This window comes from Ezakiella massiliensis, from assembly GCF_059862345.1.
Map to the genome: position 1 here is coordinate 114,433 of NZ_JCBCEO010000004.1, position 57,671 is coordinate 172,103.

55 protein-coding genes and 1 other RNA gene (1 of these 56 running past the window's edge) are annotated in these 57,671 nt (G+C 39.4%); 14 read left to right on the plus strand and 42 right to left on the minus strand.

The features are described 5' to 3' along the window. Positions 1-697: the 3' portion of a C1 family peptidase gene (locus tag AC6FXG_RS06510; protein ID WP_500572036.1), read on the plus strand. 638 nt of this gene lie to the left of the window's left edge; only the last 697 of its 1,335 coding nucleotides appear in the window; its start codon lies beyond the left edge, outside the window; the stop codon is at positions 695-697. Positions 698-831: 134 nt separating this feature from the next. On the opposite strand, the gene AC6FXG_RS06515 is transcribed toward AC6FXG_RS06510, so the two are convergent. From AC6FXG_RS06515 to AC6FXG_RS06560, 10 genes are all read right to left on the minus strand, one after another. Next, positions 832-1,809, minus strand: a complete 978-nt coding sequence (locus AC6FXG_RS06515; protein WP_500572037.1) for a hypothetical protein — start codon at positions 1,807-1,809, stop codon at positions 832-834. Positions 1,810-2,042: 233 nt separating this feature from the next. Further along, a complete protein-coding gene (locus tag AC6FXG_RS06520; protein WP_500572038.1) occupies positions 2,043-3,323 on the minus strand; it encodes a hypothetical protein in 1,281 nt (426 codons plus the stop codon). A 91-nt stretch (positions 3,324-3,414) separates the two neighbouring features. After that, a complete protein-coding gene (locus AC6FXG_RS06525; protein ID WP_500572039.1) occupies positions 3,415-5,211 on the minus strand; it encodes a sulfatase-like hydrolase/transferase in 1,797 nt (598 codons plus the stop codon). Positions 5,212-5,528: 317 nt separating this feature from the next. Continuing rightward, positions 5,529-6,467, minus strand: coding sequence for a phosphate acetyltransferase (pta, locus tag AC6FXG_RS06530; RefSeq protein WP_500572040.1), 939 nt, complete (start codon positions 6,465-6,467; stop codon positions 5,529-5,531). A 2-nt stretch (positions 6,468-6,469) separates the two neighbouring features. Beyond that, positions 6,470-7,801 (minus strand): aminotransferase class I/II-fold pyridoxal phosphate-dependent enzyme, encoded by a 1,332-nt coding sequence (locus tag AC6FXG_RS06535; RefSeq protein ID WP_500572041.1) that lies wholly within the window; start codon positions 7,799-7,801, stop codon positions 6,470-6,472. Then, positions 7,801-8,484 carry a hypothetical protein gene (locus AC6FXG_RS06540; RefSeq protein ID WP_500572042.1) on the minus strand — a complete coding sequence of 228 codons (684 nt, stop codon included), beginning with the start codon at positions 8,482-8,484 and terminating at the stop codon, positions 7,801-7,803. The genes AC6FXG_RS06535 and AC6FXG_RS06540 overlap by 1 nt, the downstream gene beginning before the upstream one ends. Then, positions 8,474-9,253 carry a 4-(cytidine 5'-diphospho)-2-C-methyl-D-erythritol kinase gene (locus AC6FXG_RS06545; protein WP_500572043.1) on the minus strand — a complete coding sequence of 260 codons (780 nt, stop codon included), beginning with the start codon at positions 9,251-9,253 and terminating at the stop codon, positions 8,474-8,476. Before AC6FXG_RS06545 ends, AC6FXG_RS06540 begins: the two co-directional genes overlap by 11 nt. Before the next feature lie 118 nt (positions 9,254-9,371). Next, positions 9,372-9,608: a Veg family protein gene (locus AC6FXG_RS06550; RefSeq protein ID WP_075574625.1), complete on the minus strand. Its 237-nt coding sequence runs from the start codon at positions 9,606-9,608 to the stop codon at positions 9,372-9,374. Positions 9,609-9,834: 226 nt separating this feature from the next. Then, positions 9,835-10,341, minus strand: coding sequence for a zinc ribbon domain-containing protein (locus AC6FXG_RS06555; RefSeq protein WP_500572044.1), 507 nt, complete (start codon positions 10,339-10,341; stop codon positions 9,835-9,837). 8 nt (positions 10,342-10,349) lie between these two features. After that, the gene (locus AC6FXG_RS06560; RefSeq protein WP_500572045.1) at positions 10,350-11,606 is read right to left on the minus strand and encodes a S1C family serine protease; all 1,257 of its coding nucleotides are present in this window, start codon (positions 11,604-11,606) and stop codon (positions 10,350-10,352) included. 277 nt (positions 11,607-11,883) lie between these two features. Between AC6FXG_RS06560 and AC6FXG_RS06565 the strand changes: the two genes are divergently transcribed. The 7 genes from AC6FXG_RS06565 to AC6FXG_RS06595 all read left to right on the plus strand — a co-directional run bounded on the left by AC6FXG_RS06565 (position 11,884) and on the right by AC6FXG_RS06595 (position 18,396). Then, positions 11,884-12,267: a Fur family transcriptional regulator gene (locus AC6FXG_RS06565; protein WP_500572046.1), complete on the plus strand. Its 384-nt coding sequence runs from the start codon at positions 11,884-11,886 to the stop codon at positions 12,265-12,267. Continuing rightward, entirely contained in the window at positions 12,267-13,409 is a 1,143-nt protein-coding gene (locus AC6FXG_RS06570; protein ID WP_500572047.1) for a metal ABC transporter substrate-binding protein, read from the plus strand. The genes AC6FXG_RS06565 and AC6FXG_RS06570 overlap by 1 nt, the downstream gene beginning before the upstream one ends. Further along, complete coding sequence (locus AC6FXG_RS06575; protein WP_500572048.1) at positions 13,409-14,092, plus strand: metal ABC transporter ATP-binding protein; 684 nt, start codon at positions 13,409-13,411, stop codon at positions 14,090-14,092. The genes AC6FXG_RS06570 and AC6FXG_RS06575 overlap by 1 nt, the downstream gene beginning before the upstream one ends. Continuing rightward, on the plus strand, positions 14,085-14,900 hold the full coding sequence (locus AC6FXG_RS06580) for a metal ABC transporter permease (protein WP_500572049.1): 816 nt from the start codon (positions 14,085-14,087) through the stop codon (positions 14,898-14,900). Before AC6FXG_RS06575 ends, AC6FXG_RS06580 begins: the two co-directional genes overlap by 8 nt. Positions 14,901-14,991: 91 nt before the next feature. Next, a complete protein-coding gene (locus tag AC6FXG_RS06585) occupies positions 14,992-16,248 on the plus strand; it encodes a peptidoglycan DD-metalloendopeptidase family protein (protein WP_500572050.1) in 1,257 nt (418 codons plus the stop codon). Then, positions 16,245-17,009: a tRNA 2-thiocytidine biosynthesis TtcA family protein gene (locus AC6FXG_RS06590; RefSeq protein ID WP_500572051.1), complete on the plus strand. Its 765-nt coding sequence runs from the start codon at positions 16,245-16,247 to the stop codon at positions 17,007-17,009. The genes AC6FXG_RS06585 and AC6FXG_RS06590 overlap by 4 nt, the downstream gene beginning before the upstream one ends. A 190-nt stretch (positions 17,010-17,199) precedes the next feature. After that, the gene (locus AC6FXG_RS06595) at positions 17,200-18,396 is read left to right on the plus strand and encodes an MBOAT family O-acyltransferase (RefSeq protein ID WP_500572052.1); all 1,197 of its coding nucleotides are present in this window, start codon (positions 17,200-17,202) and stop codon (positions 18,394-18,396) included. Between the two features lie 71 nt (positions 18,397-18,467). On the opposite strand, the gene AC6FXG_RS06600 is transcribed toward AC6FXG_RS06595, so the two are convergent. The 3 genes from AC6FXG_RS06600 to hpf form a co-directional block, all read right to left on the minus strand. Continuing rightward, positions 18,468-19,598, minus strand: coding sequence for an aldo/keto reductase (locus AC6FXG_RS06600; RefSeq protein WP_500572053.1), 1,131 nt, complete (start codon positions 19,596-19,598; stop codon positions 18,468-18,470). A gap of 102 nt (positions 19,599-19,700) precedes the next feature. Then, complete coding sequence (locus tag AC6FXG_RS06605; RefSeq protein WP_500572054.1) at positions 19,701-20,312, minus strand: HAD family hydrolase; 612 nt, start codon at positions 20,310-20,312, stop codon at positions 19,701-19,703. Between the two features lie 40 nt (positions 20,313-20,352). Beyond that, positions 20,353-20,883 carry a ribosome hibernation-promoting factor, HPF/YfiA family gene (hpf, locus tag AC6FXG_RS06610; protein ID WP_099950998.1) on the minus strand — a complete coding sequence of 177 codons (531 nt, stop codon included), beginning with the start codon at positions 20,881-20,883 and terminating at the stop codon, positions 20,353-20,355. 128 nt (positions 20,884-21,011) lie between these two features. Between hpf and AC6FXG_RS06615 the strand changes: the two genes are divergently transcribed. The 4 genes from AC6FXG_RS06615 (at position 21,012) to AC6FXG_RS06630 (ending at position 27,548) form a co-directional block, all read left to right on the plus strand. Continuing rightward, the gene (locus AC6FXG_RS06615) at positions 21,012-21,842 is read left to right on the plus strand and encodes an exodeoxyribonuclease III (RefSeq protein WP_500572055.1); all 831 of its coding nucleotides are present in this window, start codon (positions 21,012-21,014) and stop codon (positions 21,840-21,842) included. A 15-nt stretch (positions 21,843-21,857) separates the two neighbouring features. Continuing rightward, positions 21,858-23,816, plus strand: a complete 1,959-nt coding sequence (locus AC6FXG_RS06620) for a S9 family peptidase (RefSeq protein WP_500572056.1) — start codon at positions 21,858-21,860, stop codon at positions 23,814-23,816. A 305-nt stretch (positions 23,817-24,121) separates the two neighbouring features. After that, on the plus strand, positions 24,122-25,840 hold the full coding sequence (locus AC6FXG_RS06625; protein WP_500572057.1) for an ABC transporter ATP-binding protein: 1,719 nt from the start codon (positions 24,122-24,124) through the stop codon (positions 25,838-25,840). Continuing rightward, positions 25,833-27,548, plus strand: coding sequence for an ATP-binding cassette domain-containing protein (locus AC6FXG_RS06630; RefSeq protein ID WP_500572058.1), 1,716 nt, complete (start codon positions 25,833-25,835; stop codon positions 27,546-27,548). The genes AC6FXG_RS06625 and AC6FXG_RS06630 overlap by 8 nt, the downstream gene beginning before the upstream one ends. 77 nt (positions 27,549-27,625) lie before the next feature. Here AC6FXG_RS06630 and AC6FXG_RS06635 read toward each other — a convergent pair whose 3' ends face one another. The 29 genes from AC6FXG_RS06635 to AC6FXG_RS06775 all read right to left on the minus strand — a co-directional run bounded on the left by AC6FXG_RS06635 (position 27,626) and on the right by AC6FXG_RS06775 (position 52,994). Next, positions 27,626-28,150 (minus strand): hypothetical protein, encoded by a 525-nt coding sequence (locus AC6FXG_RS06635; protein WP_500572059.1) that lies wholly within the window; start codon positions 28,148-28,150, stop codon positions 27,626-27,628. Then, positions 28,147-28,674: an ECF transporter S component gene (locus AC6FXG_RS06640; protein WP_500572060.1), complete on the minus strand. Its 528-nt coding sequence runs from the start codon at positions 28,672-28,674 to the stop codon at positions 28,147-28,149. Before AC6FXG_RS06640 ends, AC6FXG_RS06635 begins: the two co-directional genes overlap by 4 nt. Positions 28,675-28,799: 125 nt before the next feature. Beyond that, positions 28,800-30,017, minus strand: a complete 1,218-nt coding sequence (locus AC6FXG_RS06645) for an MFS transporter (RefSeq protein ID WP_500572061.1) — start codon at positions 30,015-30,017, stop codon at positions 28,800-28,802. Between the two features lie 40 nt (positions 30,018-30,057). Further along, the gene (locus AC6FXG_RS06650; RefSeq protein ID WP_500572062.1) at positions 30,058-31,230 is read right to left on the minus strand and encodes a homoserine dehydrogenase; all 1,173 of its coding nucleotides are present in this window, start codon (positions 31,228-31,230) and stop codon (positions 30,058-30,060) included. A 63-nt stretch (positions 31,231-31,293) separates the two neighbouring features. Continuing rightward, the gene (locus tag AC6FXG_RS06655) at positions 31,294-31,923 is read right to left on the minus strand and encodes a phosphatase PAP2 family protein (RefSeq protein ID WP_500572063.1); all 630 of its coding nucleotides are present in this window, start codon (positions 31,921-31,923) and stop codon (positions 31,294-31,296) included. A gap of 4 nt (positions 31,924-31,927) precedes the next feature. Then, positions 31,928-32,680: an HAD family hydrolase gene (locus tag AC6FXG_RS06660; RefSeq protein ID WP_500572064.1), complete on the minus strand. Its 753-nt coding sequence runs from the start codon at positions 32,678-32,680 to the stop codon at positions 31,928-31,930. Positions 32,681-33,014: 334 nt separating this feature from the next. After that, an RNA gene (gene rnpB / locus AC6FXG_RS06665) (RNase P RNA component class A) lies at positions 33,015-33,348 on the minus strand. A 32-nt stretch (positions 33,349-33,380) separates the two neighbouring features. Then, positions 33,381-34,142 (minus strand): Nif3-like dinuclear metal center hexameric protein, encoded by a 762-nt coding sequence (locus AC6FXG_RS06670; RefSeq protein ID WP_500572065.1) that lies wholly within the window; start codon positions 34,140-34,142, stop codon positions 33,381-33,383. Then, positions 34,132-34,791 (minus strand): tRNA (adenine(22)-N(1))-methyltransferase, encoded by a 660-nt coding sequence (locus AC6FXG_RS06675; RefSeq protein ID WP_500572066.1) that lies wholly within the window; start codon positions 34,789-34,791, stop codon positions 34,132-34,134. Before AC6FXG_RS06675 ends, AC6FXG_RS06670 begins: the two co-directional genes overlap by 11 nt. Next, positions 34,791-35,924, minus strand: coding sequence for an RNA polymerase sigma factor RpoD (gene rpoD, locus AC6FXG_RS06680; RefSeq protein WP_099951012.1), 1,134 nt, complete (start codon positions 35,922-35,924; stop codon positions 34,791-34,793). The genes AC6FXG_RS06675 and rpoD overlap by 1 nt, the downstream gene beginning before the upstream one ends. Beyond that, positions 35,911-37,635: a DNA primase gene (gene dnaG, locus AC6FXG_RS06685; RefSeq protein WP_500572067.1), complete on the minus strand. Its 1,725-nt coding sequence runs from the start codon at positions 37,633-37,635 to the stop codon at positions 35,911-35,913. Before dnaG ends, rpoD begins: the two co-directional genes overlap by 14 nt. A 3-nt stretch (positions 37,636-37,638) precedes the next feature. Next, entirely contained in the window at positions 37,639-38,649 is a 1,011-nt protein-coding gene (locus tag AC6FXG_RS06690) for a deoxyguanosinetriphosphate triphosphohydrolase (protein ID WP_500572068.1), read from the minus strand. Further along, on the minus strand, positions 38,642-39,460 hold the full coding sequence (locus AC6FXG_RS06695) for a pyruvate, water dikinase regulatory protein (RefSeq protein WP_075574597.1): 819 nt from the start codon (positions 39,458-39,460) through the stop codon (positions 38,642-38,644). Before AC6FXG_RS06695 ends, AC6FXG_RS06690 begins: the two co-directional genes overlap by 8 nt. Then, positions 39,461-41,242, minus strand: a complete 1,782-nt coding sequence (locus tag AC6FXG_RS06700; protein WP_500572069.1) for a glycine--tRNA ligase subunit beta — start codon at positions 41,240-41,242, stop codon at positions 39,461-39,463. Then, positions 41,242-42,039: a hypothetical protein gene (locus AC6FXG_RS06705; protein WP_500572070.1), complete on the minus strand. Its 798-nt coding sequence runs from the start codon at positions 42,037-42,039 to the stop codon at positions 41,242-41,244. The genes AC6FXG_RS06700 and AC6FXG_RS06705 overlap by 1 nt, the downstream gene beginning before the upstream one ends. Beyond that, positions 42,032-42,730 (minus strand): DNA repair protein RecO, encoded by a 699-nt coding sequence (gene recO / locus AC6FXG_RS06710; RefSeq protein WP_500572071.1) that lies wholly within the window; start codon positions 42,728-42,730, stop codon positions 42,032-42,034. The genes AC6FXG_RS06705 and recO overlap by 8 nt, the downstream gene beginning before the upstream one ends. Continuing rightward, positions 42,731-43,600, minus strand: coding sequence for a GTPase Era (gene era / locus AC6FXG_RS06715; RefSeq protein ID WP_500572072.1), 870 nt, complete (start codon positions 43,598-43,600; stop codon positions 42,731-42,733). Beyond that, positions 43,597-43,998 carry a cytidine deaminase gene (cdd, locus tag AC6FXG_RS06720; RefSeq protein WP_500572073.1) on the minus strand — a complete coding sequence of 134 codons (402 nt, stop codon included), beginning with the start codon at positions 43,996-43,998 and terminating at the stop codon, positions 43,597-43,599. Before cdd ends, era begins: the two co-directional genes overlap by 4 nt. Before the next feature lie 2 nt (positions 43,999-44,000). Beyond that, on the minus strand, positions 44,001-44,705 hold the full coding sequence (locus tag AC6FXG_RS06725; protein WP_500572074.1) for a diacylglycerol kinase: 705 nt from the start codon (positions 44,703-44,705) through the stop codon (positions 44,001-44,003). After that, positions 44,692-45,147: an rRNA maturation RNase YbeY gene (gene ybeY / locus AC6FXG_RS06730; protein WP_500572075.1), complete on the minus strand. Its 456-nt coding sequence runs from the start codon at positions 45,145-45,147 to the stop codon at positions 44,692-44,694. Before ybeY ends, AC6FXG_RS06725 begins: the two co-directional genes overlap by 14 nt. After that, positions 45,131-46,147, minus strand: coding sequence for a PhoH family protein (locus tag AC6FXG_RS06735; protein ID WP_500572076.1), 1,017 nt, complete (start codon positions 46,145-46,147; stop codon positions 45,131-45,133). Before AC6FXG_RS06735 ends, ybeY begins: the two co-directional genes overlap by 17 nt. Before the next feature lie 10 nt (positions 46,148-46,157). Next, entirely contained in the window at positions 46,158-46,724 is a 567-nt protein-coding gene (locus AC6FXG_RS06740) for a hypothetical protein (protein ID WP_500572077.1), read from the minus strand. Between the two features lie 8 nt (positions 46,725-46,732). Continuing rightward, entirely contained in the window at positions 46,733-47,725 is a 993-nt protein-coding gene (gene floA, locus AC6FXG_RS06745) for a flotillin-like protein FloA (RefSeq protein WP_075574587.1), read from the minus strand. Continuing rightward, complete coding sequence (locus AC6FXG_RS06750; protein WP_500572078.1) at positions 47,722-48,399, minus strand: NfeD family protein; 678 nt, start codon at positions 48,397-48,399, stop codon at positions 47,722-47,724. Before AC6FXG_RS06750 ends, floA begins: the two co-directional genes overlap by 4 nt. 339 nt (positions 48,400-48,738) lie before the next feature. Then, positions 48,739-49,191, minus strand: coding sequence for a GatB/YqeY domain-containing protein (locus AC6FXG_RS06755; RefSeq protein WP_075574585.1), 453 nt, complete (start codon positions 49,189-49,191; stop codon positions 48,739-48,741). Between the two features lie 2 nt (positions 49,192-49,193). Next, entirely contained in the window at positions 49,194-49,376 is a 183-nt protein-coding gene (gene rpsU / locus AC6FXG_RS06760; RefSeq protein ID WP_075574584.1) for a 30S ribosomal protein S21, read from the minus strand. Positions 49,377-49,655: 279 nt separating this feature from the next. Beyond that, positions 49,656-51,884, minus strand: a complete 2,229-nt coding sequence (locus tag AC6FXG_RS06765; RefSeq protein ID WP_500572079.1) for an S-layer homology domain-containing protein — start codon at positions 51,882-51,884, stop codon at positions 49,656-49,658. A 157-nt stretch (positions 51,885-52,041) separates the two neighbouring features. Then, positions 52,042-52,569 carry a DUF948 domain-containing protein gene (locus AC6FXG_RS06770; protein ID WP_500572080.1) on the minus strand — a complete coding sequence of 176 codons (528 nt, stop codon included), beginning with the start codon at positions 52,567-52,569 and terminating at the stop codon, positions 52,042-52,044. Positions 52,570-52,580: 11 nt separating this feature from the next. Then, positions 52,581-52,994: a YtxH domain-containing protein gene (locus AC6FXG_RS06775; RefSeq protein ID WP_500572081.1), complete on the minus strand. Its 414-nt coding sequence runs from the start codon at positions 52,992-52,994 to the stop codon at positions 52,581-52,583. 190 nt (positions 52,995-53,184) lie between these two features. Between AC6FXG_RS06775 and AC6FXG_RS06780 the strand changes: the two genes are divergently transcribed. Both AC6FXG_RS06780 and AC6FXG_RS06785 read left to right on the plus strand, forming a co-directional pair. Next, entirely contained in the window at positions 53,185-54,936 is a 1,752-nt protein-coding gene (locus AC6FXG_RS06780) for an ABC transporter ATP-binding protein (RefSeq protein ID WP_500572082.1), read from the plus strand. Next, the gene (locus AC6FXG_RS06785; RefSeq protein WP_500572083.1) at positions 54,929-56,917 is read left to right on the plus strand and encodes an ABC transporter ATP-binding protein; all 1,989 of its coding nucleotides are present in this window, start codon (positions 54,929-54,931) and stop codon (positions 56,915-56,917) included. The genes AC6FXG_RS06780 and AC6FXG_RS06785 overlap by 8 nt, the downstream gene beginning before the upstream one ends. Positions 56,918-57,671 lie beyond the last annotated feature (754 nt).

Consider the following 57,671-nt stretch of genomic DNA (forward strand, 5'->3'; position numbering starts at 1 on the left):
ATTAACTGCAACCCTCGGCAGGCTACCAGAAAAGTTTGACTTCATAGCTTATGACAAAGACAACAAATTAATCGAAGACAAAAATCTCAACCCACAAAAATTCTTTGAAAAATATGTGGAAATGGAAATAGACGATTATGTATCGCTAATTAACGCTCCAACTGAAGACAAGCCATTTGGCAAGACCTACACCATCAAATACCTGGGCAATGTCATCGAAGGCAAGAAAGTAAAACACTTGAACCTAGCCATCGAAGACCTAAAGGCAGCAGTCCTCGCCCAATTAAAAGATGGCATGCCAGTTTGGTTTGGTTGCGACGTTGGCAAAGATTCATTTAGCGAAGACGGCAGAGCCATGCTCGACACAAAGGTTTCAAACTATGACGAACTCTTTGGCATGGACTTGCAATTATCAAAGGCCGACGCCCTTGATTACTATCAATCACAAATGACCCACGCCATGACCTTCACAGGTGTGGAAGTCAAAGATGGCAAGTCACTCAGATTTAAAGTTGAAAACTCATGGGGAGATAAATTTGGCTACAAGGGCCACTACACCATGACAGACGACTGGTTTGACAAATACGTCTACCAAGCAGTCGTCAACAAAAAATATTTGTCAAAGGACATGCAAAAAGCCTATGACAAAGACCCAGTAGTCCTAAAACCATGGGACCCAATGGGATCACTCGCGTAAAACAATCAAAAATTTTTCTTTTTTTCCTTTCCTAAAACCAGGGCCTAAGTGCCCTGGTTTTTTTGTGTGGTAAATTTCTCCATAAAAAAACAGGCCCCAGATGGGACCTGCCTATAAGTCAGAATTAAAAACTATTATTTGATTTTTTCTTCAACTTTTTCTTTAATTTCTTCAACCTTTTTTTCAGCCTTGTCTTTTACTTCTTCAGCTTTTTCTTCAACTTTTTCTTTGATTTCTTCAACTTTTTCAGCTAGTTCTGAAAGTTCGATTTCAAATTTACCGTCTACTAATTTAGCTTCGAATTTTGCTTTCTTTTCAGCTGTTGTGATTGTTCCTTCGTATTCGTAAACAACCTTGTCTTCAACTTTGCTTTCTTTAGCTGTTTTTACAGTGATGTTTTTAACTTCGCCTAGTTCTTTTTCAGCTGCTTTAGCCTTTAGAGCTTCTACTAGACCTGCGATAGCATCTTCTTTAAGTTCAACGCCTGTTTCGTTTGTGAAAGCTTCAACTTCTTCTTTCTTTTCTTCAGCTTTTTCTTCTTTCTTTTCTTCAGTTTTTTCTTCAGCTTTTTCGTCTTTCTTTTCTTCAGTATTTTCTTTAGCTTCTTCAGCTTTTTCTTCTACTTTTGATGAAAGTTCGATAGCCTTTGTTTCTTCATTCATTTCAACGCCAAAGCCAATCAATTCGCCAAGTTCTCTTAATTGTAGATAGTTGTTTTGGTTGATAACAGCTGTTTTTACCATTTTTTCTTCGCCATTGAAAACGAAAGCTTGTTCGCCCATAAGAGCTTCAACTTTACCTTCCGGAAGTTCAACTAGGTCTGTGTCTAGTTTTTCGTATCCTTCTCCTGTTGTAATAACAACTTTGTGGTCTTCATATCCTACGTTAAATTTTGCATCTGTTGCTGTTAATAATGCTGCAACGTCACGGAGTTTAACATAGTTTCTTTGGTTGATTAGGTATGCGCCTAGGTCAACTTTGCCACCGTCTAGGTAAACTTCTTGGAAGGTTTTTGCGCCTTCAGCTTTAACTGGTTCTGATGCTTCTGCTGCAAAAGCAAAACTGCTAGCAAGTAGTACAAATACTAATGCTAATGAAATAAATCTTTTCATAATTCCTCCTAAAATTTTTCTTGCATGAAATCATGCTCCATATAGTTTAGCACAATCTGAAAATTTTATCAAGATAAGCCCTGTGCCATACTAGCTTCGATAATCCATGTTGTTTTAACAACATGGATTAATTATTTTTTAAGCATAAATAACATTAAAAATATCTCATACACCAAAGGAGCAGACGATATCCCAAATAAAAAAGCCTATCCAAGATAGGCTTTTTATTGCGGTTATTTGCTTGCTGATTTAGTTAATACAACAACACTTCCTAAGCCTTTAATTTGAGGTGTACATACATCAAATCTTAAGGCAACAGAATTGCCATATTTAAAGTAAATGAAGAAATAGTTTGAATCACCAAACTCTAAAACGTCAACTTGTGTTGAATAAGGCTTTTTAAATACTTCTTTGCCTAATTTTTTAGCATCTGCTTTTCTGATTTCGACAATTTCTTTAACCTTTGCTTCATCAGCATTGTAATTTAAAGATCTTAAAACATCGACAGCTTTTTTGTAGTCTTCGTCAACAACAGCATCATGGAATTCAGTAAAGCCCTTTAACAATTCTTCAGAGCTTAGCTTACCAATATCCTTGTCCTTATCTATAAACGGAATAATTGCTCCAACAGAGAGAGTTTCTTGTGTTTGAATTTTTCCACCTTCATAATACCCCTTTATTGTGTTTTCTGCACCAGTATCGTATTTGAAGTTAACAACACACTTTTTAATACCATCTTCTTCTATAACACTTTTTTCTATATCTGGATTGTCAGTATATAGCTTTTTACCATATAGCTTAGAAAGATTTACCATTGATGTAAAGAATCTTTCTCCTTCTTCTTCAGGGAGTGGAAGTAAAAAATCTGATCTGTATTTTTCAATCCTAGATTCATTATAAGCAATTATGCTCTTGAAAATATTTTCTTCTTCTGGTGTATATTTTTCTTCAGCCTTAGCTTCCTCTTTCTTTTCTTCAGCTTTTTCGTCTTTCATTTCGTCCTTAGCTTCTTCAGCTTTTTCTTCTAGCTTTGATGAAAGTTCAATGTTTCTTGTTTCTTTGTTGTAGTGAACGCCAAAGCCGATTAATTCGCCAAGTTCTCTTAGTTGTAGGTAGTTGTTTTGGTTGATAAGAGCAGTTTTTACCATTTTTTCTTCGCCGTTGAAAACGAAAGCTTGTTCGCCCATAAGAGCTTCAACTTTGCCTTCTGGGAGTTCAACTAGGTCTGTGTCTAGCTTTTCGTAAGTCTCACCTGTTGTGATAACAACTTTTTTGTTTTCAAATCCTACGTTAAATTTTGCATCTGTTGCTGTAAGTAATGCTGCAACGTCACGTAGTTTTACATAGTTTCTTTGATTGATTAAGTATGCGCCTAGGTCAACTTTTCCACCGTCTAGGTATACTTCTTGGAAGGTTTTTTCGCCTTCAGCTTTTACTGGTTCTGCTTCTGCTGCAAAAGCAAAACTGCTAGCAAGTAGTACAAATACTAATGCTAATGAAATTAATCTTTTCATAATTCCTCCTAAAAAAATTTTTGCACAAGACTTTATGCTTACTTTAGTCTAGCACATTTAAAATAATATATCAAGGAGGACAAATATGAGTTTACTTGTCCTCCTTGTACATAAAGTGTGTATTTGTATAGTAGTCAACCGAAAGCAGTTTGTGCATGGTTGGCTTTATTTGATCACTTGCACTTGGAATTAGATCAGAGCCTTTTTTTGTATAAGATGTATTAAATACACTTATATCAGGAAATTCATTCCTTTTAATTTGCATGGTCTTGGTCCCTTCAAGTCCCATCTGGTCAAAGGCATAGCCCATGAGATACTGGGGAGACAATGTTGGCCCCTCGCCTACAAATTCATTTCCAGTCACTTCCTTGGCTTTGTCATTGGCCCAAATAACATAAGGAGTCCTGTATCTATTTACATAACCCCGCCAGGTTTTTGGATCTACGTCTACGCCCATGGCTTCAAAACCGACATCGTCTTGGCCCAGGAATGGATTGTGGTCGCCAAAGGCAATTACCATTACGGGCTCGTCATCGTCTTTTAGCTTGTCCAGCAAATCCCTAAAGGCCTCTGAAGAACTTTTAATCCCATCAAAGTAAACATTGGTTTCCTTTAAGGCCTTTTCATCTACAGAAAAATCAGGCTTTATATATGCAGGCACATTGTAGTCTGCATTGTAAGGTCCATGATTTTGCATGGTTACAGTCATAGAAAAATAGGGTTTGCCAGTTTTTTTATTATCCTTATAGTCTTTCAGGACATGCTTGAAAAGCTCTTTATCTGGCATATAATAACTTTTCCCCCAGACTTCATCAAAGTAATTCTCATCATAGAGAAAATCATCAAAGCCCAAGTATCTGTTGACATTTTTGCGGTTGTAAAATACACCCAAATGTGGATGCATGGACACAGTGTTGTAGCCTTGAGATTTAAGATACCAAGCGTATGAATTTACCTTGCGATTGTATCTTGGCTGACCATAGACACCCGTTAAAAAAGTTCTCTCGGTATTTATAGTTCCACCGCCAAAAACGTGGACTATCAGGCTGCCGCTAATGCTGGCGTCCTTTATTTCATCATAGGCCTCATAAGGATATTTATTAAAGTCCACACCAAGCTTGGAAAAATCGTTGTAGGACTCAAACATAATGGCAATAATGTTCACCTTTTTATCAGCAGGAATGTCGGCATCTTCATACTTTTCCCAAGTCGCTTTTGCAAAGTCCTCGTCATAGCCATCTGGTTTGCTAATGCTAATAGCGTTATATGAATGCATAAAAGAATAGATCATGCCCCTGGCCTTTTCGTTCTCTACATCCACCCACGGACTAAATCCTTCGACCTTGGTCTGGGCATAAACTTCATTATCAGTAGTGACCTTAAAGACAAAAAATGCAAAGGCAAGCGAAAGTGCCAAGCCAATCCACTTCATCCAGCCCCTCACTTTGAAATTGCGGGCTAGCAGATAACAAATCGAAATGAATAAAATTAAACCGGCTGCAAACCAGATCCAATTCGGCCACTGGATTGCAAAATCGTGGTCAACCATATTCATAGCCTCATATATGAGAGTCATGTCCAGCATATTGAAAGTCTCTTCCCTATAGAAAATCTTGGAAGCGTTGGTTACACCCATCAAGATAATGGCAGTTGATCCAATAAAAAATGCCAGCCAAAAGCGCCCAGTCAAAAAATATAGCAAGTATAAAAAGGCCAAAATTGGCAAAAAGTTGTATTTAAAAACGGCCTTGTTATTGATAAATTTCATAAATAATTCTCGGTCCATGTCTGGCTCTACAAACAAAAAGCTTATCAGAGTAAGAGCAAAGGCCAAGATTGTAAGTAGAAGTAAATCTAAAATTAAATTTTTAAACTTATCTTTTTGCATTACTATTGCCTCCTTAATTATCCATAATTATACTCTTTAAAGCTAGCCTTGTCAAACACAAATGGCTAAATACTCAAATATACAAGCTTTGTCCGTCAACTTTTTTCTGCAAAGTTTTTTTAATTTCAGCCCGCACTTAAAAAAATTTTCTCATAATTTTTTAATAATTAAACCCCTCCCGAAATTAATTTTTTCATTTCAATCTTGACTAATAAATTTGATATTAAAGATCAGAAAAATTTTTAAAAGCAAAAGGCTTTTTATTTTTGCCCACAAAAAAAGCTGTGGTCTTTAAACCACAGCTTTAAAATTTGTTTTTATAAGGCTTGAGCAGCTGTTAGGTAAACTAGGTTTACTATATCTGTTACGCTGCAGCCCCTTGATAAGTCATTTACAGGTGATTTTAATCCTTGGAGGATTGGGCCTAGGGCTTCATAACCGCCCATGCGTTGGGCAATTTTGTAACCAATATTGCCTGCTTCAAGTGATGGGAAAACAAATACATTGGCTTTACCTGCAACTTCTGAACCAGGAGCTTTTTTCTTGCCAACTGATTCTACAAAAGCTGCGTCGAATTGCATTTCCCCGTCCACAACAATGTCTTCGCCCGATTCTTTGATAAGCTCAAAAGCCTTTGCAACTCTTTCAGTTTCTTCGCTATTAGCACTGCCCTTGGTTGAGAATGAAAGGAGGGCTACCTTTGGTTCAGCGATTCCAAATGTCTTTGCAGTCTTGTTTGAAAGAAGAGCATTTTCTGCAATGTCTTCTGCAGTTGGAGCGATATTTATAGCGCAGTCTGAGAAAATATATCTTTCATTGCCCTTCATCATTACAAAAACGCCCGAAGTTTTTTTGTAAGGTTCTTTCATCTTGATAATTTGAAGAGCTGGACGAACGGTGTTTCCTGTTGAGTGGTTGGCCCCACTTACAAGGCCGTCAGCCTCTTTCATATAGACCATCATTGTACCAAAATAGTTGGCGTCTTCATGAACGAGTTTTTTGGCACCTTCTTCACCGATCTTGCCCTTTCTGCGTTCGACAAAGGCTTCAACCATCTTTGTGGTATCAGCTTGGTCGGTCTTGATAACTTCCAAACCTTCGATATCTTCGTTTTTTGTAAGTACGATTGGGCGAACAATGCCTTCCTTGGTCAAAATTTTTGCTGCTTCTACAACTCTTTCATCTTCACCTTCTGGCAGAACAATTGAAATGCCCTTGCCCTTTAATGTTTCCTTTACTTCTTGAATTAAATCCATCCTTAACTCCTTTCATCAATTACATAAATCTTCTTGCCTATATATTTTAAAAGTCCATCCTCAACTTGCTCTCCCGGTACAAGTACCGGTATACCTGGAGGATATGGTGCTATAAAATCTGCGCTGACCCTGCCCACCGCCTCATCACAAGCGATTTTTATCCGCTTGCAAGCGTAGGCCTCATAAGGTTCCATGATTTTTTTAGGGATATTAAAAAAATTCTCTTTATCAAAAAATTCCCCGTCTGCATTTTTCCCAATATCTTTAATCGCATCCAAGGCCTTGGCGTAATCATCTTCCTCATTCATCAAAGTCGCGAGTAATAAAACATTTACCCCGTCATTCATCTCGGCCTCTATATTATAGTCTTCGTAGAGCTTTTTGTGAAGGGTCTCTCCATCCATGCCTCTGACATTAAAGACAATTTTTAAGGGATCGCGGTTTTCATAAGGCAAAGCTCTGACATTTTCTATTTGCTTAAGATCATCTGTCAATTTTTTTGCCCAGGCGATATTTTCAGCCAGTCTCTTTCGACCTTCAGCCTGCATAAAGGCAGCCGCCCCTTCACATGAGGCAATTATTGGATATGAGGGACTTGTCGTTTGAAAAGTTGTAATCGCCCTAAAAAGCTCGTCTACATCAACTCTGTCGCTTGCTACATGGACATAGGCAGATTGGTTGAGGCCTGTTAGCATCTTGTGGGCTGACTGGATAATTATATCTGCTCCTGCATCTATTGCCGACATGGGCAGGTCACTCGAAAAATGCAAGTGGCCGCCGTGGGCCTCGTCAACTATGAGCGTGCACTCATAATTCTTAGAAATCTTTGCAATTTTTTCTATATCCAGTGGAAAACCAAAATAATTTGGATGGGTTATCACGATTGCCTTAGGTCTTATTTTTTTGACTTGGTCTTCAAAAGATTCAAGGGAAATATTTTTATCAAAGCCCTCTGAAAAGCAAGTCTCAATATAGTGGACCTTGAGTCTATTTATAATTGCAGCCCTGATGACAGAGATATGGCAATTCCTAGCTACAAGTATGTCATCACCAGGACTCGTCGTATAAAAAACCGATGCAATTATCCCGCCCGACGACCCGTTTACAGTGTAAAAACTGGCCTTGGTCCCGAAAATATTTGCACATCGCATCTGACTCCTCTTGATTACATTTTGAGGATCGTTTAAATTGTCAGTGCCGAAGGACTCCGTAAAATCAAAAGAAGGATCCAGGTCAATCACCTGGTCCAACCTATGCTTGTGGCCCGGCATCAAAAACTTAACCGATTCCCTCTTTATATTTGCCCTTAAAGACTCGTATAATTCTCTTTTCATTAGTACTTGTCCAATTCATTTTTGCTGGATAATTCCCGGTAAAAAGAATAATTAATCAGCATAAAGATAAGACTTGCAAAAACCAATATGGTGTATTCGTCCTTGGCCCTGACTTTAAAGATGTAGACATAAAAAATTTGTACAACTTGCATGAGGGCCAGATATAAACCAAAACGTTGGAAGATCCCGCTCCTTTTGTAATAGCCGTCCAAGGTAAGGACAAAGCTCACATAAAAACCCAAAATAAGGGATGGAATGGTCCGTATTTGTGGGAGGAGCCTGCCAGGATTTTCCTTGAAGTATTCATTTTGTGGCAAGACTGCCAAAACAATTGAAATCAAAGCCAGTATCCAAATAAAATTTTGTTGGCGTTGGTATCTTTTCTTTTTAAATCTAACTATATATAAGTAATATGAAAAAACTGATAGGAGGGTAAAAAATAAGGCAAAGAGCAATCTGCTAACACCCAAAACCCTGGGCACAGATGCGGAATTTACTTCAAAATAAGCATAGGCCCTCACTATATAGGCCTGGCCAATCATAATTATGCCAAAAATACAGTAGATTCCAAGGAGCTTGTAAAAATTGCTCCACGAACTTTTTTTGAAAATATAATTAGCCATATATCCCATTGTGGATAAGAAAATTATGGCAAAAATTGTCTTCATAATATTAATAATCATAAGCGTCTCCCGTTGGAACAAGTAGGCTACCGATTTGTTTATAGCTGGCTTCAATTTTATCTGAAATCTCCCTTAAGGCTTCGACCTCGTCGATTAGATAAAAAGCCCCGCCTGCTCCTGTCATTTTAAAATTGCCAAATTGCAAAATATATTCATAAAAATTTTTCAAATCTTGGTTGTCCCTCAAAACTGGGGCCAAGAGGTCATTATAAGAATCCGAATTAAAATCATCCGGCCTCATCAGCTGGTAAACATTTTTTGAATAGCTGGGCACATCAAAAACCACCAGGGCATCTCTTTTAATCCCTGCGATTTTTTTAAGTACATCTCCCCGTTCGCTGGCAACTTGGATGCCACCGTCAATAAAAAAGCTAACGTCCATGCCTATTTGCCTGCAAATATCAAAAACATCTGCCCTAGTCATGGGAAGGTCAAAGAGTTTTTTTGCAGCCATAATAAAAGTTGCAGCATCAGATGAGCCACCCCCCATGCCAGAAGCTATTGGTAAATTCTTTATAAGCTCAATCTCCATAGGAGGTACCCTATAGGAATCTCTGAGGAGACTGAGGGCTTTTAAAACTAAATTGTCTCTTGATAAAGCTTTGACATTGCAAGTAAAGCTATCGCAGCAAGAGGATTCCTTGATACGCAAAATATCCCCAAAATCCAGCTCGGTCATCACAGATTTTATATTGTGGTAGCCGTCCGGTCTTTTTGAAAGGACCTTTAAGTTTAAATTAATTTTTCCCTTGGCTAAAAACTCATTCATATAATCACCTGTTTCCTATATTATAACAAATGATAAATAAATTTACAATTAAAATATATAATATCCAATAAAAAAGATCCCGTTTAAAACAGGATCTCAAATTCAACTTTAATCTATCTTAACCAACAAGTGGTGTTATTACAACTCGGTCGCACAAGACATCCGAATAGGAAAAGGAAACCGTCCCCGTAACATCGAGATTATAGTTTACCTCCACAGTAAAAACTCCGGGATATGTGTTTGTCACCACACCCTCTGTTTCTAAAGTTTTATTTCTGCCTAGGTCGGATTTGATCATGACAGGCTTGCCAACCAATCCTTTTAAGTTGCCCTTAATGATTTCAACTTTGCTCATAACACCCTCGCTTTCTTAAATTGTAAAAATGTATTCGCTTAACAAAATCTATTCTAACATATTTCCATTAAAAAGTCAAATTTTTCTAGGATTTTCAACACTTATAGGCCTATTGGCCAAGGAAGTTTTTATTTTTTTATAGAAGTTTTTTATAAAAAATTATTGAGGCATAATTCTTTATGGCAATAAAAATCCCAGGTCCTTTTAAAAAACCTGGGAATAAATTTTAGTTTATTTTTGCTCCGCAGGAGCCACAGAATTTTGCGCCTTCAGCATTTTTTGCCCCACAATTTGGACAAAAGCTTACTGGGCCGTTGTCAACCTCTGGGCCAGCTGGATTGTTAACGTTTTGGTTAACCTCTGCTTGAGCTGGTTGGAAAGATTCCAATCTCTTTGCTAGGATTTCAATTTCTTGGTCGTATCTCTTTACGATATCTACTTTCTTTTCGGCTATGTCCTTGAGCTCGCTTTCACTTGCTTTAACGAGATCATAGCTTTCCTTGCAAGCGTCTGCCAGGCCGTTTTCCTTTAGATGTTCGTAATTATTAAATACGTATTCACCAATCTTTTTAAATTCTTCATTGTTTTTGCCTAGAATCCTGTTTTCTTCTTCTACAAGAGCTTGAATCAAAGCTTCTCTCTTGCTTTCGCTTTCAGCGATCATCTTCCTGATTTCTTGAACTTCCTTTGGCTCTTTTGAAAAGTTAATGCCTAAATCATTTAAAAAATTCATACTACCTCCTAATAACCTAATTCAATTTCAATTAGCTTTTCCATGTTGTTTTGATTTACCTTAACCCTTAAAACATCTCCCTCCTTGTGCTTAAAGAGGAGTGTTCTAATTTGAGAAGCATTGGTTATCTCTTCTCCATCGATGTCAATTATAATGTCACCTCTGGTGAGTCCTGACTTTTCAGCTAGGCTCCCTTCTTCTATTTCAAGAATAATTGCACCGTTTTTGATATTATCTTCTATACCCATTCTGGCCTTAAAATATTGGTAGTCGGCAACCCTAACTCCAAGTACGAGTGGGCTCTTGTCTCCACGAGAAATAATTGCGTCTACAATTTCCTTGGCTGTGTTTATAGGAATTGCAAAGCCAAGTCCTTCTGTGGCCGTACCACCAATCTTAATGGTGTTGATGCCAATTACTTGGCCCTTTTTATTCAAGAGTGGTCCGCCTGAGTTGCCGTTATTAATAGCGGCGTCAGTTTGAATAAGGCCCGATATAATCTTACCGTCTTGGGTTTCAATCGTCCTATCCACGCCGGAAACATAGCCAGCTGTAACCGAACGATTGAAGTCAAGTCCCAAGGGATTTCCAATTGCAATTGCTTGTTCGCCAATATTTACCTTGTCCGAATCGCCAAGCTCAGCTGCCGGCAAATTTCTTTCGTTAACCTTTATAACGGCCAAATCCATATAAGGATCGTTCCACAAAAGTTTTGCGTCCACAGTCTTGTCGTCTTCGAGCATAACTTGGATCCTAGATGTGTTGCCATCGCTAACCACGTGCGAGTTGGTAAGTATATAGCCGTTTGAATTTATAATTACGCCACTGCCAACACCTTGGACTTCTCTCTCTCCAAAAAATGTATTTACCTTACCAGTTGTCGTGATTCCCACAACGGATGGCAGGGCCTTTTTGGCAACAGCTTCAACAGTTCCTATCTCATCAATGGTATTTATCGAAACATTTTGGGTCTCGACAACTTTTTGTATGGGATTGGCTTCATAAAACATAGATGCGCCCATATAACCGCCACCCAAACCTAGTAATACTGACAGGAGGCCAGATAAAATTACCCTTCCCACTTTCTTTTTCTTCTTAGGTTTGGCCTCTACATATACATAAGGCTCATCATCATCCGTTGTGTAATTATATCCGCCGTAGTCATACCTGCTGGCATTTCTATTGTTTAACCTATATTCATAACGCTCATCGCGTTCGCGCCTGCGAGCTTCTCTCCAAGCTTCAAAATCTTGTCTATCATCCATAATAACACCTCTTTCTAAAATAAAGATGATTGTTAGTATTAAAATTTTTAATTAAAAAATTCAAACATCAATCTTAATATTAATACAGATTTCTCCATATATTTACCCTCTTAAAATCAAATATAAACAGGGTGAAAATTTGTGCGCTCTTAAACTTCCCTCGTATTACCGAAAATATTTTTCATTTTATTTTTTGTTTTCTATTGACAAAAGCTTTTTTCTTGCCTATAATTAATAAAGTTGATATTGATTATCAATTTAGATTTGGAGGTTAAAAATGGCAAATGGTTATAGAACTGAACAAAAACAATTGATCGATGAAATTTTATCCACCGACAAGGATTATTCTTGTGATGAAATCGTGGAATATTTGCGGTCAAAGGGGACGCCCGTTAGCGTACCCACAGTTTATAGGCGGCTGGCGAAATTAAAGGAAGCCGGCAAGGTCAACAGCTTTTATGTTGACGGCAAGCTCAGATACAGGAGGACAAAGGCCGAGACTGGCTTTGCGATTTTAAAATGCAATTCATGCGGCAAGAGCTTTAAGCTGGACTGCGATGACCTCCATGACTTTTCTGACCATCTCATGAACCACCACAATTTTTTAGTTGATACCAATTCAATTATACTTTATGGATTATGTAAGGAGTGTATGAAATAATGAACAATCTAAAAAAAATATTTGTATTAATAATAGTAAGTGCTTTACTTTTTACTGCTTGTGCAAAGCCACAAGAGCAAACAAAAACCAATGAAAATGTAAAAGAAGAAAAGAAAGAAGAAGTTAAAAACGAAGAAAAATCTTCAGATCTTTCCATCGTAACAACTCTTTTCCCAACCTATTCCTTTGCTAAGGCTATAGCGCCTAAGGCAAATGTTTCCCTCTTGCTTCCACCAGGAGCAGACTCACACGCTTTTGAACCAAGCCCCGACGACATTTTGTCCTTGCAAAAGGCAAACATGGTTGTCTACACATCTGAATATATGGAAGAGTGGTTTGACAGAACTGCAAAAGCTATCGACCTCGATATGAGTAGAGTTGTAAAGGCAGCAGATGGAATTGACCTGATGAAGGGCGACGACCACGACCAAGATCACGATGAAGATGAAGACCATGACGATGACCATGATGATCACGATGATATAAATGACGATGACGACCATGATGATCACGATGATATAAATGATGACCACGATCACGACGATCATGATCATGACGACCACGACGACCACGATCACGACCATGACCACCATGGCCACGAAGGTCACCACCATCTTTATGATCCACACATTTGGACCAGCCCAGTTCTCGCAAAAAAAATGGCAGAAAATATTTACAATAAAATTATCGAAATCGATCCTGCCAACAAAGACGACTACAAGGCAAATTACGACAAGCTAATTGCAGATTTAGATGAGCTTGACAAGGAATTTAAGGACATCAAAGCAAATTCAAAGAGGGACACAATGTTCTTTGGTAGCCGTTTTGCCCTTTCCTACTTTGCCCACCAATACGATTTTGACGTGGAATCCGTTTACGATAACTGCGCTGCAAACGCTGAGCCAAATCCACGCGAGATGGCAGAAGTTATAAATGAAATGAAAGAAGAAAAAGCACCCGTTATTTTTTACGAAGAATTGGTCGACCCAAAACTTGCAAATCAAATTGCAGACGAAGTTGGAGCCAAGGCCATGCTCTTCCACTCTTGCCACAATCTATCCAAAGAAGACTTTGAAGCTGGCAAGACCTATGTGGGCATTATGAAGGCCAATGCTGAAGCTCTAAAAGAGGCCCTTAACTAATGCTGGCCGTTAAAGATTTAACAATTAAATATAAAAACAATGTAATTTTAGATAATGTAAGCTTTAATATTAAAAAAGGCGACTACCTGGCAATTGTCGGCGAAAATGGGTCGGGCAAGTCAACCTTGGTCAAGGCCATGCTGGGCCTCAAGGACTACACAGGCGCAATCGATTTGTCGGCCTTTAAAAGCGTGGGCTACCTGCCCCAAGTCGATGAATCTTTGGAAAATTTTCCGGCAACGGTCTATGAAATCGTTTCATTAGGATTGGTAAATCAAATTCGTTTTTTCTTTAAGAAATCCGACCGGCAAAAGATAGATGAGACTTTAAAAAGATTGGATATTTACGATATCAAAGATTCTTATTTCGGAGCCCTATCAGGCGGCCAAAGGCAAAGAGTTCTTTTGGCCCGGGCCCTGATATCGGGATCTGATATTTTATTTTTGGACGAGCCCACAACAGGCCTTGACCCAATTGCAACCGAAGAGCTCTACAATATTATCGACCGCTTAAATGAAGAAGGCGTGACAATTGTAATGGTCACCCACGATATAAACACCTGCATCAAGTGTGCCAAGTCTGTCCTTCATTTAAATCGAGGGATTTTATTTTACGGGTCCAAGGACGAATACCTTTCAACGGATTTATATAAAGTTATAAGCGGGGTCCATGCCCATGATTAATACATTTGTCGAAATGCTGGGCCACGGCTTTATCCAAAGGGCTCTCATAGTTGGACTCATAACTGGAATTATCAGCGCAATTATGGGAGTGAGTTTGGTTTTAAAAAACTTTTCCATGATTGGCGACGGCCTTAGTCACGTTGGCTTTGGTGCTTTCGCCCTGGCGGTTGTATTGGGCTTTACTCCCCTCTACTTCGCCCTGCCCATTGTAATTATTGCGGCCTTTTTGATGCTGGGCCTTAGCAAAAAGTCTTCTATAAATGCTGACGCCATGATCGCTCTCTTGTCCAGTTCATCTCTGGCCCTGGGCGTGGTCGCGACCAGTTTATCAAAAGGCATGACCATAGACATCTACCAATTTATGTTTGGGTCTATCTTAACAATTGGCAAAACGGACTTGTATGCAACTTTAATTATAAGCGCCATCGTCTTTATAATTTATATTTTAAATTACAATAAGATCTTTGCCATCACCTTTGATGAAAATTTTTCCAAGGCCATCGGCGTAAACGTTGACGCTTACAGGATGATGCTTGCCATCATCACAGCCCTGGTAATTGTAATTGGCATGAGGGTAATGGGAGCCATGCTAATCTCATCGCTATTATTATTCCCCGCCCTATCAAGCCTCAGGCTCTTCAGATCCTTTAAGACCTGCCTGATAGCGGCCTGCATTATATCTGCCATTTCAATTGTTCTCGGCATTTCCATTTCCTTTATGGCCTCTCTGCCAACAGGATCTGTAATTGTCCTGGTCAATCTAGTAATATTTATAATGGCAAGTATAATTGGCAAGATAAAAAAATAAAAAATCATAAGAAAATTTTTAAGCCGCGAGCTTTCTCGTGGCTTTTCTTGTTTTTTGCCCGTCTTTTTAGTATAATTAGGGGATGATGAATATGAAAAAAGAAAATTTTAATAAAAAATATTTAATAGGAATTTTGTTTGGCCTTTTGCTTTTGACTTCAATAGTAACTGGCCTTTATGAAAAACAAGTTCAAAGCCTGGCCCTTAATTTAAATGGCGAGAACTTGGGTTTAGTTAAAAATGAAAAGATAATTGAAGACGCAATCGCCAGGGCCAACAAGGCCATTCAAAAAGACAAGGCAAATGTCTATTACAAGCCGAATTTTTCCGCCACCAAGACCTATGGGGCTTACAAAAGTCTCTTGAGTGAAAAGGATTTGGCAGATCTCATTATGGAAAAAGCTGAATTATATACCAACGCTTGGATAGTGACCATTGAAGGGGAATCCGTGGCCGCCCTCTACGACAGGGACGAAGTCTTGGACGCCATCAGCTCCTTCAAGCAATCTTTTATTGGCGAGAACAAACGCATTATAAAATCCATTGACTTTATGAGTAATGTCAATATTAATTTTGGCGAAATCAGTACAGATTTATTGATGGACCAAAATCAATTTTATGAATTTTTGCTATCAAGTATTGCTGATACAAAGGTTTCCCATTATAATGCCGATAATCTAACCCCCTACAAGGACTACGAAGACTTATATGTAAAACGCGACCCAAAGTCCTTTGACGTCTTTATCAAGGACCAGGTGGAGGAAAAAATTAGCCTGCCTGCATCTACAATTTTTATTTACGATGAGACCTTAAACATGGGCGAGACTTTCGTTGAACGCGAGGGCGAGGACGGCGTTCTCCTCAGAAAATCTGAGAACGAATATATAAATAATAATATTATTAAATCCAATGTCCTAAATGAAAAATTAATCTCCTACCCCACATCTACAATCGTCCACGTAGGAGACAGGGCCCTGACCTTGAAACCTGAATTTCAAATGCCAACTTATGGGGTAATCACCAGTGGCTACGGCCCACGCTTTGATGGCTTCCACCGCGGAATCGACATCGCCGGCCCCTTTGGTTCAGACATCAAGTCATCGGCTCCTGGTAAAGTCACCTTTGCTGGCTACATGGGCTCTTATGGTTACGTGGTCTTTGTCGAGCACGCCAACGGCTACGAAACTCGTTATGCTCACATGCTTCGCATAAAAGCCTACAAGGGACAATCTGTAAATACAGGAGATATCCTTGGCGAAATGGGCTCATCTGGCAATTCCACAGGCGCCCACTTGCATTTTGAAATATTAAAAGATGGAGACCTTTTAGATCCGGAGACACAATTATGAAGACACAAGTTGAAATTAGAAGAAGCCTTATAAAAAAATATCGGAAGGAGCTTTATAGGCCCTTTATCGAGGCTATCAAAAAATATAATTTAATAGAATCGGGCGACAAGATTATGTCCTGCGTAAGTGGGGGCAAGGATTCAATCCTCCTTTCACTTCTCCTTCAAGAGCTCTTTGATCACGGCATACAAAACTTTGAGCTCAGGCATGTCATGATGAACCCCGGCTTTACCGACGAATATGTAGGAGGCATTAAAGAAATTTATAAGAATCTGGGCATTGAGCTTGAAATTTTTAAGACGGATATCTTTGAAGTGACAGAAAAAATCGCCAATGAAAATCCCTGTTTTATGTGCGCCCGCATGCGCAGAGGCGCTCTCTACAGCCACGCCCAGGAAATCGGCTTTAACAAGATCGCCCTGGGCCACCACATGGATGACGTGGTTGAGACGACCCTGATGAATATGATTATGCAGGGGTCCTTTAGGAATATGATGCCTATCTTGGATTCGGACAATTTCCCCGGCATCAAACTCATTCGCCCGCTTTACTTAGTAAAGGAATATGATATAATTAGATTTAGAGACTACGCAGAGCTCAAAACTTTGGATTGCGCTTGCGTACTTACAAAAAAGAATGCAGTCTCCACCAGAGATAGGATCAAGACCCTGCTCGGTCAAATTGAAAAAGATTTTCCCGGTGCAAAGAAAAATATTCAAAACTCAATTGAAAATGTTTCTTTGGACACCATTATAAAATAAAGAAGCAAAAGCTTTTCTACTATAAGGAGTTTACGACTTGGTTTTTACATCGACAGTATTTCTATTTTACTTTTTGCCCCTGGCACTTTTTTATCACATACTGCCTAAGAATTTAAGGATAAGAAATTTTTATCTCTTGATTCTTAGCCTCTTGTTTTATGCTTACGGCGAAGGCAAAAATATTATTTTGATGCTTATAGCAATTGCCACATCACATTTGGCGGCTATAATTATCGACAAGTATCCCAAATACAAAAAGTCAGCTCTGGTCGGCTCTCTTGTAATAATGCTGGGTCAGTTGATGATTTTTAAGTACCTGGGATTTTTTACAGGCATTTTAAATCGCTTTGCAGATGCCCCTGTAATTCACATCGGCCTGCCAATTGGCATTAGCTTTTTTACATTTCAGGCCATCTCTTATGTGGTTGACGTTTACCGGGGCCACCATCCGGCCAGAAATGTTTTTGACGCGGCCCTTTATGTAAGTCTCTTTCCACAATTGGTCGCAGGACCCATCGTCCGCTATGACACGGTTGAAAATGAACTCAAAAATCGAACTGTGACCTTGGATTCTTTTACTGAGGGCCTGGACAGATTTTTATTAGGATTTTCAATGAAAATGCTTTTATCAAATCAATTTGGTAAAATTTCTGACGCGGCCTTTAGTCTTAACACTTACAATTCGCTTTATTTTATGATGGCCCTACTTGGTGCCGTCGCTTATACACTTCATATATATTACGACTTTGCAGCCTACTCCCACATGGCAATTGGCCTAGGGAAAATGTTTGGTTTTAATTTTTTGGAGAACTTCAACTATCCATATATATCCAAGTCCATCAAGGAATTTTGGTCCCGTTGGCATATATCTCTGTCCACTTACTTCAGGGACTACGTCTACATTCCACTGGGCGGCTCCAGGTGCTCGACCGGCCGCAATATTTTTAACCTGCTCTTCGTCTGGTTCTTAACCGGCCTTTGGCATGGAGCTGGCTTCAACTTTATAGCCTGGGGCATGTACTATGCGGTCCTGCTTTTGATCGAACGCTATGTATTTAAAAATAAATTTCAGTCCCATATCATCACCATGATTCTGGTTGTAATCGGCTGGATATTCTTTAGGGCCGACGGACTCAGAGCGGCGCTTTCCTATTTGAAATCCTTTACCGTTTTTCAAATGCCCTTTGCAGGCAGAACCTGGGTCTACTACATCTTAAATTTCAAATTGGAATGGATCTTCGGTCTCTTGTTTATATCTCCATATATTGGCCAAAAAATTTCCAAGCGGCCTGTCTTGAAGCGAGTCTTACTAATATTACTCTTTATGCTTTCAATCGTAAGACTGATGACGGACGGCTTCAACCCTTTTATATATTTCAGATTCTAAAAAATAAACCCTCGATGGATTTTTCCACGAGGGTTTTTTATTATAAAATCTTATTTATTTCTTAAAAAAATTTATTTTTCCAAAAATTCTTGAGCCTGTCTTAATCCTTCGATAATTTCCAGATTTTGTGGACATTCGCCTTCGCACTTGCCGCATTCTATGCAGGCGTCTGGTGCGACCTTGCCTTCTTCGATGTACTTTTTGTATGCTTCTTTTGACTTGTCACCTTCATCGTAAAGGAAGGCGTTATTCCACATGGAGAAAATCCTTGGAATATTTATCTCAACTGTGCAAGGCATGCAGTATTCACAGGCCGTACAACCGATTTGCTCCCTGGATTTAAAAATATCCCTGGCTTTTTTGTAGAAAGCCTTATCTGCTTCTGTGATTGATGATGAATCAACAGTTGCTGCCATTTCAATATTTTCATCTATTTGCTTGATGTCGTTCATGCCAGATAAAACTGTCATTACATTATCCAAGGACAGGGGGAATTTCAAAGCCTGTTGGGAAGGGCTGAGGGGTTTAAACTCATCATTTAAATCCAAAACTTCCTTAGGCGGATTTGATAGGCGGCCACCCTTGAGTGGTTCCATAATAACAACCGGTATACCAAGGCTGGTTGCCAACTCGTAACCCTTGAGGCCTGCTTGATAATCGGTATCCAAATAATTTAATTGGATTTGGCAGAAGTCCCAATCGTAAGCCTTTACCATTTCTTCAAAGGCTGGGAATTCATCGTGGAAGGAAAAACCCATATGCTTAACCTTGCCTTCTTTTTTGATTTTGTCCATAAAATCAAACACGCCCAAGTCCTTGACCTTTCTAAAGGTCTTGATATCTAGTGAGTGCAAGAGGTAAAAGTCAATTACATCTGTGCGCAGATTTGCCATTTGCTCATTCATAAATTTTTCAAAGTCTTCATATGTTTCAACCTTCCAGCATGGGAGCTTGGTTACCAAGTGTAGTTTGTCCCTGAGCCCGTGTTCTTGAACAAATTTCCCCACAAAGGCCTCACTGGTGCCACCGTGGTAAACGTAGGCTGTGTCTATGTAATTAACTCCCTTTTCAATTGCATGCAAGAGTTGCTTGGTCGCTTCCTCTTCATTGATCTTATCATTGTCTCCATCTATAATGGGAAAACGCATACAGCCGTAACCTAAGCGGCTAACCTTGTCCTCCCCAATATTAAAATATTTCATAAAGTCTCCTCCTCACGATAATTATAACGAAATTCGAATTAAATTGCAAATAAAAAGACTAAAACTTTTAAAAAGTTCTAGCCTTTGGTTTTTAAATTATTTTTATTTCCTGTAGCCTTCAATATTTATAAAGCCATCGTGACTTCTTCGGTCATTGACCACATATTTGGACTTGCAGGGCGAGCACATCCACTTGTCGTTTTTGACTGAGTCCGTATAGGCCTTGGAATTTTCGTAGTCGACCTCAATATTTTCTCTGGCGAATAATTCATTCTGTCGAACTAATTTTTCTTCCTTGGCATTGTTAAAGCCTAAAACTTTTTTCTCATCATGGTGGGTCGCTATGCAATAATCAAAGCTCAAATCTCTTGCGATAATCTTTACATATCTTTCCAGCGATGCCGAGCAGAGAATCGTAATATACCCCTCTTCGTGGATGTCATCGATGAGATTTTGATAGCCGTAGGTTTTTAAGTGCCAAGTCACATATTTTTCCAAGTCTTCATCGGAAAATTTATTTACTAGCCAGGCTGCGAAGGATTTAAATCTTTCGATTTTAAAGCCAAGCAAAAAATTTAAGGATGCTAAAAACAATCTCCAATAAATTGCAGGTCTCGATGCAATATTGTGGACTTTTGCGTATTCAATTAAAGACATAATGGAGTCGCCCTGGGCCAGGGTCTTGTCGAAGTCGTATATTTTTACCTTTGTCATCTAAAATAAAACCCCGATTGCTCGGGGTCCCTTTCTTTAATTATTGTTCGCTGATGATGCCGTAGTTACCGTCGCCGCGTTTGTATAATACGCTGACCTTGCCTGTTTCGGCATCCAAGAAGAGATAGAAATCGTGAACGACGAGTTCCATTTGAAGGATGGCTTCTTCCCTGGACATTGGGATTAGCTCAAAGCTCTTTTCACGGACAATCTTGCCTTCTTCATGGGTTTCTTCCTTGAGAGGTTCAATGGTTTCAAATCTAATTGAGTCATTGTTTTTGTATCTCTTTTGAAGTTTGGTCTTGTGTTTTCTAACTTGTCTTTCCAATTGAGCCAAGGCCTTGTCCATGCAGTTTTGCATGTCGTCTGATTTTTGTTCGGACCTTAGGACTGCCCCATCAGGCAAGTAAACTGTGACCTCTAGGATCTTGTCGGACTTTTGTTCCTTAAAAACAACGTCCGCCTTTATATCTTCTGCGAAGAATTTATCTAGTTTGCTGAGCTTCTTTTCAGCAAGTTCTTTTAAATCGTTAGTAACTTCCATGTTTTTTCCAATGTAATTAAGTTTCATAATAATTCTCCCTTCGTCTTTTGATATATTCTATTTACCCGAAATTCTATCGCTTTACTCATCAAAAATATTTTGAATTTAAAGCCTATAATGTTATAATAAAGGTAAGAAAATTTTTAGGAGGTATTATGAAAAAATTTGTTTCATGGAATATAGATTCACTTAACGCAGCTCTTACGAGCGATTCCAATAGGGCGCAAATGTCCAGAGAGGTTTTAAAATCCATCATCGCCTATGATCCGGACTTTATTTCCCTGCAAGAAACCAAGCTTCCTGCAACTGGTCCGACCAAAAAACATTTGGAGATTATGGAAGACCTCTTTCCAGATTACGACCACGTGTGGACATCATCCAGAGAAGGCGCCAGAAAATCTTACGCTGGCACGATGATTTTATACAAAAAAGAATTTAATCCCATCGTTACAGTTCCTCACATCTGTGCACCCGAGCCCATGGACTTGGAAGGCAGGATGCTGACACTTGAGTTTGACGATTTTTTCTTTACAACCGTTTACACGCCAAACGCTGGTGACGGATTAAATAGGCTTAGTGAGAGGCAGGACTGGGACAAGTGCTATGCCAATTATCTATCCAGCCTAGACGCGGACAAACCGGTAATAGCAACTGGCGACTTCAACGTTGCCCACAAGGAGATTGACCTTAAAAATCCTGAATCCAACCACATGTCAGCAGGCTTTACCGACGAAGAGCGTGAGGGTTTTACAAATATTTTAAACAAGGGCTTTACAGATACCTTTAGGCACGTCCACGGAGATGTCGAAGGCGTTTACACCTGGTGGGCCCAAAGGGTCAAGACCAGCAAGATAAATAACTCCGGCTGGAGGATCGACTACTTCCTGGTGAGTGATCGAATCAAAGACAAGGTTTCCAAATCTGAGATGATGGATTCTGGCGACCGCCAAGACCACACGCCAATTATTTTAGAAATAGATATTTAATTTTAAGGAGGCAATATGGAAAAAATTCAAATCAATGATTTTTTTAACTACAAGTTTTTGTCAAATCTGACCAAGGTAAATGATGAACTATATTTTAATATAGCCCAAGTTTCACCTGACAAGAAAAAATACCAAACATCAATCGCTAAGTTAGACGGCAAGGATGCCAAAATTATGGCGACTAATTCTGGAGCCGGCTTTATAACAGACGGCAAGTGCCTTTATTTTACAGACAGTCGTACTGATGAAGAAAAAGAAAAATCCAAGGACGGCGGACCCCACACATCCATCTACAAGCTGGATCCTACAGGCGGCGAAGCCACCAAGTTTTTGGAATTCCCTTATAATTTTTCACTCAAAAAAATTACAGGCGACTATCTCATTATGAGCGAAGCTTATAATCCTATCTTTGAAGGCTATGCAGAGGCAAATGAAGAGGACCGCAAGAAAATCCTCGATAACAAAAAAGAAGAGGACGACTACCATGTCTTTGACGAAATTCCATTTTGGTCAAACGGCGGCGGAGTTACAAATAAAAATCGCACTCGCCTGGCCATCTATGACCTAAAAACAGAAAAATTAAATATAATTTCTGACCAGCTTACAAACTGCTACTATTCCGATTACGAGGACGGAAAAATTTTGGCTGTCACAGAAAGACATAAAGACAAAGAGCCTCTGACAAATGAAATTAATATCTACGACATAAAGGAAAATTCCTGGACCACAATTAGTCCACGCGAAGATTATTCCTATGCCTTTGCAAAATTCATGGGCGACAAGATTATATGCGGGGGAACTGATATGAAAAAGCACGGTGTCAACGAAAACCCAATAGTATTTTTGATTGACGGTTCGGGCAAAATTATCAAGGAATCCTTCCCCGACCTGTCCTTCTGGGATAGCGTTGGGTCTGATGTCCGCTATGGTGGTGGTAAGACCATGATTGCAGACGGGGAAAATTTATTCTTCACAACCACTTATCATTACAATGGCCCATTATTTAAAATGGACATGGATTTAAATCTAGAAAAAATTACAGACTTTGAAGGATCTATCGACTGCATGGAAATAATTGATAGAAAAATTTACGCAGTCGCCCTCAAAGACCAAAATCTTCAAGAAATTTATGAAGTTAATAAGGACCTCAAAGCCCTTTCAAAAGTAAATACAGGCCTTGACAATAAATATGTAGCCACTCCACAAAAAATCACTTGGGCTGCCAACGGCTACGACTACACAGGCTTTGTGTTCTTGCCTCAAGGCTTTGACGAAAAGAAAAAATATCCTGCCATCCTTGACATCCACGGTGGGCCAAAGACCGTTTACGGGCCAGTTTTCTATCACGAAATGCAATACTGGACCAATTTGGGCTATGTAGTTTTCTTCACCAACCCACGGGGATCAGACGGCTACGGCAATGACTTTATGGATATCTTTGGCAAGTACGGCGACGTCGACTACAAAGACCTCATGGACTTTACAGACAGGGTCCTCGACAAATATAAAAATATCGACAAGGATAATGTCTTTGTAACTGGCGGATCTTACGGAGGCTTTATGACCAACTGGATCGTTGGCCACACCGACCGCTTCAAGGCGGCTGCCACCCAGCGTTCAATTTCAAATTGGATTTCCATGTGGGGGACAACAGACATCGGATTTTATTTTGCATCCGACCAAACTCGGGCAGACATTTGGGATTCACACGACAAAATGTGGGACCAATCGCCCCTTAAATACGCAGACAAGGTCACAACACCGACCCTCTTCATCCACTCAGACGAAGACTACCGGTGTTACCATGTGGAAGGCCTGCAATTCTACACCGCTCTCAAATACCACGGAGTAGACGCCAGATTTGTCTGGTTCAAGGGCGAAAACCACGAACTCTCCAGGTCCGGCAAACCCCACCATAGGGTCAGAAGACTCAAAGAAATCACCGAATGGTTTGAAAAATACAAGGACAAATAAAATTTGAAAGCAAAAAGCTTTTTAAAATGATTTTTAAAAAATAAATTGATTTGCAATTCAAAATGTTTTGATAACAATTTCTGAAAAATAAATTGATTTGTAATTCAAAATGTTTGAAAATAAAAGTTTTTTAAAAAATAAAAATTGCTTTAAAAAACAAAAAGCTTTTCAAAAACAAAAACATGGCCCTTAAACTAATTCCAAGTCTAAGGGCTTTTAATTTGCTTTACTTTTTTACTTATTTGTAGTAAAGTTAAAATATATTATATTATTATGATTAAATTCGATAATAAGGAGGGCGAGAAATGAAAGCTATAATTAATACTTATAAAATTGTCAAAGACAATGCCAAAAATATTTCTCTACTTATATTGCTCCAAGCACTCTTGTCCGCCCTTGCCAGTCCCCTGATTATCTACTATACAAAAAATGTAGTGGATTCAATCGTTGGATTTGCAAGCGGCCAAGGCGATCTCAAGCCAATTGTTATCCTCATGGTCCTCTTCGCCTGGAGAGAGCTGGCCAAGTTTATTAGAAATATTTTGGATATCAAACTTGAGCAAAGGCTAGAGGAAAATTTGACGACCAAAGTTATGAAAAAACTAAACAATATTAGCATGGAAGACTTGGAAAATCCGGATTTGCAAGACAAATTAAACAAGATCAAGTCCCGACCTCACATGGATATTATTGAGCTCTTTAACTCGTCCATTGCAATTGTTTCCATCATCGTTCAAGTAATCGGTATAGCCCTTGTGTTTTTTTCTATCTCGATTTATCTGGGCATTACTTACCTGGTCTTTGCCAGCCTAGATTCCTTTATGACTTTCAAGGCTGTTAGCAAAATGGATGCAATGTTTGAAAATACTTCCCACAACGAGCGTGAGATGGACAATATCCTAAGGATTTTAAAAGACAAGGACGCCCTCTATGAGATCAAAGTTTTTCAAATGAAGAATTTGTTTCTATCAAAGTACAAAAAATATTCGGATGCAGTTTTTGATGAGCGTTTAAAGACGACCATCAGCAGCCAAAAATTCCTTTTATATTCCTCAGCTATCACTATCATCTGGTTTATCCTTGCCATTGTTTTTGTAATTTTAAAACTCTTGGCCCAAAGCATTAGCATTGGTTCTGTGACAGCTGTTATTACATCTGCAGCAAACTCCATAGATATAGCCGAGGAGCTAGTCTATGAGGCTAGCACCATTGCAAATAGCGGCTACATGGCAAATACCCTTGCTCTTATTCTTTCCCACAAGGAAAAAGAAGAGACTGACCAAAACATATCCGGTTCAAATATCGACTTTTTCAATGTGTCTTTTTCATATCCGGGTACTGACGAATTGGTTTTTAATAATTTAAACCTGTCCATAAACAAGGATAAAATCACAGCCATAGTTGGAGATAACGGAGCTGGAAAGACGACCTTGGTCAAGCTGGCTGCTGGCTTATACAGGCCAAACTCTGGAAAAGTTCTCCTGGCAGGTGCAGATCCAAATCTCCTCAGCTACAAAGCCTTATCCCAAGAAATGGCCATAGTCTTTCAAGACTTTCAAAATTTTCAGCTGTCCATCAAAGACAATATAAATTTGGACAAGGACTATGAAATAAACAAGGCCTTAGAGTTAATGGGCCTAGACAAGTATGATGGCGAAAGAAATTTAGGAAAATTAGAAGATGATGGGGTCTACTTATCTGGCGGAGAAAACCAAAAGCTTGCAATCTGCAGGGCCCTGGCAAAAAATTCAGATTTTCTAATCTTTGATGAGCCAACCGCCTCCATGGATCCGCTAATAGAAGCTAGGATGTACGAGGACATTATAAAAATCCTGGAAGACCGCGGCGCCATTATAATTACCCACCGCCTTGTCCTGTCACGTCTTGCAGATGAAATTATCGTCCTCGACAAGGGCAGAGTTATAGAGAGAGGAAATCACGAGACCCTAATGCAAGCCAAGGGCAAGTATTACCGTATGTATCAAGAACAGGCCTCGTGGTATAAGGAGGATAGCCATGCTTAAAATATTAAAAAAAGTTTTTAAAATATGTCCCCTGGCCCTGACCTATGTTATTTTAAATCATATTATAAATGGATTTTTGATAGCTGGCAATTTGTATGTGACCATGAACATTATAGAGTCGGCCTTTGACTATATTAATAAACAAACTAGCATACAACCAGTGATTACTTACAGCCTGTATTTTTTGGCCCTGATATTAATAAGCAGGATTTTGGAATATTTTTATGCCATAACAATGAACGGCTATTTGTATGAAAAAACTGGCAAAGAACTTAAATACGAAATGGGGCAAAAACTAATAAATCTGGACCTATTAAAATTTGAGGACAGGGATTTTTTAACCAATATCCAAAGGGCCCACAAGGCCTTGGACGATGAGATTATCAGCACCTGTGCCCACACATGCGCAAGAATTTTGGGCCATGTCTTTACCATTGTCCTTATAATTATCAGCCTGGGATCCTATTCGACTAAGCTTATTTATCTCGCAATCTTAACCACTGTCCCCTATCTAATAACCCGCCTTATTCGTGGCAAGGCCTTTTACGATTTAAAATCTATCCAAGCCTTTGACCAAAGGAAGCTAGAGTATTTTTATTCACTATTTATAGATACAAAAACCAATCGGGAAATAAAAATAAACGACAGTGCGGACTTTTTCTTAAACAAATACACAAATGTTTTTCATAGTATGTCAGCAGATTATTATAAGGAAAAAACTAAGGACGCCCGTCAGCTCCTCTTCTGCGATATATTAAATGTTATCTCCTACTCCCTGGCCCTCTTTATAACGGTAAATCTCGCTCGCAAGGGGCAAATTCAAATAGGAATGATGGGAGCGGCATTAATTGCTTACAAGGAAATGCAGGATGCCAGCAAATATATTATTAGCTCCCTTGGAAATCTGCCAAGCAGGCTGGCCTTTGCCAACGATTATATGAATTTCATCGGCCAAGACCTGGACGACAAAGATTATTGTCTGGCATTTGATGGGATAAGCTTAGAGGATGTTAGCTTTTCTTATCCAAATTCAGAAAACGGAATTAAAAATCTTGATATTAAAATCAACAAGGGTCAGTCTCTGGCAGTTGTCGGAGAAAATGGGTCTGGTAAAACCACCTTTAGCAAGGTGTTAACAGGCATTTATACATCAAGTGGAAATATTTATGCGGGCAATAACACATATGGGGAAAAAGCCCTTAGCCTTGACGATTTTTCTATCGTTCCACAGACTAGGACTGTCAGCAACCTCACTGTAGGCGAGCACGTTGGCGCCAGCCAAGATTACGATCCGGCCCGAGTCAAGGACTGCCTAACCTATGTTGGCCTAAGGAAACTCGCCACTGACCAAATGCTAACCACCAGGCTAGGCAAAGACTTTGATGGAATAGAATTATCAGGTGGTGAGCGTGAAAGATTGGATATTGCAAGGAGCCTTTACAAAGATGCCGACCTTATAATCTTGGACGAACCAACTTCCGCCTTGGATCCAATAGAAGAAAGTAGAATTTTAAAACAGTTCCTCCAAGTCTCTAAAAATAAAACTTCAATAATCATCAGCCACAGGATTGGCATCTGTAGGTTTGTAGACAGAGTTGCAGTCTTTAAAGACGGCAGACTCATCGGACTCGACAACCACGAAGCCCTAATGGAAACCTGCCCCTATTACAAAGATATGTACCTGGCTCAAAGCAAATTTTATAATTAAATCTACACAACTAAATATTTATACGCAAAAATCCTCCGCTGCTCGTGATATACACCCACGAAGCACGGAGGGTTTTTTTAAATATATTTTTTTATGGCTGCCTCTAGGTCTGCAGAATTTCTGATGATTGTCGCAGATTTGTGGGGCTTATATTTTTTCAAATAATTTCTTTCGTCCACAAACCAGCGGCTTTCAAAGTTTTTGTAAGCCTCAGGTCCCACCCTCCTTTTCACTCTTTTTTTACAAAGATTTTTGTCCGTCTTTAAATAAAGGGACAAGTCCCTGTAATAATCAAGGAGTTTGGTCGAAGAGTAAGAGCCTTCAAGTAAAGTGATTTTTGACGGCGGTGCGTACTTGATAAAATATCTTTGCTTTTTGCAATCAAAGGCTGGATAATAAAAGCCGTCTTCCTTTAAGGCCTTTGGCAGGATATTTTTAATAAAAAAAGGGGCGTTAAAGTTGCCCGCCAGCGGATGTTTCTTTTCATTTGCAGGATAAAAGAAATCGTCCGCATGGAGAACTCTAAGGCCATCAATTTTTAGGCCCTCAGACAAATGGCTTTTGCCAGAGCCCGAGGGTCCATCTAAAGTAATAAAAATCAATCGAAATCCCTTACATACTTTCTCAATAGTAAAATTACAATTGGAACTAAAATTATATGAAGGATAATGGCTGGTAAACCCTTAACAAACATTGATGTTACCCATGCACTAACTGAATACGGCTTGCTTATTGTAAGCATAAAAACATATTGGGCAAAACCGTAAACAATCCTACCTGCTACCATAGCCAAGGCTGTTGAAACAAAGGTGCCAATAGCATCTTTGGTTAGCATTTTTTGGAATAGACCTGAAAACAAACCGTATGAACCACATTCAACCATCATAACAAAGGCGTATGGGAATTGTGGCATGCTTGTGATAAGACTTGAAGTGAGAACTGTGAGTACTCCTACCAAAAGTTCATGGATTGGTCCCATAAGAGCTCCAGCAATTAAGGCTGGGATATGGATTGGTGAAAACATCCTTGACATATTTTCTCCAAGTTGGTGGAAAACCATTGGGAGAATAAGTCCAAGAGCGATAAAAAGTCCAATAAGAACAATGTCTTTTGTTTTAATTTTCATAAAAACCTCCTCTGACATAAGTCATTTTTTTATATATAAATCAGGGCGCGCCCTAAATTATATACTTTGTGTTAAATAATTTTATTTAAAAATATCACCAATCAACTCTATAATACTAAATATTACTATGATCTAATAAATATATAATAAAGCCCAAACACAATCAGAGCGATTGCAAAGGTATATTGGGTTGTTATAACCCCAAGTTCTTTTAATATCCATGCCCCAACAAAGTTTCCTATTGGTATTATGGATGACAAGATACTTTCGTTTATTGTTGCGACCCGACCCAAGGTATCCTCAGATACTCGTGATTGGACTAAACTAATAAATATTATATTCATATAGCTAATAAATATTCCATTTAAAAATATTCCAATATAGCTGGCGTAGATAAATCTCTCCGCTAATGTCGGTATTAAGAGCCATGATATCCCCGCTATCATAAGGCAGAAAGATACCATTTTCTTCATAGAAATTTTTTCGATATTTTTTATTTGGCTAAGGCTTGCTCCTAATATTGATCCAATTGCACTAAAGGTCAGGAGTATTCCATAGCCTGTGGCTTCGTCGCTTATAAATTCTGTTGAAAATCTGGGCAGTCCTACCATTGCTATTGCGTAAAAGAAATTTACAAATATCAATGGGACAATGAGTTTTAAAAGCTCTCCCTGATTTTTTAATTCAACAAATCCTTCTTTTAAATCCTCAATATATTCTGAGATTGTTCCCTCTTCTTCGTAATCTTCGCATTCCTCAAAATTAAAATGTTGATCGTAATTGATTAGTGAATACAATTTGACTGCTACAAAGAATACGACCAGTGTGATAATTAAGTTAATCGGTATCAAGAGTTTTGCAATTAAAATTGTGGCTATTGCATTAAATAATATATCAAAAACTTTTTCCGATACATGGAACAAGCCATTTACTTTTACCAATGGTACGTCCTTGGCAACCATGGGTATCATCTTCATTTGCAAGGGATATAATATCGTGCTTGCAAGCGTTGTAATCGACATGCTTATTACCATTATTATAGCCCAAAAGTTATTGGCTTCTATTCCAATTGTAAGGCTTAAAACAGTTAATACCATTACGTTTATTATTTGTACCAGCGAACAATTTACTAATAATTTTTTGCTGTTTGAGTTGTCTATTAGTGGTCCAAACAAGAAGGATAAAACATCCGCTCCTGATTCAACTGCAAATATCAATCCCAATAAAAATGGGGATTGGAATCGCTCGTTAAAAAACCACATTATAATCATATATTGCAGGGAGTCAGCAATATTTGTGCTAATTCTCCCCCATAAAAGTGCTTTTGTGTCTCTGTTATACATAATTATCTGTTCCTATTTAAATCTTACGGCCAAAGTCTACCTAGATTACATCTAAATCGTCATAGATGGCGAAGAAAAACCTTTCGTCTGTCTGCTCAATCTTCCACAGCAATTCCAAACAAGTATCCAAACCTATGGTCCTGGTTGTTAGAATAAAAGAATCTGCTGTTTCGTAAATGGAATGCACGTATGGGAGCAGGATTCTTTCGATCTTGTAGCTGGTTTGATCGAAGGAAAAATAAAATTTATAGGATACAATAGTTTCATCCACTGTTGCGTCGCCAACTTCAAAATGAGGCGATGATTTTTTATTTAAAACTCTGTATAAGTCTAGGACTATGCCATTGGCTGCAGAAAATTTGCCTGCACCCTCGCCTATGATTTGAATGTTGCCAACCACGTCCCCAGTAAAGCCAAGTAGATTATTGTTGCCGCCAACATTAGATCTTATCCTTTCATTTTTGTAAAGAACAGGGGCGACGATTGCCGCTATTCTATTGTTGTCCAAGCAGGCATAGGACATTAGTTTTGGTGTAAGCTTGTGCCTTTCAAAAAATCCAAAGTCTAGGTTCCTAATATTCTGTATGCCGTAAGTCGGTATGTCGTCTGGATTTAGTTTGATGTTAAAGGCCAGCATGGACGAAATGGCCAGTTTGTTTCTGGAGTCCACGCCCGATATATCGTCGAAATAATCTGGCTCCTGGTATCTGAGCATCCTGGATTTTAATAGGGCCTCTTCAAAATCTATTCCATCTTTTTTCATCAGGTCCAAGATAAAGTTTGTCGTCCCATTCATGCAACCAAAAACTTCGTCGATCTTATTTATCTGCTTGTACTCGTTCATCATATCGATCCAAGGAATGCCAGCACCGACCGTGGATTCAAATAAAAATATTACACCATTTTCTTCGGCCAGGTCCAAAAGTTCTTTCAAATACCTGCTCACGAGCTCCTTATTTGAAGTGACCACATTTTTTCCAGCCTTCATGGCTGCAGTCACATATTCATAAGACGCCTGGTCGTCGCTCATTGTATCGACAATTGTCTCGATAGATTCATCCGATAAAATCTCATCAAAATTCCTGGTAAAGAGCCCACCAGTTCGGTCGTGTTTTACCAGGATTTTTTTTATTTCAAAATTGTCAGTATGGTTTTGAAGAACGGTGTAAACACCGGAGCCAATATTCCCATAGCCGAGCAAAGCAATTTTCATAGTCCACCTCTGCAAATAATTATACCATTTATTATAACTTTAGTAAAGAAAAACAAGGGCCTTTTAGCTTTTTGCCTGGGTCCTATTTTTAAATTTATAAATACAAATATAAAGAGCTAGAGCACTCGCTGCACCCAGACTAAGGCCGCCCAAGATGTCCGATAAGAAGTGCACACCCACCATAATCCGGCTCATAGCCATGGCAAACATAAAAAGGCCTAAGAGGAATTTTAATATGCGTTTGGTCCTGGCATCCATTTTAGAATTTTCTACTACGAGCATTAGAGCCACAGAAATCGCCGCGGCCGCATTTGAGTGGCCACTAGGAAAGCTAAAGCCAGCCTCATCAATTAACTTGTAGGCAGGTCTCTCCATCCTAATTAAATTTTTAAAAAGGAAATTTACCGCAGCTCCTATTCCCAAAGATAAGCCAACAAGGCCCCCTTGCCAAAACTTTTTGCAGGCAAAAAATATAAGAGTAAGGGCAATTCCAATCCCAGTTGCCATCAGTGGATTAAATAGTGATGTAAAGGCCTTTACGATTTTAAAAGCTCCGGAACTTTTTAGCAAAAAAGCCTGGCCAAAATCGTGGTCTAAGTCAGCCGTCAAATCAAAGACAACTAGGATTGACATTAGAGAAAAAAATATTAAAAGGCCAACTAGGACTTTTGTATAAGCTTTGTAGTTTTTCATGAATCTATTCCTTGGAAAACAAAACTGGCTTAACAACTATGTCCAGGATTTCCTCAGCAGTCGTCGCCCTCACGACATCGTAATTAACCTTTTGCTTGGAGAAGAAAATTGGATTTAAACCCACAGCCAGGGACCCGAAATAATCCGATTGGATATTGTCGCCCACCATAAAGGAATTTTCCACGTCGCATCCAGTTTCTTCTATAATTTTTTTATAAAATCTCGGGTCAGGCTTGCCGACCTCGTACTCGCCTGAAACAAATATATTATCAAAGTATTTTTCAGCCCCGCATGCTTTTATTTTTTTCCTTTGAGCAGACTTGGTCCCGTTGGTAATAATTCCGGTCTTGGCATATTGCCTGATATAAGACACCGCCTCCAAAATTCCAGGCTTGGTCTCAGTGTACATGTCGCCGCCCTTATGAAAGGCTTCTTCAAAAGCCGTGCGGTCAAAGTCCACGCCCAAGTGATCAGCAAAGTCCCTGTAGACGCTGTCCTTAAAGCCTTGCAGGTCGCCGTAGTCGTAGGTGTCGCCGTCCTCAAAATAAAAATCAATAGGATCAATGCCCACGGATTCGTTCACCACAAAATCCATGTGCCTTAGCATATTTTTCCTCAAAATCGTCCTCAGTTCTTTTTTAAAATTCACTTCAGACATTTGAATGCCAATAGCCCGTCTAACATTTCTAAATATATTATCATTAGTCTTGATAGTTTCAATTAAAGTCTCATCAAGGTCAAAAAATACGTAAATCATAAATTTCCTCCTTAAAAAATATTCTATCATAAAGCGATAGCATATACAAGAAAAGATTGGAGAAAAAATTCGGTCCACATAAAGTGGACCCTACACGCTTCGCGTATTTTTTAGTTTTATTATATTTAATTTTTCAATTCTCTCTACCTATATACATATATTTCGTAGGAAAATTCGATGAGAAAGGCGATGTACAGAAATTTTGCGAATGAGGTGGGCTTAATGCCCTCCGCAGTGAGCAAACATTTCGAAACAAGCCTTTATCGCGAATTTAACACGAAATTAACCGCAAATTCGTAAATATTCCCAAAGCAAAAAAGAACCCTACGGGTCCTCTCCTGGTAAATCTATAAGCCGTGTTCTGTATTAGACAGTTATCTGTCTTGGATATTAGTTACCTAATACCTCTAGCAACCTACCATTCTCGACTTGCCACGAGCAGCGGCAATTTTGTGTCGCTTCAGTTTTGCTCCGGATGGGGTTTGCATAGCCAATTAGTCGCCTAATCGCTGGTGAGCTCTTACCTCGCCTTTCCACCCTTACCGCTTGCGCGGCGGTATCTCTCTGTTGCACTTTCCTTAGTGTCGCCACCACCGGGTGTTACCCGGCACCCTCGCTCTATGGAGCACGGACTTTCCTCTATAAATAGCAACTGTCTGATTTACATTTTTATTATAGCATTTTTATCTTTAATTTTCAATTAGCGAAAGGTTTTGTAAGTCTTGTGGACATTGGAAAAATCTTTTAAATACTCGGCCATTATATCTACAAAATGCATTTCGCTTTGGTCGTGGCCAAGGTCGATTAAATTTAAGTCTAATCTTTTTGCCAGCTGGGCGTCATGGTATTTTACGTCAGCAGTTATATAAAGATCAGCTCCTTTAGCTGCAGCAGCCCCAATATATGAAGCGCCTGATCCTCCCATATAGGCAATGTGATTTATGGGTTTATCATTTGCCTGATAAATCCTAGTGATATCAGCCAGCTTGTATTTGGCTAGGGCGACTTTGATTACATCTTCAATTTCTTCCATGCTTTGATTATCGGTCTCCATCATTACGCCAAAGGTCTGGTCTTCTTCGTCGACAAAATCGTAGTCTATACTTTGAGCCATCTTTAAAAGCGGTGTTGCCTTCATCCCCTCCGCACTTGCATCAAAGGGCGTGTGGCAGGCATAAATTGTCAAGCCATTTTTAATGGCCAGGTCTATGATTTCGTAAGAAAAATCTCCCTTGACCAAAGACTTTATCCCAGAAAATATAAAGGGATGGTGGGCAAGTATTAAATTGGCCCCCAGGTCGATGGCCTCTTTGACATTGGCCACTTCTGCGTCCATGCAAATGTAAATGCCCTTGAGGTCTGCGTCCAAATCGCCCACTTGAATTCCGCTGTTGTCCCAAGATGATTGGGTGAACAATGGAAATTTCTCTTCAATTTTATTAATGGCATCTCTAATTTTCAAAGCGCTCCAGCTCCTTTATCTCATTTTCTTTTTCCATAATAGCAGCGTTGTCCTTGCCACTCTTGGTTTTTATCTCATTTATAATATTTTTTCTTTTTCTTATCTCATGCCTTATATAATCTTTAAAAAGGGGATGGGCCTGCAACAATTTTGTGTAAGTATAATCTTCTTCGGCCTGGTCCTCTGTGTCCAGTAATTCAAAGACCATTACAAAATAATAGTGCTTTTTCTCCTTGACAATTAAATCTTGTGTCCGGGTAAAGCCCAGGTCGTAAAAAGTTTTTCTAACCTTTTCTGGCTCGGTCATGGGTTGGATTATAAATTTCTTTAGAGATTTGGTTTTCTCCTCGTCCGCGCAGACGATCTTTGCAATCAAATCTCCGCCCATACCTGCAATTACAAGGGCGTCCACTTCTCCATATTCAATTGGCTTTAGGCCATCGCCCACCCTGCCCTCGTAGTCATAGGGCTTGTCTGCAAATAAAAGATTGGATTTTTCCAAGCAGTCGGCAGAAATATCCGTCGCTATTAATTTTTTTATCTTGCCTTTTTTAAAAAGTTCGAGGCCCACATAGCCGTGGTCGCAACCGACATCGGCTAGGCATTCCTCGAACTCAATCAGGTCAACTATCTGTTCTAGTCTATCCATTATTCTAAAAAGTCTTTCAATTTTTCGCTGCGTTTTGGATGACGGAGCTTGCGCAGGGCCTTGGCTTCGATTTGTCTGATCCGCTCTCTGGTAACATCAAAGACCTTACCAACTTCCTCAAGCGTTCTCACCTTGCCATCGTCCAAGCCAAAGCGTAAACGGATAACCTTTTGCTCACGCTCAGTCAAGAGTGAGAGTGTAGAGAAAAGTTCCTCGCGAAGCATTGTATTGGTTGCAGATTCCTGTGGACTTGGGATGTCTTCATCAGGAATAAAATCGCCTAAGTGCGAGTCTTCTTCTTCGCCAATTGGAGTTTCAAGGCTGACAGGTTCTTGGGCAATTTTTTGAATTTCCCTGACCCTTTCAACATCTATATTCATTTCCTTGGCGACTTCCTCTGGGGTTGGTTCGCGGCCCAATTCTTGGACCAGTGACCTCTCAACTCTGAGGAGTCTATTGATGGTTTCAACCATGTGGACAGGGATTCTGATGGTCCTGGCTTGGTCAGCAATAGCACGAGTAATTGCCTGCCTAATCCACCAGGTCGCATAAGTTGAAAATTTAAAGCCCTTTTGGTATTCAAACTTTTCAACAGCCCTCATGAGGCCCAGATTGCCCTCTTGAATCAAATCCAAAAACGGCATGCCACGATTGATATATCTTTTGGCTATACTTACAACCAAGCGGAGATTGGCCTCTGCCAATTCAGCCTTGGCCGATTCGTCACCATCTTCAATACGCTTTGCAAGTTCAATTTCCTCGTCCATGGTGAGGAGGTCAACCTTGCCAATTTCCTTTAAGTACATCCTAACAGGGTCGTCAACCTTGGCTCCCTTTTGAACTTCGGATTCCTTGATTGCTTTTTTGCTATGGGCTTTTTTATCATCGGCCTTTTCCTTTGGAACTATGCCGACCGAATAAGACTCTTCGTCTGTTATTTCAATCTTGAGAGCTGCCATCTGATTGTAAATTTTTTCAATCTGCCAGACTTCCAACTCAAAAGACGAGAGGTTTTCGTTGATGTCATTGTAGGTGACATGGCCCGTCTTTGTTCCAGCCTCAAACAAAAATAGCAGAGATTCCATTAAAGATTTTTGTTTTTGTATATTTTGCACTATATCATTTCCTTTCATGCATCTTATCAAGCTCTTCCAAAAGCTTCATCGCATCATCTATATTAGCCGCCGAATCGATCTCATCCACCAGCTTACCGGTACGTTTGTACTCGCTGGCAGCCTTGACCTGGCGGTAAATATCGCTTAACATTTTTTCAGTTTCCTTGGCAGTTAAATCCAACTTTTGCAGCCAGAATAATTGCTTTGTATTTATCCTGCCCTCTTGGTCCAGAATATTTTTAAGTTCGTCAATGTCAATTACATCTTCTGTCTGGTAGATTTTTAAGATCAAATCATAAAGGTATTTGACATTGTTTTCAGCTAACATGAGTCCTATGCCCATATTGTCAAGATAAAGGGCGTTGGCCTTTTCAGTTACCATTACATTTATCAAAAGACGGGGCCACTTGTTCTCGGCCCTTGGAATTGTAAAATCGCTTTCGCTATCCTCTTCAACCTTGGTAAGGGATGTAAATTCTTCCCTGATGGCGTCCATGCTTATGTCGTAAGTCTTGGACAGGTGTTTTATATAAACGTCTCTTGAAATCGGATCGGGAACTTTTTTTATAAAATCCAAAACCGATCGCACAAAAGATATAAAGTCGTCGTGCCTATCCAGGTCCTTGCCCTCCAGACTATAGTCGATTACAAATTCAAAAGGCGACTTGGCAGCTAACAAAAGCGCTTTAAAACCGTCAACCCCATAAGTATTTACATAGTCGTCTGGGTCCAGGCCGCCTGGTATAGAAATTATCTTTGGACTTACTCCTTGGTTTTGCAAAATTTCTATGTCCCTTAGGGTTGCAGATTTTCCAGCGCCGTCTCCGTCTAGGCAAAGGTAAACTTCGTTGCCAAAACGCTTCAAGAGTTGAGCCTGTCTTTCAGTAAAGGCCGTACCAAGTGCTGCTACTACGTAATTAATACCCATTTGGTGGAGTTTTACTACATCGATATTGCCTTCGACCAACATAATCTTGTCGCGTTTTGTATTTTGCTGGACCAGATTTAAACCAAAGAGCATATTGCCCTTGGTAAATTCCAGGCTATCTCTGGAGTTGTAGTATTTGGGTTCGCCTTCACCAATAATCCGCCCGCTAAAACCGCAGACACGTTTTTTTAAATCTATAATCGGAAAAACCAAGCGTGACCTAAAAAGATCATAGGTGTTTCCAGTTTTTTCGCTCTTGCCAATTAAATTTGCTTTTAAGAGTTCGTCTTCCCTGTAGCCCTTGGCAATGAGATAATTCTTGAGGGCCGACCATGAATCAGGAGCGTAACCCAAGCCAAAACGTTTAGCTGTGGCTGGCGTAATATTTCTATTTTTCAAATAAGCCATAGCCACTGGCGATTTAAAGAGCTGGTCTAAGTAAAAGTAAGCCGCCTCCCTGTGGATTTCGTAATACTTATCATCGGTCTTATGGCTTGGCGCCGCTGATGATTCTTCCAAAGGAATACGCGCTCGGTCTGCCAAAACTCTAATCGCTTCATTGAAGTCCAAGTTTTCATACTTCATCAAAAAACCAATCACATCACCCGATTCTCCGCAGCCAAAGCACTTAAAAATTCCCAGTGATGGAGTGACCGTAAAGGACGGGGTCTTTTCTCCATGAAATGGGCAGAGGCCGACATAGGATTGGCCGCGTTTCTTGAGTGAAACATAAGAGCCAATAAAGTCGACAATATCGTTTGCATCTTTAATTTTTGCGATTGTATCTTCTGAAATATACATTTTTTAAACCCTTCTAAAAGACGTTGGTAAAAATAATTCCTTAAACTTCTCAATGGCAAATTGGTCTGTCATTCCTGCCACGTAGTCTGTGACAATTCTATCTATATCTTCGTCTTTATCATAAATTTTCAAATGGTCGCCCATGTCTTCTGGATGGGACTTGTAGTGCTTATATAGAGCTTCCAAGAGATTAAATATTTTTTCTCCTTGGACTGATGATCTCTCGTCTTGGTAAACGTTTTTAAACATAAAAGCTCGAAGGCTAAGCATGGCCTCTAATGTTGGGTCGGACATCAAAATATCGTCCTTGCCGTAGGAATTTTTTATAATATCCTTGACCAGGTAATCGATTCTGTCGCTGGGATTGTTGCCCAAAACCTCAGAAATTTCCTTAGGAATGTCTTCGTTTTTTAAAAATCCAGCCCGAATTGAATCGTCTATATCGTGGTTTATATAGGCAATCCTATCTGCAAATTTAATTATCTTGCCCTCCAAGGTCGCCGCTTTGCCATCGCCCGAATGATTTTTAATCCCGTCACGAACTTCCTTGGTAAGATTTAGCCCACGAAAATTTTTGTGAGGCTCGATAAATTCAACCACGCGAAGTGAATGCAAATTGTGTTTGAATTCATACTTGCTAATGGTGTTTAATGCATTTTCTCCGCTGTGGCCAAAGGGCGTGTGGCCAAGATCGTGGCCCAAAGCAATGGCCTCTGTCAGGTCCTCGTTTAGTCCAAGGGCCCTGGCAATAGTCCGGCCGATCTGTGCAACCTCAAGGGTGTGAGTAAGCCTGGTCCTAAAATGGTCGCCAGCTGGAGCAATATAGACTTGCGTCTTGTGTTTTAATCTCCTAAAAGACTTTGAATGTAAAATCCTGTCCCTATCCCTTTGAAAATCTGTCCTAATAGAACACTTTTCCTCTTCCCTGTCACGCCTTGCCGTGTCTGAGAAACAGGCGTAGGGCGAGAGAATTTTGTGTTCGTTTGCCTCTAGGTTCTGTCTAATATTAGTCACGGATACCAAACCTCGCTTCCATGGTTTCAAGAATAATTTCGGCTGTCTCTTCTATGGCCTTGTTGGACACGTCAATAACTGTGCAGCCCAGCTCATCCATAACTTTTTTGGAATATTCAATTTCTTTTTCAATTCTGTCGGTCTCTGAGTACATGGAGTTTGCTGGAAGTCCAAGGGCAAGTAGCCTCTCGGCCCTGATCTTCATCATGGATTCCACATTTGTCTCCAAGCCAAAGACTCGTCTCTTATCTTTTTCATAAAGCTCGCGAGCAAGGGGAACTTCAGGAACCAGGGGCACATTTGCCACATAGTAACCCTTGTTGGCCAAGTACATGCTAAGGGGAGTTTTACTAGTCCGGCTGATGCCAACCAAGCAAATGTCCGCCTTTAATACACCTCTTGGATCCTTGCCGTCGTCATACTTAACTGCAAACTCAACTGCATTTACAGTTTGGAAATATTTTTCGTCCATCTTCCTCAAAATTCCCGATTCTCTTACTGGATTATCGTGGAGAATTTTTGAAATTGCAGTCAGCGGTTTTTTCATTATATCAATTGTAGGTATGCCAAGTTTTTTAGCCTGGTGCTCGATAAAATCCTGGTGGTCAGTCATAACCGTACTGTAAATTATAACCGAAGGGATGTCCCTAGCCTCGTCAATTGCCTCTAGGATTTGGTCCTTGGATAAAATATATGGGTATCTCTTGATTTCGTAATTGCAATTGGGAAATTGAGCCAGACAAGCGCGAGCAAGTTTGGTTCCCGTTTCTCCAACCGAGTCGCTTAGGACAAAAACTGTAATATCATACATCTATATCCACCTCCCTTCTAAATTATCTGCAAGGACCAGACTGGATTTACTGATTTCAGCCTCCTTATAAGAGTCCTTGAGCTTGTAAAATCTATCCTTGTATTCGTAAAGATGGTTAAAAAATTCCAGAGCATCATTGGACTTGTCACCTGCGTATTTTATCAAATCCGAAAAATCCGATTCAGATTCTGTAAAGTCGCCCTCTACTGGATCACTTGCTCCACCAATCATCTTCTTGTAAGCAATGAGGTCTTTTAAAAATTTCAGCTGGTCTTCATCCTCAATGTTGGACAGGTCTTTTAAATCCATAAATAATTTATTTATGGGCTTGTCCTCAGTGATTAAAATATCCTCGTAGAAAATATTATTAATATTATTTTTGTAAAGGGTGTATTTGAATTGCCCTTTAAAAATTTCAAAGAGAGATTTAAAAACCTTGTCAAAGTCAAAGGCGCCCACAGAATTTTCTGCAAAAGCGTAAAGGCTGCTCTCAATCAAGTCCCTCAGGCTAAGCTCTGGCTTAATACTTATCATTAGCTTCAAAATCTCATAGGCTTCTTTGAAGGCCCAGGAAGATTTTATATTGAGCTCACCCAAAATTTCCAGGCCTGCCAAGTCGTGCATCCTGTCGGCTATGGCCAAAACTGCACCGCCAATGGTCTCCGGCTCCCGACCAGTAAAATCTGGCAGGTATTGCTCTTTGATTGCATTTGCTGCAGAGGAATTATCCCTGTTTGCCTCAAAAATTTCCCCGCCCACTATGCCACGGAGATTTTCGTAACATTTAACAGTTTGAGTCGCCAGGTCTGCCTTCATAAATTTGCTGGCCAGCTTTATATTGTCCTCCATCTCATCAGCCAGCGATAATTCGTCGACCAAAGACCCGATAATGGACTCCAGACGTTTGGTCTTATCGCTCATGGATCCCAGGCTTTCTATATCTGAAATCCAAGATAGCTTTGGCAAATAAGCATCCAAAGTTTCTTCTGTGTCTTTTTTAAAGAGCCTAGAAATATTTTTTAGCTCTTCATTTATCATTGCACTGATACTGTTTTTAACCGGACCAGGATCTGTCCCCTCACGGTAAACAATAAGATATGAATTGGAAATGGCCCCGTTCAAATAATACATGGCAAAAATTACATTGTGCTTATGAAGGACGCTTTCGATAATTGGCTCAGGCAGTTCCAAATAGGTCCCGTCAAATTCGACCTCAGCAATGGATAGCTTGGAGTCAATCACAGATAAGGCTTCCACCCGTTCGTCCTCGTGCATGAGCTTTTTGCCATTGGCCATGGCCCGTTTTTTCAGGGCTGTGGACATTTTTTCGTAGCCTTCTTTTTTATCAGTGTAAAGATAGGCCTTCATCTTTTCAAAATAATCTTCAGCCGAATCGATTTTTATATAGTCTCTAAAATTTATCAGGTTTTGGTCTGAAGATTTTTTGTCGCCGATTTCTATGTCCAGCTTTTTGTCACCAAAAAAGGCGACTATGTTTAGGATTGGCCTATAAAAAGCCTGGTATTCATTAAAGGTGTCAATGTCACTTTGCCTAATGGCTTCAAAGACCTGGCCCAAATTTTCATTTAAAAATTCCGCCGAAGTATCCAAACTTGCTGTGACTACGACCCGATTTTTAAAAACCCTGACGTGGAGGGCGTTTTGTTTAATTTTTTCACTGAGGAGCCAGATGCGAAATTTTTCTAAAATTTCATACTCGACCAAGTCCACAGACTCAGTTCGAATGGGCTCCATGCTAACGTCTAAAACAAATTTCTCCATTAATTTCCCCTGTAATTTTCAATCAAACTTCCAATTATATCCTTGTAGTTGGCATTTATGCTTTCTATATTTTCCTTGTACTTGTCGGAAAAAGTTCCCGTCTTGATGCGGATGTATTCATTTTGAATAATGGCCTTAAGAAGAGTATTGTAAGCCAAGATGTACCTGGCCTTTTCCTTGTGCATTTGTATATCCAAAAAATATCTTTCTATTATCAAATAAAGATTTTCCAAGGTTCCGTCGTCTTCCATATAGTTTTCGTATTCGGCGTGGAGAGAATTCTCGTAGTGTTTTTCCTCATCAGTCTGACCCAAAATTTCCCTGATGGCGTCAATATTATACTCAGCTATCTGATTAATATTCAGAGTTTGTTCGCCCTTGATTGCCTTGGAATAATTTATAGTGGCAACTTCCTTGCAATTGACAATAAGTATGGTGGAAACAATCAGGGAGTTCGAAAACCTGGCCTGGTATTCCTTGGTCTCATAGGAAATATAATATTTTTCATCATCCAGACCCAATTCAGCCAAGCTAGCAATTAGATCCTTGACATTTAAATCTCCTTCCTTGGCATAAATTTTCAGCTTGTGAGAAAAATATTTTCCATTGGTATTGGAATTATTGTAAAGATCTGCATAAGTCCCCTCGGTTGCAATAACATGGCTATCGCCAAAAGCGTACTCAAAAATCTCCTCAGCCGACAAAATATCACTGGGAATAATTTCTGGAACTGAAATATATTTAATTTGACCGTATTTTTTATAGTAATCGACAATCTGTGAAATGATATTATTCATAATACCTCCAATTTTTAAGCAATTCATAAGAATTGATTTTATTTAAATCCAAATTCAAGAGGGCGTAAAAAACCGCCTTATCCAAGAGGTCGTAAGACAGGTCTTTTATATCTGCAAAGCGCGAGTTCATGGCCCTGATGATCATGTCTCGGTCTAGGCCTGTGACCGGTAAAATTGTCCCCGACGAATCCATTTCGCTCAGACTGACAATACCGCTTTGACTCAAGTATAAATTACCCTCGCCCATATTTATATAGGGCCTGTAGCCAAGTAGGCTCAGGTATTTAAAGATCCAAGCCGCCGTTAAATAATAAGCGTTTTCCTCTGTCAGATTTTCCAAATAAGTTTTTGTAAGGGGATAAATGTTAGTCACTTGGTATTCATTTTCCAGCGACTTTAAAAGAATTTCCGCCACTATATGGCCGGCAAAAAAGACCTTGTGGTCCCTTGCCATAGCCTCCATGCGAACAGTGGATTCGATTTCATCTAAATAATAAATAGTCCGCCCCTCTCTTAAAACAAAATTTGTAATGCTCATGGTCTCAAGAGCCGGTGGGTCCACCCAGTTTTTGTTCCTGTAAATCCTTTGGCAGTTTATGGAAATCTTGCCCAGGTCGTCTGTAAGGACTGTCGCAATGGCAGATGATTCCTTGTATTTTATTAGCCTCAGAACAATTCCTTCAACCTTCATCTAAAACCATCTCGAGACAAGTCTGTCTTCCTTTCGCCAATTTTTTCTAGTCTTTATATCGATTTTAATTTTAACATTTTTGCCGCAAAAGTGAGTCATATCCTTTTCGGCATCTTTAATAATTTTATTAATCATGGACCCATTCTTGCCAATTACAATGGCCTTGTGGCTGTCCCTTTCTATATACATAATGAAGCGGACTCGTATTTTGTCTTCGGTCTCTTCGTAATCGTCAATATCGATATAAATCCCGTGGGGAATTTCCTCGTCCAAGTGGATTAGGCATTTTTCCCTCAAAATCTCCCGCATAATATCACGGACAGGTAGGTCTGTAATAAATTCGTCGTTGAAATATTTTGGGCCTTCATCTAAAGTCTCATAAACATAGTCCAAGAGCTCGTCAAAGCCATCTCCCCTCAAGGCAGAAATAAAAATCACCCGGTCAAAAATCCCCATGTCTTGGTATTTTTCATCCAAGAAAACTTTTTCTTCTGGGGAAAGTTCATCAGACTTGTTTACTAAAAGCGCCTTGGGAGTTTTGTCCTCAGCCGCCAATTCAAAGACATCTGAATCCAAGCGACCAGTCTCCAATGAATTGTCGACCACGTAAAGATTTATATCCCCATCTTTTAAATTGGCCAGGATTTCTTCGTTCATAAGCCGATTTAATTTGTTTTTTGGCCTTTGATAGCCGGGGTTGTCAAAAAACACCACCTGCATCCTATCATCAGTGTAGATAAATTTCATGGGAACCCTGGTCGTCTGTGGCTTATTTGTAACGATAGCGAGTTTCTCGCCAATTAATCTATTTAAAATCGAGCTCTTGCCAACATTGGGCCGGCCGATTAAATTTGCAAATCCGCTTTTCATTCTTCCTCCAATCTGAAGCCGTGAGGCAACAAATCTTTTATCTTGTAAACTTGAATTTCATCCTCAGATTTCACTACAAAAACTGTAGCCTCGGGGCTGAGTTCGTAAATAACTTGCCTGCAAACTCCGCAGGGAAAAGTAAAATCGTAGTCGCCGCAAACGGCAATCTTGGAAAATTTCCTGACCCCCTTTGCCATGGCCCCGTAAATTGCATTTCTCTCCGCACAGATGCTGGGAGCCAAAGTCATGGTCTCTATATTTGTGCCGGTGTAAATTTCTCCGTCGTCGGCCAAGATCGCTGCCCCAACTTTAAACTTAGTAATAGGCACATAGGCGTTGGATTTTACATTCAAGCAAGCCTTTATTAATTTTTTATCAATTTCGCTAAAATTATACATAATCACCCAAAAATTAAAAATATAAAAATTCCAATAATAATTCCAAGCATGGCCCCGTAGATGGTGTCCATTGGCTTATGAATCTTGCCCTCAATCCTGGATTCAGCTACCAGCATAGCTAGGATAAAACCAAGGGTTATCACAAGAGCGCTGTTGGCATTAAATAAAATAATTGTAGCCATCAAAAAAGAAATAGCCGAGTGCCCAGAAATAACTCCCCCTTGGAAGTAGCTGCCGCGGTCTTTGGAGTATTTAGACTTAAAGGCAATAATAAGTAAAACCGTTAGCCCTAAGGCAATTACAGTTAAGTGGACGGGATTTTGATGGATGCCGCCCAAAAATCTTCGGCCGGCTGGAACCAGTTTGTCGTAAAAAATCAAATAACCTACAATGCATGCATAAAAGGCAGAGAGTAAAACAGCCCCTGCTGCCACATCCTTGACCACCTTGACGACTGGATCAAATTCTTTGACTGTTGCGTCAACCAGGTATTCAATGGATGTATTTATCATCTCTGCAAATAATACAAAGACGATGGCCGTTATGAGCTGGACAAACTCCTGCTTGTTTAAATTAAACATGAGGCCGGCCAGCATTACAAGACCAGCGACCAGAAAGTGAAATTTCATATTGCGCTCGGTCTTAAAGACCTGGACCAGGCCGTTTGCTGCATTATTAAAAGATTTTAAAAACTTACTTTCCTTCAAGGTTTTTCACAATCTCCTTTTCCATCTTCCTCATCAGCTGTTTATCGCGTTTTTCCATATGATCATAGCCCATCAAGTGCAAAACACTGTGGACAGTCAAATAGCTAAGCTCCCTCAGATAGGAATTGCCATAGGCCTTGGCCTGTTTAGTTAGTCTCTTCTTGCAAACCACTATATCGCCCAGCATTTGGTCATCAATGGGAAAGCTCAGCACATCGGTCACCCGGTCAATATTTCTAAAGTCGCGGTTAAGGCGTTTAATCCCAGATGGGTCGACCATGGTAAAGCTAAGCTCTGTGTTTTTTATATGATGGACAGCCAAAGTTTTTTCTATGGCCAATTTAATGGCCGCGATTTCTTCCTTTGTCATTTCAAATCTAGTGAAATTTAAAATTAAAGAAAAATTTTCAAATTCAAAGGCCTTTTCATTCGTCGCTTGCATTTTTATCCTCGTTTTCCTTGGCCTTGCGTTTTTCGATTCGATCTTCAATGGCACGAACTTTTTTGTCGTCGTTTTCGTAGGCCTCGATCACTCGTCTAACCAGAGGGTGTCTAACTATGTCGACCTTTTGCAGTTCGACCATGCCAATGCCCTTGGTGTTCTTTAAAATATTTATGGCGTGCATAAGGCCAGACTTTTTGCCCCGTGGCAGGTCAGTCTGGGTCAGGTCACCAGTTATAACCATCTTGGATGAATAGCCAAGGCGGGTTAAAAACATTTTCATCTGCTCAGGCGTGGTGTTTTGTGCCTCGTCCAAAACTATAAAGCTCCTGTCCAAGGTCCGTCCACGCATGTATGCCAGGGGAGCGATTTCAATAATCCCCTTTTCAATATATTTAGTGTATTTTTCTGCACCCAAAATTTCGAAGAGGGCGTCATAGATTGGTCGCAAATATGGATCGACCTTTTCTTGGAGGTCGCCCGGCAAAAATCCCAGACTCTCGCCAGCTTCAACAGCAGGACGAGTTAAGATAATCCTCTCAAATTGCTTATTGCGCAGAGAATGTGCAGCCAAGGCAACGGCCAGATAAGTCTTGCCCGTTCCCGCAGGCCCGGTCCCAAAGACAATATCGTTTTCCATAATGGAATCAATATAGAGCTTTTGCCCCAGAGTTTTGGGATAAAGAGACTTGCCATCTGCAGTGTAGGCAATTTGCTTGGCATGCAAGTCCAAAACCTCGGCCTCCCTGTGGTCCCTGGCCAAATTAATTATATAATCAATTTCATTTATGCTGACTTCTTTTTTGGAAGCCTCGATAAACTTGGCCATGGTCTCAAGCACTCTGGCTGCCAGGTCTTCATTTTCTCCATTGACCTCAATAGAATTGTCTACAATCTTGATCTTGGTCCCCAATCTTTCCATCAGGTGGTTGATATTTTTATCCAAATCACCAACCACCATATTTAAAATATCTACATCCGAAATTTCGTTTTTAATCATCTAACCTCCGCTATCTCATGGATACTGGTTTGTTTAATATCTCGCTAAAAATAATACCCTTTACCAGGTCATCATTTGTAATATTCTCTAGATCCAAACCCTTTTCTCCAGGTACAATGGCCTTGGAATCAGGTTTTTTCTTGTGAGTCTTTTTTCTTCTTGATTTTTTGTTCTCTTCTATCAAGCAAACGTCAGCCGCTTCATTTTGATTAAGACTGATCCCCTCTAGGCTTCTGCCTTCCATGCTGTCGCCTGCTCCACGCATCTTGATATTCTTATCAGAGCTGACCTTAGGGCTATTCTTGGCTTCAGATTTTTTTATATCAACTAGCTTTTCTTTTTTTAAGCCAGAGACGTCGTCAATCTTTTCCATAGGTTTTTCACTGTAAGAAGATTCAACTTCTTTGACAAAGTCATCCAATTTTTTGGATAGGTCTCCAAAAATTCCGCCCGTCCCCCGTGGATTTTTCTTGAAAGGGTTGGGCTCTTTCTTTTCATTTGGCTTGGTATTTGCAAGCTCGGTGAACCGCGAGATTACAGATGAGACCAAAATGAAAATCAACAACATCCTAAACATAAGACCACCTATTTATCTTGGTTCTTGCCAATAGAATTCCTCATATCTGTATCTGCTTTTACATTTTGCAATTTATAATAATCAACCACTCCAAGATTACCGTTCTTCAAAGCTTCAGCCATAGCAAGTGGGACTTGAGCTTCGTTTTCGATAACAAGGGCGCGTTTTTCTTGGACAGCTGCCTTCATTTCTTGTTCCTTGGCCACAGCCATAGCACGTCTTTCTTCTGCCTTGGCTTGGGCTATTCTCATATCGGCTTCAGCTTGGTCAGTCATGAGGTGGGCACCGATGTTTCTGCCAACGTCAACGTCAGCTATATCTATGGACAAAATTTCATAGGCTGTACCTGAATCCAAACCCTTTTCCAAAACAGTTTGTGAAATGCTATCTGGATTTTCCAAAACAGCTTCGTGAGTCATACTGGAACCAACAGTTGTAACGATACCTTCACCAACACGGGCGATAATGGTTTCTTCACCAGCACCACCGACTAACCTTTCAATGTTAGCACGAACTGTAACCCTGGCCTTAACTATAACTTCAATACCGTTTTTACTTACGGCAGAAATATTTGGAGTTTCAATAACCTTTGGGTTAACGCTAACTCTAACAGCTTCCAGCACATCACGGCCTGCCAGATCAATGGCAGCAGCTCTTTCAAATTCCAAATCAATATTGGCCCTCTGAGCTGCGATTAGTGCGTCAACAAGTGTATCTACATTACCGCCAGCAAGATAGTGGGCTTCTAGCTCGTCAATCTTAATATCAATCCCAGCCTTGGTAGCCTTGATCAAAGGATTAATAATCTTGCCAGGTCTAACCCTTCTGAGCTTCATACCGATTAAAGAACCGATGCTAACCTTAACATTTGAGAAAAATGCTGTAATCCATAGGCCAACTGGAACCATGGAGAAGAATATTACTAAAAATATTACAACCAGTCCTATGATAATAGGAGTTCCAAAACCAGCGCCTAATGCCAACAAGTTAATTAAATTCATAATGTCTTCCTCCTTACAATAATCTTGTTATTACTTTCTCCTACAACTACAATCTCCGTTTGAGCTGGAATAAAATCCGCTTCTGAATAGAGGTCGTAAACTTTATCTTCAATCACGCCCTTGCCGGTAGGCCTTAGGGCAGAAGTGGTAATTCCTTCCTTTCCGACCAAGGATTCCCGGTCAGGAGTAGCCTTGGATTTTATATCGTCCTTAAGTACAAACTTTTGAAGTGACTTCACCCTGTAACCTTTTTTAGTAAAAATATAAATAGTCACTATGGCTAGTAAAACCGAGAGGCCAACAGTAAATATAGCCAGCTCAATGGAGCCCAGCATATTTGAAAGGCCCAAAGCAATTAGTCCTGCTCCTACAAAACCAAAGACTTGAACGCCCGGGACCAGGATTTCCATGGCCAGCATCAAGACGCCCATGAGGCTTACAAAGAGCCAAACGATTTCAAAATCTGAGTGCATATAGCACAAATAAAAACAGCCAATAAAACTTGCAAAAGACAAGGTATAAAATAATTTTTTATACACAAACATACCAATGACAAAGGCTAGACTTGCGAAGATAAATAAAAATAAAGCAAGCTTGAGCTCGTTCATCATCTGACTATGGTCGGTTGCAAAATTTGCTTGGCCTAAAATAAAATTAAAAAGTAAATTTTTCATAATCCACCCCATTTATCTTATACCCAAAAGCCGTCTAACATAACAAGATTGCGGACAAATTCGATTGATCAATCTTTTTCAGGCCACATTCTCCTCAAGACTCTTGTCCTCACTCAGAAAAAATTCGGTCCACATAAAGTGGACCCTACAAGCTTCGCTAGATTTTTTCTTCGTGAACAACAAGCTCAAGTGAGTCGCTGCATACCAATCGGTCATTTTTTATACGAGGCGGTGGCTACCATAAAGGTAGCCGCTACAATTTTCCGCCTCGTTTTTTAATTGACCTCTTGGGCAGGGCTGCAAAAAATCCTTCCACAAAAAAAGCTCCAAGCCTTTTTATTAATTCTTGGAACTTAATTTTTCTTTTATTATTTCCGACATTCTCTTAGGGGTCGCGCGAGAGCCGATTTGTTCTTTAGCACTTGCCATAACCTTGCCCATATCCTTGATGGATTCGGCCTTGGTATCAGCGATTATCTTTTCGATAATTTCTGCTAGCTCGTCGTCAGACAATTGCTTTGGAAGATATTTTTCCAAGATTGCAATCTCAGCCTTGGTATCTTCGATTAGGTCATCGCGGTTGGAATCTTTAAGAGATTCAAGCGTGTCGGAACGCTCTTTTAATTCTTTTTGAATCATTTGCATAATGAGATCGTCATTAGCATCTTCTCGATTATCAACTTCATATTGCTTAATGCGAGACCTGAGCATGGTGATTGTGTTTTTTCTTAGATTATCTTTTTCTTTCATGGAAGTCTTGAGATCTTCCATCAATATATCTTTAAGTGACATTATTAAAATCCTCTACGTTTTTTCTTCTTGGCAGCTATAGCCTTGTTTTTTCTTTTAACGCTAGGTTTTTCGTAGTGTTCTCTTTTTCTAATTTCTCCCAATACACCTGCACGTGCACATTGTCTTTTAAAACGTTTTAAGGCACTGTCTAGAGATTCGTTTTCTCCTACTCTGATTTCTGACATACTCTTCCCCCCTCTCATCGGTTGCTTCACCATGTCTTGTACATTATACAACTACGGCTCAAAAAAATCAAGCCGCAGGAGATCTTGGTGGAAAAATCGGTGGAAATAAATTCATTTTATAATAATAAATAAACAAAATTTTGTCCGAGACGGTGGTCATCATAAAGATGACCGCTACAAATCTCGCCTCGGTTTTTATTAAACCCATTAATCAAAAAAAGAACCCCGGCTATCTGCCGGAGCTCTTATGATTTAAAATTTATTTGCTAATCAAGAGGATTAGTTTAAAGGATTAACAGCAACTCCACCTGCTGAGTATTGTGGCATTGCCCAAATACCGTTTGGTTGCATGTGAGTTAACCAAACTCTGTTTCCGTTTAATTTTACCTTGTAGGAAATTGTGTTTGTAGCTGTAATAATATCAAAGTAATAATCCATACCGCGTGTTACGTCGTTGAATTTATTCATTTGATTTGCATACTTGATAATATAATCTTGGTCTGGACCATAACCTAGAGCACCGTTAAAGATGTGAACTGTTTCAGCTCTGGTGATTGGAGCGTTTGGTACAAAACCATTCTTGGTATCGAGCCAGCCGTTTACATAAGCTGTTTGGATATAACCTTGAGCCCAGTAGTGGCTTGTTAGCCCAAATACATTACCTGGAGTTGTTTGATAGTTTTTAAGTCTAGCTGCTGTAACAACAAGTTCAGCCTTTGTAACCAATCTGTTTGGTTCAAAGTTGCCTGCAGGAGTACCTTCCATAATGCCGTATGATGTTACTAGATCAACAGCTCCCTTGTACCATCTGTAGTCTTCAACGTCCTTGTATTGTTTTGGATTGTAAACTGTGGTCTTGCCAGATTGTCTTAGAAGATTTGCAACAATTTGTGCAACTTGAGCCCTGGTTAATTGTTCGTTAGGACCAAAGTTTCCGTTTGCAATACCTTGCATATAAGCGTTTCTAATATAAATTGTATTATCTACTAAATCTGCAGAGTTAATAGCAGCTTCCAAATTGCTGTAAGCTGTTGAGTATGATGACCTGCCTTGGAGTGCACGGTAACCATCATCGATAGCTGCTTGTAAATTGTTTACAATTTGCTTGTCAACATTGCCCTTGACTTGGCCTCTAAGATTTTCAGCCTTTGAAATAAGTTCTCTCATATTTTTAACTTGGCTTGATGTTAGGCCGTTGTATCCATAGTAATCATAACCATAGTAATAGTCACTTGAGTATGATGGATAAGCAAGTCCTGAGTAGTTGATATAGATTGATGAATTTGTAGGATATTCTCTAGCAATAGCTCTGATAGCGTCGATCAATCTTTCAAGTCTTGCACGATAGTTTGATCCGTAATAATCATAGTAGCCATTGTAGTAGCCATCGTATGTCCAACCATAGTATGGATCCCAGTAGCCATAGCCATCTCTATATTTTAATCTTTCAGATTCGTATGGATATCTACCAAAAGTTCTGTAGTAATCGCTATATGAATAAACTTTTCCATTTCTTTCATAAAGGTCTTCATAGTAACCATCGTAGTAGTCACCATAGTAACCATATCTTCTGTAGTTTTCCATATCATAAGTGCCATAGCGACTTACATATTCATCAAAAGTATACCAATTGCCATTTCTGTAGTAAACTCTGTCACCATAGTAATAACCATCGTTGTATCTGCCATCATAATATCCCCAGTACTTATTGTTGTACATATCAGCTACATCGCTGTAAGCTGCATTAAATTCTGTTCTTGCAGCGTAGCTTGCGTTTGCAATTTGTGTTGGGTAAGAATTTTTGAAAGCCTTGGCCTTGTCCATTGTGTATTCCAATGAAGCTGGTCTGTAATAACCATAACGATAACCCCTATAGTATGGATAGTTTTTATCTGATGGTTTTGTATCAGGCTTTGGTTGAGGTTTTGGTTCTGGTTTTGGTTCTGGTTTTGGTTCAGGCTTAACCTCTGGTTGACTATTAGCAGAAGCTACAATCTTTTCAACCAAAGATTTTAATTCATTAGTTAACTCGTCAGCCTTATCTGATGTTAATAAAACATTATCAACCCATTTTTCTGCTTCTTCAATTTTAGCACTAAGATCTTTTTGTAAATCTAAATTAGCTTTTTCATATTTTCCTTTAAGTTTCATTTCACTTAAAGTGTACTTAGCAACATTAATATAGCCTTGTAATTTGGCTTTTGCAGCTGGAAGTTTTTTAGCCTCTTCCATCTTTTCTTTGTATTCAGGCGTATTTCTTTTTTGATTTAAATCCAATGCTTCTGACATAATATCACTAATATCGCCAGTAGAAGCTGCTGAATTTATTCTTGTCTTGTAGTCTTCTTTTTCGTCATCGGTTAAATTATCATAACCTCTTTCAAGACTTGCAATTGCAGATTCTTTAGCTGAATCTAAGTGATCATCTTCGCCTTCAGCAAATGCGTTTAGTGGTAGCAAGGCTATTACCATTAGCACTGCTATCATTACACTAATTACTTTTTTCATATTATCCTCCTTTTGTTTATAAAAACCTGGGTCTCTTCCCAAGCATTATAAATATTTCTTACCTATATTATACACTAATATATAAATATTTCAATTAAAAACACACGCCATTTGAATAAATTTAACACAATTGTAACATTATCCAGGCGTGTGTGTATTAATTGAAGAATCTTCTAATATATGTTAGAAAGTCTGCTATTTTATTTAATCCGCTTTCTTTTGTTTTTAGAAATCCTAACTTTGTGTTGGCTCCAAAGAGTCTCAGGTTGTCAATTGCGTGATCAACTGAGTCTACTGTCTTGTTGCCCAGATTTGCAATGCCGTTTACAACTCCAACTACTCCTGTTGTTACAGTATCTACAGCTTGTTCGGCTGAGCTAGTAATACCGACAGCCTTATCGGATACACTTGATACATTTGCTAAAATCTTTTTTATTTCAGGTTCAGAGTCTTCCAATAGATTTGCAACAGTTATTGTAATGTCATCTACATTTGCAATTACTTGTGGCAATTGGTTTAGGCTATCGTCTATGTTTCTCTTGTTGTCTTCTGCAATTTTGTTGACTTGTGTAAGAGTCTTTGACAGCTTTACAAACATAATGCCTAGAGCTACAAGTGCAAAAGCACCTGCCAAAATTAAAATCCAAAGGAGTACATCCGTTACCATTACAGCTCCTAAAATCATGCTATCACTCCTTATTTAGTCTTTTTCTTTTCGTCTTCGACTTTTTCCTTTGCTTTTTCTGTTTTTTCTTTAGCTTCTGCTACTTTTTCATCAGCCTTGTCAACTACATCTTCAGCTGCTTCTAGAGCCTTGTCAGCTACTTCGTCAAATTTTTCTTTGGCGCCTGAAACTAGTTTAGCTTTTTCTTCGCTAATCTTTGTAACAGTTTTGTTGTAGCCGTCTTTAACTTTTTCTTTTTGTTGGCCGTAGAATTCTTTGATGTCTTCTCTGGTTTCTTCGCCTGATTTTGGTGCAAATAGTAAACCAGCAGCTCCTCCGATTGCTAGACCTGTTGTTAAACCAGCTGCAACCTTTCCTGCTGTATTTAAGAATTTCTTTCTTCTATCTTCTCTTGCTTTTGCTTCAATCATTTCAATAATTTTCATAATTTTCCTCCTGTATTTTTATTAAAATATTTTTCGGCAGATTATCTGTCTACTATTTTTTATTTACCCTCAATATAATTAATTTAAACAAGTAAAATTATCAGGCGTATTGATAAAAATAATTATTTCGGTATTCGAACTTGATTTTTTCTTATATGTATATTATCATAATTTAAAAGGGGGAAGAGAAATGAAATTTTTAAAATCGGTTTCACGATATATGAAGCCTTATTGGGATAAATATATTATCGGCATTTTGTGGCTGATAGTTATAGATACAACTGTTATTTATGTGCCACAAATTATGAGAAATTTCGCCAACGATTATCAAAACGGCGTCTTAACTAAAGACAAGCTAGCAACTTATGCCCTCTTGACTTTGGGTGCGGCCCTCTTGATGTCAATCGGCAGATATTTTTGGAGGGTTTGCCTCTTTGGTTCGGCCAGGCGGATTGAATATGATATTCGCAGAGAGCTTTTTGAGCACTGGCTTAAAATGGACAGGGACTTTTACAACCACAACAAGGTTGGAGACCTCATGGCCTATGCCACCAACGACATAAATGCAATTCGCAACTTTACAGGCCAAGGCATTATGATGAGCGTGGACTCTTCATTCATGCTGATTTTTACTCTTGTAATGATGATTAGAACTTCTGGGCTCAGGCTCACTGTACTTACTTTAATTCCTGTGCCTTTTTCTGCTGCCCTGATTATTTCATACGGGGGTATGTTTTTTAAAATTTTTAAGGACAGGCAGGTCGCTTATGCGAAATTATCCGACACAACCACAGAAGCTTTTTCGGGCATCCAAGTTATCAAGGCCTTTGTTGAAGAGGACCACGCCAACGATAGGTTTGAAGAAGCCAATCAAAACTATTACGAGAAAAATGTTAACGTTATAAAGAAAACTACATTTTTATTCCCACTTATGGTTTTGATGGCAGGCCTTAGCTATATGCTGGTAATTTATCTGGGCGCCCGTTATGTTATAAACGGGACCATCAGTCTGGGTGATTTTATCGCCCACTATTCTTATGTTGGCATTATCATGTGGCCAGCCAGGAGCTTGGGCATGATTATAAATATGATCCAACAAGGCAGCGTTGGTATGGAAAGAATTAAATCTATGCTCAAGGTCGAGCCCAAGATCAAAGAGCCAGAAAATCCAATCGCCCTTCCAATGGATAAGGCCAGCGTGGAATTTAAAAACGTCTCCTTTAAATATCCAACATCTAATAGATATGCCCTAAGAAATGTTTCCTTTAAGTTGGAAGACGGCAAGTCACTTGCTCTTGTGGGCAAGACTGGTTCGTCCAAGTCGACAATTTTAAAATTAATTTTCAGGGAATACTTACCTGATGAAGGAGAAATTTTAATCGACGGTGTAAATGTGGCGGACTTGGATTTAAATATGCTGACAGAAAAAGCCGGCTATGTACCCCAAGATAACTTCCTCTTCAGCGAATCCATAGCTGAAAATATCGCCTTCGCCTTTGACCAAGAGATCGACCAAAAATACATAGAAGACGCCGCCAAGATGAGCGGAGTCTACAATGACGTCGTTAGCTTTAAAAAAGGCTTCGATACCATTTTGGGCGAGAGGGGGGTCACATTATCGGGCGGCCAAAAGCAAAGGGTTTCCATTGCTCGAGCCCTCATCAAAAATCCAAAACTCTTGGTCCTAGACGACAGCTTGTCAGCTGTTGATACGGACACAGAAAAAATTATCCTGGACCAAATTGCAAAATTGCAATCGACTATGATTATTGTCGCCCACAGGATTTCTACAATCAAAAACGCTGACGAAATTTTATTCTTAGAAGACGGGGCTATCAAAGAACGCGGTAACCACGACCAGTTGGTTGAGCTTGACGGCGAATACAATCAAATGTATCAAAACCAACTCTTGGAAAGCGAAATGGAGGCATGGGATGAGTAAGACAGATAATAAAAATAAAAAAACCTTGATGCATCATCTCTTGAGCTTTGCAAGGCCATATGTAAAACCACTTATCTTGGCCCTTATCTTGGTCGCATTTTCAACAGTCCTCGAACTTGTAAACCCCTACCTGGTCAAGGTCGCCATCGACGATTATATCTCAGGCGATATTGTCTCCATGGTTGAAGTTGAAGATGCAAACGAAGATACAATTCCAATTAACGGGAAAAATTATATCCGCGTCCATCCCAAAGAAAAATCCGCTTATAGCGAAGATACAGTTTTTTATACAATCGAAACCAAGGGCCAAGAACACACGCTACTTAAAAACGGTCAAGCCTATGAGGACATCGACCACGACGATTATCTGGACATAAGAAAGAGGGACAATGAAGCTATTATCAAAATCACTCTCTTGTTTATCCTGGTAATCCTCTTGAACTTTGTCTTTACCTGGTGGTTTAACTTCCTCTTAGGGCAAACTGGATCCAAGATTATTTATGATATTAGAAAGCAAGTCTTTGACCACATCATTCGTCAATCTTCAGCTTTCTTCAACAAAAAACCAGTCGGCAGCTTGCTTACAAGGGTTACTTCCGATACGCAAAACCTATCTGAATTCTATTCAAACGTAATGGTAAGCTTTGTCGCAGACCTTGGAATCGTAATCGGCATTATGATCCTTATGCTAAAACTCAATTACAAGCTGGCCCTCATGTGCTTCTTGCTCCTGCCAGTTATAGTTGCAATTTCAATTTTCTTTAGAAATATTCAGTTCAAGGTCTTCCAAGTCGCCAGAGCTAAACTATCACGGATCAATTCAACTTTAAATGAATATTTAAGCGGCATGTCTGTTATTAGCATCTTTGGCAAGGAAGAAAAAATGGCCCGGAAGTTTGACGACCAAAACTCCGGCTACCTCAATGAAGTTTTAAAAAATGTTAGAAACCATGCCCTCTTTAGGCCGTCAATCGAAATCATTCGGTCCCTGGGCGAGGCATTTTTGATCTACTACGGAGGCGGTCAAGTTATCCAAGACAAGATCGAGTTTGGTACCCTCTTCCTCTTTATAACTTATCTAAAAAGGTTTTTCATGCCAATTATGGACATGGCAGAAAAATATAATATCCTGCAAATGGCCATGGCCTCTGTTGAAAAGATTGTAGATATCTTGGACACAGACACAGGCATCAAGGCCCTGCCTGAATACGAAAAAAATAATATCCCTGCCGACCTGGGCGACATTGAGTTTAGAAATGTAAACTTCTCTTATATACCAGGCGAGCAAGTCTTAAAGGATATTTCCTTCAAGATTAAAAAAGGCGAATCAGTTGCCTTTGTTGGAGCAACAGGTGCCGGCAAATCTTCGATTTTATCACTACTTGCTAGATTTTGGGATATAGATTCAGGATCAATTACAATTGACGGCGTTGACATTAGGACCATGGACCCAGCAGTTTTGAGAAAGCGTTTGGGCTTCGTCCTTCAAGATGTATTTTTATTCTCGGGCGATATCAAATACAATATCACCCTGGGCAAGGACTACTCCATTGACGAAATCAAAGACGCAGCCAAGCGTGTCCGTGCGGACGACTTTATACAAAAACTCTCCGACGATTACGACACACGAGTCGAAGAACGCGGATCTACACTTTCAACTGGTGAACGCCAACTCCTGAGCTTTGCGCGGACCATCCTTAGGGATCCGGAAATTCTAATCCTCGATGAAGCAACAGCCAGCATCGATACGGAAACAGAACTCCTCATCCAAGAAGGCCTGCAAGAGCTCATGAAAAATAGGACTACAATTGCAATCGCCCACAGACTATCAACCGTCTCCGATATGGATAGGATCATAGTCATGAACAAGGGACGCATAGTCGAAGTCGGCAACCACCATGAACTCATGGAAAAACACGGCTACTACTACAGGCTCTATCAATTGCAATTAGACCAAGCCCAAGAAAAAGCCAAAGCTTAAGATAAATTAAAAAACCGTTTTACTTTTAATAGTAAAGCGGTTTTATTTTTTTAATGAATTACTTTTTGTCTCCCATAAAAAATTGACCTCTGCTAAGAGTTGTGGAAGTAAAAACACAAATTTTTATTGCTCACTTTAGTGGGTTGAGCAGGCGAAAGCGAGTCAAATAAAAAACCCTTTTACTTTTAATAAATTAAAAGGATTTTATTTTTTAAATGAATTACTTTTTGTCTCCCGTAAAAAATTAACCTCTGCTAAAAATTGTGGAAATAAAACCACAAATTTTTATTGTTCACTTTAGTGGGTTGAGCAAGCGAAAGCGAGTCAAATAAAAAACCCTTTTACTTTTAATAGTAAAGCGGTTTTATTTTTAAAAATGAATTACTTTTTGTCTCCCATAAAAAATTGACCTCTGCTAAAAGTTGTGGAAGTAAAAACACAAATTTTTGTTGCTCACTTTAGTGGGTTGAGCAAGCGAACGCGAGTCAAATAAAAAACCCTTTTACTTTTAATAAATTAAAAGGATTTTATTTTTTAAGATAAATAATTCTATTTTTATAAATAATTCTATTCTTTATAAATAAGCTAAATTCAAAAAATAAAAAAGTAAAAGATAAACAAAAGCACTCTATTCGGCAATTGATAAAAATTATCAATCGACCATTAGATGTATCTATTTTTGTGTTTTATCTTTTTAAGTATGATTATTGATGGTATGTATTGAATTTCAAAAAACTGCCCGTTTTGACAGCTT

Bases quoted from the DNA above. Each gene is read 5' to 3' on its own strand.
- ybeY (WP_500572075.1), bottom strand. From the start codon at position 45,147: ATGCAAGCGACGAATGAAAAGGCCTTTGAATTTGAAAATTTTTCTTTA.
- AC6FXG_RS06780 (WP_500572082.1), top strand. From the start codon at position 53,185: ATGAAATTTTTAAAATCGGTTTCACGATATATGAAGCCTTATTGGGAT.
- AC6FXG_RS06560 (WP_500572045.1), bottom strand. From the start codon at position 11,606: ATGGATGATAGACAAGATTTTGAAGCTTGGAGAGAAGCTCGCAGGCGC.
- AC6FXG_RS06645 (WP_500572061.1), bottom strand. From the start codon at position 30,017: ATGTATAACAGAGACACAAAAGCACTTTTATGGGGGAGAATTAGCACA.
- AC6FXG_RS06625 (WP_500572057.1), top strand. From the start codon at position 24,122: ATGAAAGCTATAATTAATACTTATAAAATTGTCAAAGACAATGCCAAA.
- AC6FXG_RS06535 (WP_500572041.1), bottom strand. From the start codon at position 7,801: ATGAAAAGAGAATTATACGAGTCTTTAAGGGCAAATATAAAGAGGGAA.
- AC6FXG_RS06515 (WP_500572037.1), bottom strand. From the start codon at position 1,809: ATGAAAAGATTTATTTCATTAGCATTAGTATTTGTACTACTTGCTAGC.
- pta (WP_500572040.1), bottom strand. From the start codon at position 6,467: ATGGATTTAATTCAAGAAGTAAAGGAAACATTAAAGGGCAAGGGCATT.
- AC6FXG_RS06595 (WP_500572052.1), top strand. From the start codon at position 17,200: ATGCTTATAGCAATTGCCACATCACATTTGGCGGCTATAATTATCGAC.
- AC6FXG_RS06615 (WP_500572055.1), top strand. From the start codon at position 21,012: ATGAAAAAATTTGTTTCATGGAATATAGATTCACTTAACGCAGCTCTT.
- AC6FXG_RS06750 (WP_500572078.1), bottom strand. From the start codon at position 48,399: ATGAAAAATTTACTTTTTAATTTTATTTTAGGCCAAGCAAATTTTGCA.
- AC6FXG_RS06525 (WP_500572039.1), bottom strand. From the start codon at position 5,211: ATGCAAAAAGATAAGTTTAAAAATTTAATTTTAGATTTACTTCTACTT.
- AC6FXG_RS06585 (WP_500572050.1), top strand. From the start codon at position 14,992: ATGAAAAAAGAAAATTTTAATAAAAAATATTTAATAGGAATTTTGTTT.
- AC6FXG_RS06570 (WP_500572047.1), top strand. From the start codon at position 12,267: ATGAACAATCTAAAAAAAATATTTGTATTAATAATAGTAAGTGCTTTA.
- dnaG (WP_500572067.1), bottom strand. From the start codon at position 37,635: ATGTATATTTCAGAAGATACAATCGCAAAAATTAAAGATGCAAACGAT.
- AC6FXG_RS06540 (WP_500572042.1), bottom strand. From the start codon at position 8,484: ATGATTATTAATATTATGAAGACAATTTTTGCCATAATTTTCTTATCC.
- AC6FXG_RS06770 (WP_500572080.1), bottom strand. From the start codon at position 52,569: ATGATTTTAGGAGCTGTAATGGTAACGGATGTACTCCTTTGGATTTTA.
- AC6FXG_RS06705 (WP_500572070.1), bottom strand. From the start codon at position 42,039: ATGAATAATATCATTTCACAGATTGTCGATTACTATAAAAAATACGGT.
- cdd (WP_500572073.1), bottom strand. From the start codon at position 43,998: ATGTATAATTTTAGCGAAATTGATAAAAAATTAATAAAGGCTTGCTTG.
- AC6FXG_RS06565 (WP_500572046.1), top strand. From the start codon at position 11,884: ATGGCAAATGGTTATAGAACTGAACAAAAACAATTGATCGATGAAATT.
- AC6FXG_RS06605 (WP_500572054.1), bottom strand. From the start codon at position 20,312: ATGACAAAGGTAAAAATATACGACTTCGACAAGACCCTGGCCCAGGGC.
- AC6FXG_RS06775 (WP_500572081.1), bottom strand. From the start codon at position 52,994: ATGAAAATTATTGAAATGATTGAAGCAAAAGCAAGAGAAGATAGAAGA.
- AC6FXG_RS06620 (WP_500572056.1), top strand. From the start codon at position 21,858: ATGGAAAAAATTCAAATCAATGATTTTTTTAACTACAAGTTTTTGTCA.
- hpf (WP_099950998.1), bottom strand. From the start codon at position 20,883: ATGAAACTTAATTACATTGGAAAAAACATGGAAGTTACTAACGATTTA.
- floA (WP_075574587.1), bottom strand. From the start codon at position 47,725: ATGAATTTAATTAACTTGTTGGCATTAGGCGCTGGTTTTGGAACTCCT.
- AC6FXG_RS06765 (WP_500572079.1), bottom strand. From the start codon at position 51,884: ATGAAAAAAGTAATTAGTGTAATGATAGCAGTGCTAATGGTAATAGCC.
- AC6FXG_RS06580 (WP_500572049.1), top strand. From the start codon at position 14,085: ATGATTAATACATTTGTCGAAATGCTGGGCCACGGCTTTATCCAAAGG.
- rpoD (WP_099951012.1), bottom strand. From the start codon at position 35,924: ATGAAAGGAAATGATATAGTGCAAAATATACAAAAACAAAAATCTTTA.
- AC6FXG_RS06600 (WP_500572053.1), bottom strand. From the start codon at position 19,598: ATGAAATATTTTAATATTGGGGAGGACAAGGTTAGCCGCTTAGGTTAC.
- AC6FXG_RS06575 (WP_500572048.1), top strand. From the start codon at position 13,409: ATGCTGGCCGTTAAAGATTTAACAATTAAATATAAAAACAATGTAATT.
- AC6FXG_RS06550 (WP_075574625.1), bottom strand. From the start codon at position 9,608: ATGAGCAAAGTTGAAATCATTAAGGGCAACTTAAAAGGATTGGTTGGC.
- AC6FXG_RS06555 (WP_500572044.1), bottom strand. From the start codon at position 10,341: ATGAATTTTTTAAATGATTTAGGCATTAACTTTTCAAAAGAGCCAAAG.
- era (WP_500572072.1), bottom strand. From the start codon at position 43,600: ATGAAAAGCGGATTTGCAAATTTAATCGGCCGGCCCAATGTTGGCAAG.
- AC6FXG_RS06660 (WP_500572064.1), bottom strand. From the start codon at position 32,680: ATGATTTACGTATTTTTTGACCTTGATGAGACTTTAATTGAAACTATC.
- AC6FXG_RS06785 (WP_500572083.1), top strand. From the start codon at position 54,929: ATGAGTAAGACAGATAATAAAAATAAAAAAACCTTGATGCATCATCTC.
- AC6FXG_RS06630 (WP_500572058.1), top strand. From the start codon at position 25,833: ATGCTTAAAATATTAAAAAAAGTTTTTAAAATATGTCCCCTGGCCCTG.
- AC6FXG_RS06650 (WP_500572062.1), bottom strand. From the start codon at position 31,230: ATGAAAATTGCTTTGCTCGGCTATGGGAATATTGGCTCCGGTGTTTAC.
- AC6FXG_RS06675 (WP_500572066.1), bottom strand. From the start codon at position 34,791: ATGGATAGACTAGAACAGATAGTTGACCTGATTGAGTTCGAGGAATGC.
- AC6FXG_RS06700 (WP_500572069.1), bottom strand. From the start codon at position 41,242: ATGGAGAAATTTGTTTTAGACGTTAGCATGGAGCCCATTCGAACTGAG.
- recO (WP_500572071.1), bottom strand. From the start codon at position 42,730: ATGAAGGTTGAAGGAATTGTTCTGAGGCTAATAAAATACAAGGAATCA.
- AC6FXG_RS06755 (WP_075574585.1), bottom strand. From the start codon at position 49,191: ATGTCACTTAAAGATATATTGATGGAAGATCTCAAGACTTCCATGAAA.
- AC6FXG_RS06735 (WP_500572076.1), bottom strand. From the start codon at position 46,147: ATGATTAAAAACGAAATTTCGGATGTAGATATTTTAAATATGGTGGTT.
- AC6FXG_RS06655 (WP_500572063.1), bottom strand. From the start codon at position 31,923: ATGAAAAACTACAAAGCTTATACAAAAGTCCTAGTTGGCCTTTTAATA.
- AC6FXG_RS06695 (WP_075574597.1), bottom strand. From the start codon at position 39,460: ATGTATGATATTACAGTTTTTGTCCTAAGCGACTCGGTTGGAGAAACG.
- AC6FXG_RS06590 (WP_500572051.1), top strand. From the start codon at position 16,245: ATGAAGACACAAGTTGAAATTAGAAGAAGCCTTATAAAAAAATATCGG.
- AC6FXG_RS06520 (WP_500572038.1), bottom strand. From the start codon at position 3,323: ATGAAAAGATTAATTTCATTAGCATTAGTATTTGTACTACTTGCTAGC.
- rpsU (WP_075574584.1), bottom strand. From the start codon at position 49,376: ATGTCAGAAATCAGAGTAGGAGAAAACGAATCTCTAGACAGTGCCTTA.
- AC6FXG_RS06545 (WP_500572043.1), bottom strand. From the start codon at position 9,253: ATGAATGAGTTTTTAGCCAAGGGAAAAATTAATTTAAACTTAAAGGTC.
- AC6FXG_RS06740 (WP_500572077.1), bottom strand. From the start codon at position 46,724: ATGTTTAGGATGTTGTTGATTTTCATTTTGGTCTCATCTGTAATCTCG.
- AC6FXG_RS06640 (WP_500572060.1), bottom strand. From the start codon at position 28,674: ATGAAAATTAAAACAAAAGACATTGTTCTTATTGGACTTTTTATCGCT.